Here is a 57,671-nt window from a genome sequence, read left to right as displayed (position 1 = left end):
AGTGTAATTTTACTATAGTCTATCATTTTAAATTTGCTCCCACCGCTTCGCTAATATGCATAAAACCATCTTGTTTTAATAATTCTATAAGAGTTTTATTAATATCTCTTACCAATGAAGGCCCCTTAAAAATCAATGCTGTATAAACTTGTATTAAATTAGCTCCATTTTTGATTCGCTCATAAGCAAGCTCACCGCTGTCTATCCCTCCACTTGCAATAAGTAAAGTTTTTCCAAATAAAACCTTAGCAAGCTCTTTAAAGAAAATACCGCTTTTTTCAGTAATGAGCCTTCCGCTTATGCCGCCAAAAGTTCTGTTATTATCAAGAAGAGAATAATCTACACTTGTATTGGCTATGATAAAACCATCTGCTCCTTTTAAGATAGCATTTTCACAAAGCTTTAAAGCGCTATCTATAGGCATATCAGGAGCGATTTTTATCAAAATAGGTTTGTTAGTGATTTTTCTAGCTTCTTCAAGAAGATGACTTAAAAAATCATCATTTTGAAGTTCTCTTAAATTTTTAGTATTAGGTGAAGAAATATTGACGATAAAATAATCACACAAATCTTTAAAATTTCTAAATAAAGTAAAATAATCCTCCAAAGCTTTATCATTGCTTGTGATCTTATTTTTTCCTATATTTGCTCCCAAAGGCAAAACAAAAGGATAAATTTTTGATAATCTTGCGGCGATTTTTTCTGCTCCTTGATTATTAAAACCCATTGCATTTTGTATGCTTTCTTGTTTTACAAGGCGAAATAAACGCGGTTTTTCATTTCCCTCTTGAGGCTTTGGAGTAAAGGTTCCAAACTCTAAAAAACCAAAACCAAGAGCCGCTAAAGGACGTATCATGGTGGCATTTTTATCAAATCCTCCTGCTAAACCCACAGGATTATTAAAATCAAGTCCTAGTAATTTTTGTTTCAAACTATCATCATTTACAATATAATTATAAGCAAAAAAGCTCAAAGAGCCTGGCAAAGCGGCATTTAAGGACCTTAAACTGCCCTCCACTAAGGCATGAGCATTTTCAGGATCAAGCTTAAAAAGTAAGGGTTTTATAAAATTATAAAGCATATTATTCCTCGTTTTTTTAAAATTTTAACTAAATTTAACTTAAAACTAGACTTTATCTACTTCTTTGTTTTTAAATTTCTGATAAAGTTCGCAACTTTGCAAAAGCTCTTCATTGGTTCCTATAGCAATCATTTGCCCTTGATCAATCACTGCGATCTTGTCTGCATTTTCTATAGTACTTAAACGATGAGCTATCATTAAAACAAGTCTATCTTTTTTTAAATTTTCTATAGTCTCGATGATGGCTTTTTCACTTTCATTATCAAGAGCTGAAGTTGCTTCATCAAAAATAAGCAAATCAGGATTTTTATACAAGGCTCTAGCTATGGCAATGCGTTGTTTTTGACCCCCGCTTAAATTTTTACCATGCTCTTTTATCTCTGCATAAATTCCTCCCATTTCTTGGACAAATTCATAAGCATTGGCTAGTTTTAAAGCTTTGATAATCTTTTCTTTATTAGGCTCTTCGCTGTAGGCTACATTTTCAGCAAAGCTATCATTAAAAAGATAAATATTTTGTGTTACAAGGCCTATTCTATCGTGCAAGCTTTCTATGCTAAATTCACTGATATCTAGATCATTTAATAAAATCTCACCCTTTTGCTTGTCATAAAAACGCATTAAAAGATTAATAATAGATGATTTTCCACCCCCGCTTGTTCCAACAAGTGCAAGAATTTCACCCTTGTTGAATTCAAAATTGATATCTTTTAAAACACTCTTATAAGGATTTTCATAAGCAAAATCTACCTGTTTAAATTCAATCCTTGCTATACTTTCTAAGTTTTTACTTCCATTTAGAATTTGTGGCTCTAAATCAAGCAAATAAAAAGTCCTCTCGCTTGCTGCTATTGCGCCTTGTAGTCTACCATAAAGCGAAGATAATCTTTTCAAGGGTGTATAAATAGCAAAAAGTGCTGTAATAAAAGCAAAAAAACTACCCACGCTCATCGTACCATGGATCACTTCTCTTCCTCCGATGATAATTACTGCAGCCACTCCAAGCGATCCGATAATCTCCATAAGCGGACTAGTTAGAGCATCAATGCGAGTGGATTTTAAATTCAAACGACAAAGCTCGTTGTTTTGTTTGGCAAATTTTTCGCTTTCTTTGTTTTGGGTATTGCTTGCCTTAATAAGCTCAATATTTGAAAAAATTTCACTCAGTCTTGAAAGCAAATCAGAATTTGTTTCTTGTATACTTCTAGCGTATTTTTTTAATTTTCTAGCAAAATGCACCAAGGGCAAAATCGCACAAGGTAAGACCACTAAGGCAAAAAAAGCCAAAATAGGACTTTGATAAAATACCACTATCAACAAACCCACAATGGTTAAAAGCTCTCTAAAAAAATCAGGAATGATATTAGAAACTATACTTTGAAGAGCGTTAATATCATTAGTGCAACGACTTACTAGCTCTCCGCTTCTGTTGCGTTTAAAAAAATCCATATCAAGCTTTAAAAGATTTTTTAAAACCTTAAAACGCAAAATTCTTAAAGTATCCATTCCTATAAAACTTAAATAATAAGTTTGTAAATAAAAACCCAAATTCTTTAAAATATAAATAATAACAAGTAGAAAAGGTAAGGTATAGAGCAAGGCCTCATTTTTTTCAACAAAAATATAATCTAAAATAGGCTTTAAAGATGCGAAACTTCCAGCTGTTCCTATACTAGTAAGTATCATCCCAAAAATAGCAATGGCAAATTCTTTCTTGTATTTTTTATAAAAAGGCTTAAAACGGATTAAAACATCTTTAAGAGTCATATCTTTATGCATTTAAATTTTCTCCCAAATCGTTCCTTGCGGCGTATCTTGCAAAGCAATACCAAGCTTGAGCAAGTCTTCTCTGATCTGATCTGCTTTGGCAAAATCTTTATTTTTCTTAGCTTCGTTTCTTTGCAAAATTTGATCTTGAATTTTTTCTTTCAACTCTTTGGCGACACCCCATTGAAAATATAAATTTTCATCCATAAAACCAAAGCCAAAAATTTTAGCTAGTTCACTTAAGGCTTCTTTGATTTTTTGTTTTAATTCTTTATTTTTACTTTGCTGATCAAGCTCTAAATTTGCATTAGTTATAAACTCATCTAAAAGCGCCAAAGCCTTAGAGATATTTAAATCATCACTTAAAACTTCTAAGATTTGCTTGGCGATATTGCTATGAATCTCTATATCATTTAAAATTCCAAAATCTGGGGTTTTTCCCACAGCAAGTCTTTTTTTAAGACGATAAAACTTATCCAAGCGTTTTTTTATATTTTCTAAATCATCTAAAGAATAATTAAAATGAGCTCTATAATGAGAACTTAAAAGATAAAATCTTAAAGCCTCTCCCATAAAATCTTTGAGTGCATCTTTTAAGAAAAAGCTATTGTTTAAACTTTTGCTCATCTTTTCTCCATTGATTTTTACAAAGCCATTGTGAAGCCAAATTTTTGCTAATGTTCTTTTGCACGCACAACGACATTGTGCTGCCTCATTTTCATGATGAGGAAATAACAAATCTACTCCACCTGCATGTATATCAAGAGTATCGCCAAAAATAGAATCAATCATAGCCACACATTCAGTATGCCAACCTGGTCGTCCTTTTCCAAATTCACTATCATAAAAATTTTCATCGAATTTCCAAAGAACAAAATCACTCTCATTTCTTTTTTCAACTTCATTACTCAGTCTTGAAACATTTTCTTCTGTGTTACGATGAGATAAGCTTAGATAATCCTCATCTTTGCTAGTATCAAAATACACTCCATCTTCTAAAGTATAAGTAAAGCCATTTTTACTAAGCTTGTGGATAAGATCTAACATAGGTTCTATATAATATGTCGCACGAGGTTTAAAATCAGGCTCTAAAACATTTAAAGCTTTCATATCTCTTTCATAATTTGCTATATAAAACTCAACAAGCTCATTTAAGCTCTTACCGCTTTCACTCATTTTTTTTAAAATTTTATCGTCTATATCTGTATAATTTCTAGCAAATTGCACCCTATAGCCCAAAGAAAGTAAAACCCTACGCAACAAATCAAAACAAACACTGCTTCTAGCATGACCCAAATGCGCATCATCATACACAGTAGGTCCGCATAAATAAATATTGATATTATCTTGTTTAAGTTCAATTTTTTCTTTTAAAACACTATCCATTAATTTCATCAAAACACTCCTTTAACACTAGCAATGATCCACAACAAAGCCTCTATAAGATAAGGCTTGATCTCATAAAGCAAAATTGTAAAAACAACAAGTCCTATAATCATCAAAAAACAAAATTTAAAAGATATTAAAGCAAAAAAGTTCTTAAAACCAAATTCTTTGATATTGGCAACAAGTAAATAAAAAGCACTTAAAGAGCTTGAAAGCGCCACAGCTATAACCTTTAAACTCTCATCTTTAATTAAAAAAATAAAAAGCACAGAGCACAAAGCACTAATAAGCAAAGCTTTAAAGGCAATAAAAGCGGCTGTTTTTTGTTTGAATTTAGCATAAAGCCATAAAGAAAATAATTTTTGCAAGCCAAAAGGCAAAAGTCCTATCAAATAAGCGATTAAAACATAAGCTGTGATAATACTATCTTCGTGAGTAAAATTCCCTCTTTCAAATAAAAGCTTTGAAATTTCTAAAGCAAATACAGAACCTACGATGCTTGAAACAATCAACAAAATACTTAAAACCGCTAAAGCTCTTTGCATAAAACTTAAGGCTAAATTTTCTTGATCGCTTTTTAAATGCTTTAAAATTTTAGGAAAAGAAACTTGAGTTAAGGCTATGGCAAAAAGAGCTAAAGGAAGCTGAAAAACGCGGTTTGCATAATAAAGATAAGAAATACTACCCGTCATTAAAAAACTCGCTATTGTCGTATCAAGTAAAGAGCTTATTTGTGTAGCAGAGGAACCTAAAACACCATGAAAAAAATTACTATAAAAACCTTCTAGTTTAGCCTTTGCTCGTCTAAATTTCACACTTAACATCATGGAGTGTATCACAGGATTTTTTCGCAATACCATTAAATGCAAAATCAATTGTGCCACACCGCTTAATACAGTCGCATAAGAAAAATAATAAAGCGTATCTTGAGGAGCATCTTTATCAACAAAAAATGCGGCTATAACTATACTTAGATTAAACAAAGCTGCCGAAAAAGAAGTGATGAAAAATTTTTGTCTATAATTTAAAATCGCTCCTAAAAAGGTAACCAAAAAAATAAAAAACAAATACCAAAAATTAATCGCCACCAAAGGAGAGGCTAAAGCTATAGTATCTGAACTAAACCCAAAAGCAAAAAGCTTGGTAAAAAATGAAGAAAAAAAGCTTACTAAAAGACAAAATAAAAACACTATAACACTAAATTGATACATCACACTCACGCAAAAAGCGCCTTTTTTCTTTGCTTTGACAAAGTTAGGTAAAAAGCTTTGTCCAAATGCCCCTTCGGCAAAAATTCTTCTAAAAAAGGCAGGCATTTTTAATGCTACAAAAAAAATATCACTATAAATTCCAGCCCCCAAAAAAAGAGCGATTAAAACATCACGCGCTAGACCCAAAACGCGAGAAAATAAAATTCCTAAAGCATTGATAATAAAATTTTTAAACACTAAACTCTTCATAAATTTTCACAAAATTTCAAATATAAAAGCTATCATTTTAACTAAATTTGATTAAAAATTGACTATAATATTGAATTTAAATTAAACAATAAAGGGGAAAGTTTTGGCTTTAGATGAGAAAATCATTTCCTATACCGAAAATCCTTCTCGCGAACTTTTATCTGTAGCTTCAAGAACTAATATCGCTTTAAATGAACTTGATTTTCATCTTTTAGCTTTTTCGACACAATATCGTCTTGAAAATACCGAATGGATAAAAATCGCTGAAAAAGATCTCACTCTTTTTGAAAAAGATGAAGTATTTTTAAAAGAGGATTTGCAAATCAAACAAGAGTACAAAATCGAAATTTTTCATCAAACACGCCAAGATAAAACCGCAAATGCTATCAAGCTGATTGCTAATAAAAATTTAACAAAAATTGTTGCTCAAATCAATTTTAATGAGTTAAAATATCATGAAAAATTAGCTTTTGAACTTTTGCAAAATATCTACAAAAAAATGTTAAAGCTTAAGTTTTTAATAGGCATTCGTATCTTTGATTTTAAAAAAGAACTCATCCGTATATGCAATGAACACAAGAAAAATACTTTAAACAAAACCTTGCAAATCAATGTGGCCAAAGGTGTTGAACCTATACAAAGCCAAGATGAAGCCTTAGTTTTGCTTTATAAAGAAAAGGCTAAAGATTATACTATAGATGAAAAACGCTCGGGTATTATAGCAGTTGATGAAAATGAAGTTGTATTAAGATACAACAAATTCAAGCAAGGCAAAGAAGGAAAAGACTTAAATTTACATACTTTAAAAGTTATAGATGCTAATCAAAACAAAATCAAATTTAACTGCTCCTCATTAGCATTTAAGGCTGTAGAATACGAAGATTACACAGAATATTTGGCGCTAAAAAAGGGTTATGTAGTTGAAGATCAAGATAAATTTGATATTGCAAACTTGCTTGAATTTAACAATAAAGTTGATTTTAAAAATATAGGCATAATCCGCGCAGGATTGGATAAAAATGTAAAAATAAATATCAAATTTATATCCGATATGCAAGATGCTGTTAATTCAGGTGTAGGAATAGAATGCGAAGAACTCAATATCACAGGAAGCGTTGGAAGCAATACAAATTTAAAAGCTACAAGAATGAGAGTTGAAGGCACCACGCACACAAAATCTAAAATTTATGCCAAAGAAGCCTATATAAAAACACATCGCGGTTTTGCTCAAGCAGACAAACTAAACATAGATCTCTTAGAGGGTGGCAATATAAAAGCCAAGGAAGTAAGGATTAAAAAAAGCTTAGGTGGAGTGATAGAAGCAGATAGAATTTATATAGAACAATTAGAAAGTAACAACTCGTGCGTATTTTACAATAATGTTGTCATAGAACGCTTTGAAGGTGAAAATAATAAATTTCATACTAAAATAAAAAAAATGGATAAAGACTACGATCAAGAACTTTTAAAAATAAAGAATGAAATTTCATCTCTTCATCATAAAATAAGCAAACTCAAACAATACATTCTATCAAACAAAAACAATGTTTTAGATATAGAAAAAAAAGTCTTAGAGCTTAAAAATCAAGGACAAAATATACCAAGCCAATATGAAAAATTTTTAAAAAATTTCTCTATACAAAATGCAAACTTAAATAAACTTCAAAACCAAGAAAAAGAACTTTTAGAATATAGAAAAAAAATCCACGATGAGCTTTTAGCACTAGAAGAGGATTTATTTAAAGCTAAATTTATCAACAAAAGTGGAAAATGGAGCGATATGAATGAAATCAGATTTTCGCTTTTAGAACCTAAAGAAGATATTTTTTATTCTTCTTCCACTAAAGAAAGTGCAAAATTTATAGCTTTGAAAAAAATCATACAAAATAATCAAGAACATATAGAGATTGATAAAAAACTTGACTATGAAGAAAAGGATATAGAATGGTTGTTGCCATCGAAGGAATAATCACAAAAAAAGAACCCACTTTTGCTATCATAAAATGCGCTAGTGGTTTAAGCTATGGGGTTTTTATCTCACTTTTTTGTGCTGCTAAGCTTGAAACTCATCAAAAATACGAGCTTTTCATCACTCAAATCATCAAAGAGGATTCTAATAAATTCTATGGTTTTTTAGATAAAGATGAGCAAAAAATGTTTGAAATGCTTTTAAAAGTAAATGGAGTGGGCGCAAGCACTGCGATGGCTATATGCTCAAGTTTGGATGTAAATTCTTTTTATAAGGCTTTAAATTTGGGAGATGAGAGTGTGCTTAAAAAAGTTCCAGGCATTGGTCCAAAAAGTGCCAAACGCATCATCGTAGAACTTGGAGATGCCAAAGTGCAACTCGAAAGCGTGAGCGATGATAAAAGCGAAGCCTTGGCTGCTTTGCTTTCTTTGGGATTTAAACAAGATAAAATATTAAGTGTTTTAAGTACTTGCAACGGAAAAGATACAAGCGAACTTATCAAAGAAGCACTAAAAAAACTAGCATAAGGAAAAATAATGAAATTAGCGATACTTTTTGGCGGAAATTCTTACGAACATGAAATCAGCATTGTAAGTGCTGTGGTATTAAAAAAAGTGATAAATACGGATTTGACATTTATTTTTTGCGATGAAAAAAGAAGATTTTATTTAATTCCTAGCGAAAAAATGAATTCTAAAACCTTTAGCGGTGGTGCTTATCAAAAAGAAAAGGAGTTATTTTTAAGACAAAAGGCTTTTTATCATAAAAGTCTATGGAGTGAAAAAAACTTAGATTTAGATTGTGTGATTAACCTCATCCATGGAAGAGATGGAGAAGATGGAAAGATCGCTTCTTTGCTTGAATTTTTTGATATTAAATTCATAGGCCCTAGGGTTGAAGCAAGCGTTTTATCTTTTAATAAGGAGTTTACAAAACTTTACGCACAAAGCATTGGAGTTAAAACTCTAGATTATCAAATGCTTAGAAAAAATCAAAAGCAGGATCTTACAGCTCATTTTCCTTGCATTTTAAAGCCTGCTCGACTTGGAAGCAGTATAGGAATCAGCATAGCTAAAAATGAAAAGCAATTAGATTATGCTAAGGATGTGGGTTTTGAGTTTGATACTGATATTTTAGTAGAGGATTTTAAAAGCGATATTAAAGAATACAATCTTGCAGGATGCATGATCAAAGATGAAGTTATCTTTTCAATTATCGAAGAACCAAGGAAAAAAGAATTTTTAGATTTTAAACAAAAATACCTTAGTTTTTCAGGTCATAACGAGCTTATTGAAGCTGATTTGAGCGAAGAATTAAAGCAAAAGCTTAAAGATAATTTTGCCAAAATTTACAATCCTTTATTTAAAGGTGCTTTAATCCGTTGTGATTTTTTCATCCTAGATAATGAAGTTTATCTAAATGAAATCAACCCAAATCCAGGCTCTTTAGCAAATTATCTTTTCAAGGATTTTAACAAAATTATAGAACAACTTGCTCTAAATATAGAAAGCGAAAAGAAGATTAAAATCACTTATGAATTTTTACATTCTATTAATGGACAAAAAGGCAAATTATAAAGCTTTAAGAGAAAGTATGTTAAATTTTACATAAAATTTTATGTATTTTAGGAAAATTTATGCTTTCTTTTAAACAAGATGAAATCTATACCGCCACAGAAGTTGTGCGAAACTTTAGCCCTTTGATCGAAAAACTAAAAAAAAGCGAATCGGGCAAAATGGTCATCTTAAAAAATAATAAATTTGAGGCCGTTTTGCTCAGTATGAAAGAATTTGAACGCTTGCAAAATGCTATGCAACTCTTAGAAAATATTTACAAAAACCAAAAGGTTTAAGATGGCGCTTGTAAATGTGATTTATAATAATGATACTTATGAATTAAGTTATGAAATTTTAAATCAAGATAAGAAAAAATCTTTACTCATATTGCATGGATGGGGTGCAAATAAGGAGCTTATGAAGCAAGCTTTTTCTAAAAATTTAAATGATTTTTGTCAAATTTATCTAGATTTACCTGGTTTTGGAAATTCAAGTGCGCCAAAAAGTCTTTATAGTCAAGATTATGTAAATATCATAAAAGAATTTTTAAAAGAAAAAAAACTAGATATTGATATTTTTCTAGGACATTCTTTTGGTGGAAAAATAGCTGCTTTACTTGTTTTGGATTTTCAAAAAGCTCAACTTGTTTTGCTTTCAAATTCAGGCATACTTGCAAAAAAATCTTTTAAAGTGCGTTTTAAAATCATGCTGTTTAAATTTCTAAAAAAATTGGGTTTGGGTAGATTTTATCGTTATTTTGCAAGCAAAGATGGAGCAAATTTAAACCCTTTAATGTATCAAACTTTTAAAAATGTAGTAGATGAAGATCTGAGTCAAACTTTTGCTAAAATCGACAATAAAAGCCTTATTTTTTGGGGGATTGATGATAAAGCCACCCCTTTAAAAAGCGGAGAAGCAATGCACAAGCTTATCAAAACTAGTGAATTTTATCCTTTAGAAGGAGATCATTTTTTCTTTTTAAAACATTCTTTATTTATAGCCAATAAAATCAAGGAAAACCAATGCTAACCAATACACTTTATTTTATCAATTCTTTGTTTTTTAATTTTTGTGTAGCTTTTTATCTTATGAGCGCTTTACAATGGTATTCTTATAAATTTAAACGCGTATTTTTTCACTATCATAGACCTTTGTGGCATTTGTATTTTTTATTTTTACCTTATTTTTTCTTTTTGACTTTTCCTTTATATTCTTTGGCGTATTTTGCACTTATCCATACTCCGATTTTATATTTTTGGAATAAAAGCATAGATAAAAAACTCGTCTTTACAAGCAAGGTTAAATGGTTTTTTGTTTTTATATTTATTTATAATACCCTTTTTGCCATACTTGCTTTGCGTTTTTCTTTTCTTTTTAATCTTTTTGCCCTGCCTTTTGCTCTTATAAGTCTTAAAATCTTTGAGCTATTTAGCAATTTATATTTTAAAAATAAAGCCAAAGCAAAACTTCAAAACAATCCACAATTAAAAATCATACTCATTACTGCAAGTTTTGGAAAAACAAGTATTAAAAATTTCCTCTATGAGCTTTTAAAAGATGATTTTAAAACCTACAAAACCCCTCGCTCTGTAAATACCCTACTTGGCATTATCGCAGATATCAATACAAATTTAAGCGATGATACACAAATTTACATAGCAGAAGCAGGAGCAAGAGTAAAAGGTGATATTGATGTTATAACGCGTTTTTTAGAGCCTCAAATTTGCATTGTAGGAGAGATAGGAAATGCGCATTTAGAGTATTTTAAAAATATAGAAAACACGCGAAAAACCAAACTCGAAGCTTTAAATTCCAAAAGATTGGAAAAGGCTTTTTTACATACTAGTACTCAAAAAAGCGAAGATGAGCTTATCTTGCTTTATGATGATAAATTACAAGACATTCAATCAAGTCTTCAAGGTTTGGAATTTAAGATCAATTTAGAAAATAAAACATATGAATTTAAAAGCCAAATTCTAGGAGATTTTAATGCTCAAAATCTTTGCGCTTGTATACTTTGTGCAAATTATCTAGGCGTAAAAATAGAAAAAATTCAAAAGCAAGTTTTAAAAATCAATTCAGTAGAACATCGCTTACAAATCATCTCTAAAGAGCCTAAATTCATCATCGATGATGGTTTTAATGGAAATTATAAAGGTATGAGTGCAAGCTATAAGCTTTGCAAAAACTATAAAGGGCGCAAGGTTTTAGTTAGCCCTGGTATAGTAGAAGTAGATAAGGATGAAAATGTAAAATTAGCCAAAATCATCAATGAATGCTTTGATCTTGCCATCATCACAGCACAGGTTAATGCTGATATCTTTAAAAAAGAACTTAAAATAAAAACCATCATACTCAAAGAAAAAGCAGATCTTGTTAAGGTTTTAGCAAAAGAAACCCAACAAAGCGATTTGATACTTTTTTCTAATGATGCACCTAGTTTTATGTAAGTTTATCTTGTGAATAATTTTAAAGATAAAGATATTTAAGAAAGATTGCTAATTCTTATCTTAAATCATCTTCTATTTTATTGTTAGAATTTTATGATAAAATCAATGCCACTTTTATAAAGTTTTCATAAATTTAGGAGTAAATTATATGCAAAAAAATTCTTTTTTAAAAATCTATGGGCTCATACCCTTTCTACTTGTAGCTTTCATCAATGCTTTTGTAGATTTAGGGCATAAAATCATCATTCAAAATACTATTTATAAGGTTTATGAAGGTAGCACACAGCTTCTTTTAACAGCCATTGTTAACGCTCTTATCCTTCTACCTTTTATTTTAATGCTTTCACCCTCAGGATTTTTAGCAGACAAATATCCAAAAAATCTTATCATGAAACTCTCAGCAGCTTTTAGCGTTATGCTTACGATTATCATTTGTATAAGCTATTATAATGGGGCTTTTTGGACAGCTTTTACACTTACTTTCATCATGGGAATTCAAGCTGCACTTTATTCTCCTAGTAAATACGGCTTTATTAAAGAATTAGTCGGAAAAGATTTGCTTGCGATGGGAAATGGTGCAGTTAATGCAGTAAGTATCGTGGCTATACTAGCTGGAATGAGTCTTTTTTCTTTAAGTTTTGAAAGCTTATATGATATAAATCATAACAGCTCAGAAGAGGTTTTAAAGCAAGTTGCACCTTTGGGATTTTTACTTATACTTTTTTCACTCATAGAGCTTTACTTAGCGTGGCGTTTACCTAAACTTAAAGATGAGATAAAAGAATTAAAATTTGATTCTAAACGCTATTTGAGCGGAAAATTGTTGATGAGCAATTTAAAACTTATTTTTGAAAATAAAGTAATTTGGCTTTGTATCGTTGGAATTTCGATATTTTGGGCGATATCGCAATTATATCTTGTGAGTTTTCCCGTATTTAGCAAAAATGAACTTTTTATTGAAAATACTTTTTTTGTACAAGTTTCTTTAGGATCTTCAGGGATTGGAGTCGTTTTAGGCTCTTTAATAGCGGGTAGGTTTTCTAAAAATTATATCGAGCTTGGTCTCATTCCTTTTGGGGCTTTGGGCGTGTTTTTAATGGCCTTGATTATGCCCTATTTTACAAGTTTGATTACATATAGTTTTATCTTTTTTATCTTTGGTTTTTGCGGTGCGTTATTTATCATACCTTTAAATTCTCTTATACAATTTCATGCAAAAGAAAATGAACTGGGTAAAATTTTAGCAGGCAATAACTTCATACAAAATATCGCCATGCTTACTTTTCTTGTTTTGGCAACTTTATTTGCCAATTTAGAAATCAATGTAATTTATTTATTTTACTTCATTACACTTGTTGCTTTTTTGGGTGCGATTTATGTAGTCTTTAAACTCCCTTTTTCTTTAGTAAGAATGCTTTTAAGCATAGCATTTTTAGGACGCTATCGTTTGCTTGTGGAAGGCTTTAAAAATATCCCTGAAAAAGGCGGTGCCTTGCTTTTGGGCAATCATATTTCTTTTATCGATTGGGCTATAGTTCAAATGGCAATTCCTAGAAAAATTTATTTTGTCATGGAGCGAAGTATTTATTCTAAATGGTATATCAAAATTTTTCTTGATAAATTTGGTGTCATTCCTGTTTCAAGTGCAGCAAGCAAGGCTAGCTTAGAGCTTATTGCAGAGCGTATTAAACAAGGGGATTTAGTTTGTCTTTTTCCTGAAGGCGTGCTTTCAAGACATGGGCAACTCAATGAATTTAAAGGTGGATTTGAACATGTTTGCTCAAATTTAGAAGAAGATGATGGGGTGATTTTACCTTTTTATATACGCGGACTTTGGGGCAGTACTTTTTCAAGAAGTGATGAGGAGTTTTCAGCTAGAAATCGCACCTTAAGCAAAAGAAATATCGCTATAGCCTTTGGTGCTCCTATGTCTTTACATTCTAAAAAAGAAGAGGTAAAAGCTAAAGTTTTTGAACTTTCTTTTATGGCTTGGAAATCTCAATGCGAAGCAATGCATACCATAGCAAGAGCTTTTATCACCAGTGCTAAAAGAAATCTTAGTAATATAGCTATAATCGACTCTTTAGCAGGAGCGATTAGCTATAGAAAATTACTGAGTCTTAGTTTTATTTTAAGCACCCTTATAAAAGAAAATTCAAAAAAAATCAATAGCAATTTTGAACGCGGATCTTATGCACCTAAAGAAGAATGTGTAGGAATTTTACTTCCTGCTTCTTTTGCTAGTTCTTTGCTGAATTTAAGTGTCTTGCTTGCACAAAAAGTTGTAGTAAATTTAAATTTTACTGCGGGAGAAAAAGCCTTACAAGCAGCAGTAAAAAGCGCTCAAATTTCACAAATTTATACTTCTAAGAAATTCTTAGAAAAACTAGAAAGCAAAGGCGTGTCTTTAAATTTTGGCGAAGAAGTAAATCTTATCTACATGGAAGATGTGGTTGAAATCTTTAAAAAACAAAAAAGTAAAATTTTAGCAATGATGATGGCAGTTAGTATTTTACCTAGCTTTATATTAAAAGCGATCTTTGCTCCTTCTAAAAACAATCTTGCCATAGCAGCTATTCTTTTTAGCAGCGGTAGTGAAGGCACTCCAAAAGGCGTAATGTTAAATAACCGAAATATCCTAAGCAATATCGCTCAAATTTCAGATGTGCTTTGCACAAGAAACAACGATGTAATACTTTCATCCTTGCCACCTTTTCATGCTTTTGGGCTAACTGTTACTACATTTTTACCTTTACTTGAAAGTATTAAAAGCATTACTTTTGCTGATCCAACCGATGCTTTAGGCATAGCAAAAGCTGTAGCCAAAAACAATGTTACGATAATGTGTGGAACCTCGACCTTCTTAGGAATTTACGCTAGAAATAAAAAGCTTGATGCCATTATGCTTGAAAGCTTAAGAGTGGTTGTTTCAGGAGCTGAAAAGCTTAAAAGCGAAGTTCGATCTGCCTTTGAAATGAAATTTAAAAAGAGTATTTTTGAGGGCTATGGAGCGACTGAAACCACTCCTGTTGCAAGCGTGAATTTGCCTAATCGTTTTGATGCGGATTATTGGATAGTTCACCGCGCAAGCAAAGAAGGAAGTGTGGGCATGCCTCTACCTGGAACTGCAGTTCGCATTGTCGATCCTAATACTTATGAAACTCTAAAAACAAATGAAGATGGGCTGATACTCATAGGCGGACACCAAGTCATGGTAGGATATCTTAACAACAAAGAAAAAACCGATGAAGTCATCAAAGAAATCGATGGCATAAGATGGTATAACACCGGCGATAAAGGGCATTTAGATGAAGATGGATTTTTGTATATCGTAGATCGTTATTCGCGTTTTGCGAAAATCGGTGGAGAGATGATATCTTTAGGTGCTCTAGAAGAAGAAATCGCTAAATTCATCGATACAAATATAGTGAAATTTTGCGCCGTAGCCTTAGAAGATGAGAAAAAAGGCGAACAAGTTGCCCTGCTTGTAGAATGCGATGAAGAATTCTTTGAAGGTGTTTGCGAAGCCATAAAAAGCTCAAGTATGCCTGCTATTTTCAAGCCAAGTCGCTATCTAAAAGTAGAAAAAATTCCACTTTTAGGCTCTGGGAAAGCGGATTTAAAAGGCGCTAAGGAATTAGCAAAAAGCTTGGTTTAAAATAATAAATTTTTAGCAAAGAGATAAACACTCTTTGCTTTTTAATTTTCTTATCATTCCTTCATATGCTTAAAAATTTACACCAAAACCCAAACTAAAATTGGCATAGAAATAAAAGCAAAAAGCACTCCAAAAGCCACAGTACTTACAGCTAGATTGCTATCTAATTTAGCTTTCATTACCATAGCTCCTGCTAAAGTCATTGTAGGCGTGGCACTTTCTATGATGGCAACTATGATTGAAGCTTTCATTTCAAAACCAAAAAGCTTTAATAAAAGCACAAAAATTAAAGGTGCTAAAACCATTTTAGCTAAAATCACAAGAATAGTAGGTTTATAAGCAGTTTTAATCGCCATAAAACCAAGTCCCAAACCTATGGCAAAAAGTGCCACTGGAGTAGCTGTACCACCAAATAAACGAATAGGGGAAAAAATAAATTCAGGCAAGGATATTAATTTACACAAAAAACCCAAAAGCAAAGCCAAAAAAGGTGGAAAAGAAAGAATTTTTTTAATATTTGCTACCAAACTTACTTTTTCACCACTTCCCAAAGAAAGGATAAAAGGCCCCAAAAGAGAAATAGGCAAAGTAGTAGCTAAAGCATCATATAGTATTACTTCTGCGCCAAATTGCGCATTAGCAAAAATGCCTTCAACGATAGGCATACCCACAAAAATAGTATTTCCAAAGCAAGAGAGTAAAAACATACTCACTAGTGTTGCTTTTGAAAAATTAAAAATAAAACCTAAAAATACGACTATAAAAGCAGCAAGAGCACAACTAAAAAATCCTATAAATATCAAAACAACCAAAGAGAAATCAAAATTTAAATGATAAGCTTTATCGAAAATTAAACAAGGCAAAGCAAAAACGATAGCAAAATCTAAAAAGGTTCTTGCTTGTTTTTGTTTTAAGATACCCACTCTTTTAGCAAAATACCCACCCGCTAGTAAGATAAAAATCGTAAACAAAGGAGTAAAAATAAACATACCATATCCTCTTCTTGTTTCATTACTTATAAAAATAATTTTAAAAATGGAAAAAATTATATTCTTTATAATTAAAAGAGAACTTAAAATGTTTTAAGTTTTATATTTTTATATAAAAATATAAAACTTACTTGCCTAAAAATACTCAATTTTTATCAAAATACTATGGTTTTATTTTTGTGTATAAAAATTCTATCGTCAAAAACCAAATCAAGGGCTTTTGAAAGTACATTTTTTTCTACATTGCGTCCAGCTTGCTGCATATCTTGCCAAGTGTATTCATGACTTACAGGCAAAACTGCTTGAGTGATAATCGGCCCTTCATCAAGATTGTTATTAACAAAATGTGCCGTAGCTCCAATAATCTTCACCCCGCGCTCAAAAGCTTGTTTATAGGGATTTGCTCCCACAAATGCAGGCAAGAAAGAATGATGGATATTAACTATCTTTCCTTCAAAATGTTTGACAAAATCAGGGGATAAAATTCTCATATATTTTGCCAAAACCAAATAATCAAATTGATATTCTTTTAAACATTCTAAAACTTGTTTTTCCTGCTCTTCGCGCTTTAAATTTTCTGCACTGATGCAATGATAAGGGATTTCAAATTTTTCTACTAAATTTTTAAGAGTGTCGTGATTAGAAATCACGGCTTTGATATTAGCCTCAAGCTCATTGCTATAATGCTTGATCAATAAATCTCCCAAACAATGGCTTTCTTTAGTAGCAAAAACAATGATATCTTTCTTTCTTTTTTCACAAAGCTCTATATAAGCTTCTTCTCCCAACATCGCCTCAAGTGTCCCAACAAAGGCTTTTTTATCAAATTCACCCTCTAAAATAGCGCGGAAAAAAAACATTTCTTCGCCCACAAATTCATCATTTTTTACTATATTGATATGATATTTAAAAATCACATCAGAAATACGATAAATCAAACCTTTTTGATCCTTGGTGCAAATTTTTAATACAGAAATCATTTAATTTAACCTTTTAATATATTCATATAATTCATTTTCTCTTGCTTCTTTAAGCTTTAAACCCAACATTTTACCATAAATTCCAGCATCAAGAAAATCTTTTGCTAAAATACTTGTTTTAAATTTATTCTCATAGAGTTTGAATTTTTTAGCCCGCTTTATGCGCTCTTCATCCCAAAGCCCAAGCCATTCCTTTAAAGGTATATCCAAAGCAATGCTTGCCAAATCAAAATCGCTCATTTTATCAAGGTAAAAGGCTTGATTTGCCTTTTTGAAATACTCTTTTTTTATTTTACTTTTTTTAAAAAATTCTTCTTTATTTAAATTAAAAAAATTTAAATACAAATACAAAAACAAAGCATCATCTTTAATCACCTTCCTACTTTGTTTAAGCAGAGCTTGAAATTCCATGCTTTTAAAAGCACTATCAAAGCCAAAAACTTCCTTTTCTATCTTAAGCTCTTGTAAGTATTTATAGCCCACTTCAAGTTTGGAGCTTTTAAAAAATTTATAAAGTTCAGCATTGATCCTATCTCTGCTAAGATCTTTTATATTCATACTTTGCATTAATTTTAAGCTTTCATCTGCTATTTTAAAATCAAATCTTGAAGCAAAAGCCACCGCTCTTAAAATTCTTAAACCATCTTCTTGAAAACTTGTTTGATCGATATGCCTTAAAATACTCTGTTTTAGATCTTTTAATCCTCCATAAAAGTCTAAAAATTCATCATTAAAAAGATTGATCATCATAGAATTTATAGTAAAATCGCGTCTTTTGGCACCTAATTTTTCATCATTGCAAATTTGCACCTCAAAACCCGTATGTCCATAACCTGTCTTATTTTCAGTTCTAGCAAGAGCAAAATCAAAATTTTTAAATTTATATACAAAAAAACTTTTTCCAAAGCCTTGTGCGCCTAGTTTTTTCATCATTTTTTCAAAATCACTAGGCGTTACATCGTAAAGCTCTATATCATAATCATAAATTTCTAAACCTAAAAATAAATCCCTTACACTCCCACCAACCAAATAAGCCCTTTGAGTATAGTGACTTAGAAAATCAATGACAAATTTTAAATCCGCATTATTTTTTAAGCTTATCTTCGATGTTTGCAAGCAAAAACTCTAAAAAATTAATAGTTAATTGAAGTCTGTGTTCCAAATTCTCCTCCTTAACACTATTTAAACCCTCAAAAAGAACCAAAATTCTTTCTCTAAGGTGTTTTAAAAATATACCTTCATTAAGAGTTTGCACCTCTGCTATAATACTAGGGTTTAAAATTTCACTTTGCAAAACAGCCTCTTCTTTAACTGGCTCTTTATTTTCTTGATTTAATTCATCTAAATTTTTTATCTCTTCTTGAATTTTTTGCTCTTCTTCAAATTTCGCCATAGAAATTTTATCTTCTAATTCTTGCTCCAAAATAGGCTCTTCCTTAAGTTCAACCGTAGGCATATCCTCTTGAATTTGAGTCTTTCTAAGCTCTTCTTGTTCTTTTAGAATTTCACTTTGCCTTCTTTGTTCTTCCATGATAGAGCTAACTTCACTGATAGTTTTCTTTGCCAAATCTTCTAAATTCATATTTTTATCAACCACCTTTTAAATTCATTGATCTCTTCATCGCTTTTCATATTTATAAAAAAATCAAGCATTTGAGTATTTAAATCCTGATGCTTAGAACGAAACCCACTAAGACGACGCACTGCATCAATTGCATTTTGGTTATTAGGATCTTCTTTTAAAATATTTTTATAAATCTCTAAAGCTTCATCCTTAAGCCCTTGGGCTTCATAAATGGAAGCTTCTGTAACTGTGTTTTTCATTATCTTTCCTAATATTTTTTTTAATTTTAGCAAAAAGCATTTTAAGTTAAACTTTATATAATACGCTAAGAGCCATTGCAAAGATAAACAAAGCGCTGATTTTATTGATTTTATCTAAATGCTTATTCATAAAGATCTTAAATATACTTCCGCCTAAAGCATAAAGACTTAAAGAACAAAATTCTATCAACAAAATAATCAAAAGCAAAATATTTACATTCACTTGAAATTTTAAAAAAGAAGGCAAGATGGAAAACATAAAAATCCATGCTTTTGGATTAGAAGATGAAGCTATAAAGCCCTGGATGATAAGAGAAAATTTTTTCTTATGGATGATTTTTTCTTGAGTAATTTGACTTTTTGATTTAAACAATACAAAAGCAATATATAAAAGATATAAAGCACCCGCTATTTGAAAAAATTTAAATAAATTTTCATATCGCAAAATAAACTCTATCCCCAAAGCACAACACAAAACCACTAATACTAATCCCACAAGCTCGCCAAATATCATCCATAAAGTATTTTTATATCCTAAAGAAAGTCCCAAGGAAAAAGCTAGGCTCATACACAATCCTGGCAGTAAAGAAACTGAAACAAAAGTCAAGATAAATAAAGTATAGTCCATTAAAACAATCTTAACACAAACATATAAAAAATAGTTCCTAAAATAATACTAAGAAGTGCATTTTTAAAAAGCAGATGTATCAAAAATACCAAAATACAAGAGACAATAAAATCAAGCCCATAAGGATAAGAATAAAAATCCACCTCATAAAAAGTATAAAAAAATAAAATGATGATGATAACTAAAGGCATATTATGCTGCACAAAAAGCAAGTGATGGTTTTCTTTTTTATTTTTAAACAAAATAAAAGCTAAAACACGAGTTAAATAAGTCGCTAAAGAAGGTGCTAAAATCGCATATAAAATATTTTTATCTAACATATTTTTTTCCAAAAATCAAAATCATCAGAGCGATAAAAATACAAAAAGCCAACATATAAGGCTTGTCTATGCAAAATAAAGCAAAAAGTGCCACAAAAGAAGAATAAAGTAAAATTTTTAAATTAGGATTTTGTTTATAAAGCTCATAAGCTAGCACAATAAAAAGGGCATTAAGACTAAATTCTACACCCGAATAATCAATATTTAAACCCTGCTTAAAATAATAACCCAAAACAGAACCTATTACCCAATAAATTTGATTCAATAAACAAACTTCAAACATAATAAGCGATCTTTGCGCACGACTAAGATTTTTGATTTTCTCTTTAATAGAGCTTAAAAGAGCAAAACTTTCATCTGTTAAAGCAAAGATAATATAGTGCCTTAGAAAATTAATGGATTTTAGCTCTTTTAAAAGTGATAAAGTATAGAAAAAATGGCGAAAATTCAATAAAAACAAAGTAAAAAAAATCATCAAAAAAGATACATTTTGCGCCACTAAAGCTACTAAAAGAAATTGCCCAGCACCTGCATAAATAAAAATTGAACTAAGCAAAATTTCAAACAAAGAAAAATCTTTACTAGCAGCTAAAATTCCAAAAGCAGCCCCTAAAGGGATATAACCCATTAAAACAGGGATAGTAAGAAGAAAGAGTTCTCTTTGCTTCATTTTTTCTCTTTGAATAAATGTTTTAGATATTCTTCTCTTTGTTTATCTAAATTTGGATCGCTTTTATGAATTTGTTGCTCTTCTTTTACTTTGACATTTTCATCATTAAAATACAAATAATCAATACCAAAAATAATAGCTATAATAATAAGCAAAGGAATTAAAAAAACCATCTAAAAGCTTTAATCAAGACATTTGATTGTAAATGCTACCATAATAACGAATATTTTCAGCATTTTCATTTTTTTCTATAGTTTGTATCGCTCCGCTATTTATAGCTTTTTGGATATCTTTATCCAAATATTGATAAGAAAAAACCATATTTATACTGATAATATGAGGTAATTTTTCAAGCATTTTGTAAGACTCAAGCTCTTTTTCTAAACTTTCACTTTCTATCACAACGATGATTTTTTCATTCTCACAAAGCTCTATTGAACATGAAGGAATTTTTAAGATTTCTTTTTTTAATTCATCTATATGTTGTACTTTAGCTACGATCAAAACGCTAGAAAGATTCATCTAAACTCCTAAATACAATTTTATCTCCAAAGCCTGAGATAATCAATTCTCTTTCGTTGATAAAAATGATAATTTCACTCATTAAATTTTCATCCTTGAAAATTCTAACAGTTTTTAGGGTATTTGTATCAAAAACCTCATTAAAACCCTCTTCATTATCACTATACGCAGCCAATTTCCCACTAGGACTTAAAGCGCAAGTATAGATTAAAAAATCTTTTTGCAAAAAAGTTTGCTCTTCATTTTTTACCAAACCTATACGCCTATCTGTGCCGCAACTTATAAGAGTATCATTTTTAAAATCAACTTGATAGATATTATCTTTGTGCATTTTATCATAGTTTTTTAATATTTTCCAACTTTTCAAATCAAAAAGTTCCACCTCCCCACTTTCAAATCCTGCTATAAACTTGGTTTTTTCTTCATTTAAAGCTGCATCATTTAAACTAGAATGAGAGAATTTAAACTCATTTATACGCTTTAAATCCTTATCAACAAGCTCTATTTTAGAACCCAATAAAACCAAAAGATAGGTATTTTCATCTATAAAAAAAGCCTCTTTAACACTGCTTTCTTGAAGTGTTTGAATTTGAAGATTGTTATTATAAAGGCTTAAATTTTTTGCTCCAAAATCGCCTTCGCTAAGTATCAAAAGAGAATTTTGATAAACATCGATATTATAAATTCTAGCAAAATCACCCTCATAATAATTTTTAATTTTAGGCAAAGATAAAAGTTCTTTTAAACTTTTATCTTTTAGATTATACTCATAAATCTCACCCTTATCAGTGCCTATATACAGCTCCTGCTGATCAAGCTTTAAAGCTGTAATATTTGAATTAAGCTTTAGCTCATAAGCAGGAGATAAAATATATAAAAAGCTTAAAATGAAAAGAATTTTTTTCATTATTTTACTCAACACCTTCATTAATTACATCGATTAAATTAGAACGATTTTTCAAGCCTTCATTTTTAAATTCAGCCTTAAAACTATTTCCAACCAAAGGTTTTGCATCACTTTGTGGAACATGACATTGGGTACAATTAAAGCGCGAATCACTGATCGCATCTCCTGTGGTTTTATTAGTCCTAAAATCATAATAATGACTCGCAGGAAGAGGAGTTGCGCCAACATCGGTTGCAATTGCTTTATCATGGCAACTAAGGCAGGTGTTATTATCCTTAGTAATAGGCAACATATCCTCAATAGTATGCGAAATAAGCGGTGGTGCATTTTCAAAAGAACGCTCAAAAAGCACAGATTCACCTGGCTGTAAAGCAGTAAAACTAGCATCGACCAAAGCTACCTTATTTTCATTTTCCAAACTTGCTTTCCTAAGTCCAATTTGCTCTGAACTCACCCCACTATTTAACGCACAAGCGACTAAAAACATTATAGCAACGCTTCCTAGTAAAATCGTTTTCTTTTTCATTATTTTTTCCTTAAATCAAATATATTAAAATTTAAAGCATCATCGTTACACACTTCTACACAGCGTCCACATCTTATACATTCCCCCGAATTTACACTCGCGCTTTCTTTAGCTATCATCCAAAGAACTTGTTTTTCAGGACAAATTCCAATACATTTATAACACTTAGTGCAATTTTGATGATTGTGCTTGATTTTTAAAAGCGCAAAACGAGAAATAAGAGCATAAAAAGCTCCTAAAGGACACAAATGCGAACATATCGCTCTAGGACTTAAAAAAGCATCTATACAAAAAAGTATAAAAGCTATAAATATCCAAGAAGTGGTGCCAAAAATAATCCCTCTATGTATAATGCCTATATAAGACATACTTTCAAATACAGGCAAAGACAATACAAAAGAAAGAATTAAACTCAAAGCTAAAATATAATATCTTAAATTTTTACTTAAGATTAAAACCTTACTCTGTTTAAAAGCCATTTTAGAGCGAACAAAGGCAGCAAAATCGGTAATCAAATTTACAGGGCATACCCAAGCACAAAAAGCACGACCTAAGAAAACTCCATAAAGAATTAAAACGATCAAAGCTCCCATAAGTGCCATTAAATCTATGCTAAAACTTGCTAAATAAATTTGAATCACTGCAAAAGGATCGCTTAAAGGCAGGGTATCAAAAAGCCTAGAAGAACTTAAATTTCCTTTTAAGATAAAATCCGTAGCCTTAAAACTAAAAAGAGCTAAAATTCCGATTTGAACGATGCGTCTAGCGATTAAATACCTCATCAAAATTCTCCCTCATTTAAATAATTTGTTGCCTTTTTAGCATCAAAATATTTAGAAGTATCTGCATCTTTTATACGATCTTCATCCTCTTGATCCCAGCCCTTTACATAATGCGAACCAGCCTTACCTAAAACATACTCGCGTGGTAAAACATGAATAGCAGGCTTTTCTGTAATACACGCAAGCTCGCAAAGCCCACAGCCTACGCATACTTCATGATCAACACTAGGCAATAAAAAGGCGTGCTTAGCAGTGCGCTCATTGCGTTTAAGTTCAAGTTTTAAAGCCCTATCTATCAAAGGACAAGCTCTATAACAAGCATCACACTGAATTCCCCAATGCGCTACACAAGAAGCACTATCTACGATCGCAATACCCATTTTTAAAGATTCTATACCCTGCTCTAAATGTTTTTTATCCAAAGCATCGGTTGGACATTCCTTAATACATGGTATGTCCTTGCAAAGATAACAAGGAATTTCTCTAGCCTTAAAAAAAGGAGTTCCGTTTTTTGCACCATCTAACAAAGTAGCAAGTTTTAAAGTATTGTATGGACAGGCTTTTACACACAAACCACAACGAATACATTTGCTTAAAAATCTCGCCTCATCTTCAGCTCCTGGTGGCCTCAAGGCGTAATCATCGTCAGCCTTTAAGCTTAAATTTGCCAAAAATCCACCCGCGGTACAAAGACACAAACCTTTAAAAGCACTAGCAAAAAATTCTCTTCTATCTTTCATCAAATCAAACCTTTATCTTAAGCTTTATAGATTTTTACCGCACATTTTTTAAAGTCAGTTTGCTTAGAAAGTGGGCAAGTTGCATCTAGAGTAACTTTATTGATATAAACATTCTCATCAAACCAAGGCACATAAACAAGTCCTACAGGTGGTTTGTTTCTGCCACGCATATCTACTCTTGCTTTTACTTTACCACGACGCGATTCTACCCAAACTAAATCTCCTTGATTTAAACCTAATTTTTCACCATCTTTTTCACTCATATAACAAAGTGCTTCTGGAACAGCACGGTAAAGCTCTGGCACACGCATAGTCATAGTCCCACTATGCCAATGCTCTAAAACCCTTCCAGTTGAAAGCCAGAATGGATACTCTTCATTTGGTCTTTCAGGTGCTTTCATAAATGGTCTAAAGAAAATTTTAGCTTTATTTTCAATACTATGTTCTTTTTCATCCTTAGGAGCTATCAAATCCCCATTGGTAAGCATTTTATTAAATTCACCATAGAAAGCAAAATCTGAATTTGGAGCAGCTTTTTTGGCATAATAATCAAATTTAGTATTAAATCTCCATTGTGTTTCTTTGCCATTTACCACTGGCCATCTTAAACCTCTTACTTGATGATAAGTGTTAAAATCAGCCAAATCATGACCATGACCTAAGCCGAATTTACGATACTCTTCCCAAAGATATTTTTGAACAAAAAAGCCATATCCTTTAAATTCTTTTCCATCACTGCCTTGAATTTTTCTTTCATCACCCTTAACTTCACTATTGTCATAATCTTTCATAACAGCATCATTTGAAGTAAAGCTTTTTGCTTCTTTATTGGCAAATAAAACATCAAAAAGCGTATCATCTTCGCTATAACCCATAGCTTTTGCTTCTTCTAGTACACTTGGTAAAGTAAGCTTATCATCTACTTTTTGTTCTTTCCAAACCTCTTTAAGCTTAAAGCGTTTTGCAAATTCTAAAATTTGCCAAGTATCACTCATAGCAGCACCTACAGGTAAAACTTGTTGTTTCCAGTGTTGAGTTCTTCTTTCAGCATTACCATAAGCACCCCATTTTTCATAAATCATCGCACTTGGCAAGATAAGATCGGCTACTTTTGCTGAAATTCCAGGATAACAATCACTCACAACGATAAAATTATCCATATCTCTAGCTGCTGTGATCCAGTGATTTGCATTTGCGGTATTTTGCCATGGATTATTTACTTGAACCCAAGCAAATTTAATTTTACCATCCTCTAAATCCCTCATAATACCAAGATAAGGCGAACCTGGTTTTGGATTGATTGTTTTTGCAGGCACTTTCCAAATTTTTTCTGAAATTTCTCTGTGTTTTGGATTTGCCACGACCATATCTGCAGGCAAGCGGTGAGAGAATGTTCCTACCTCTCTAGCAGTTCCACAAGCACTTGGTTGTCCTGTTAAAGAGAAAGCCCCACTACCTGGCTTAGCTTGTTTGCCAAGTAAAAAATGCACCATATAAGCTTGTTCATTTACCCAAGAGCCTCTTGTGTGTTGGTTAAAGCCCATGGTCCAAAAGCTCACTACTTTACGATTTTTTTCTATATATAAATTAGCCAATTCTTGGAGTTTTTTCTTAAAATCTTCTAAAGATTCATTATCATCACCCTTGGCTACTTTTGCGGTATATTCTAAAGTATAAGGCGCTAAACCTTTTTTGAATTCTTCAAAAGAAATTTCCCAATTCTTATCAGCTACGCCTTGATGTTTCATTTCAAATTTATCACCCGCTTTCACACCAAGATAAGAAAGAGAGGTTGCTTCTTCTTCATCTAAAATGATTGCATTTTCTTTTGCAACGGTATCTTTTTCGCTTTCTTTAAATTTAGGATGGTTTGGATTATTTCTCATGCCATAACCAATATCTGCATAACCTGTTGCAAATACACAATGATCTTTAATGAATTTTTTATCCATAGCTTCAGGATGATTATAAACAATCTCTCTTGCTATATAGTTCCAAATAGCTAAATCTGTATTAGGTTTAAAAATGATTTCAATATCAGCAATATTTGAAGTACGATTAGAAAAAGTGCTTAAATTCACAACTTTAACTTTGTCAAGATTGCTTAGCTTTCTATCGCTAACTCTTGACCAAAGTATAGGGTGCATTTCAGCCATATTTGCCCCCCAAGTGATGATAGTATCGGTAAGTTCTATATCATCATAACAGCCTGATGGCTCATCCACACCAAAAGTTTGCATAAAACCAACCACAGCAGAAGCCATACAATGTCTTGCATTTGGATCGATATTATTTGTTCTAAAACCCGCTTTTGCAAGTTTTAAAGCCGCATAGCCTTCTTGGATAGTATATTGCCCACTACCAAAAATCCCTATACCTGTAACGCCGAGTTCATTGTAGGCTTTTTTAAATTGTTTTTCCATCTCATCAAAAGCTCTTTGCCAGGAAACTTGCTTGAATTTTCCTTTTTTGTCAAATTCTCCCTTATCATTCATACGAAGCAAAGGCATAACAAGACGATCTTCTCCATACATGATTTTAGCGTTAAAATATCCTTTAATACAATTAAGACCACGATTTACAGGAGCAGCAGGATCACCTTTGATTGCTACAATTTTGCCATCTTTTCTAGCTATCATAATTCCACAGCCCGTTCCGCAAAATCTACAAACGGCTTTATCCCATTTCCATTCTTCCTCTTGTGCGCCAAATACTGGGCTTGGGACACTAAGACCTGCAACACTAGCAGCACTCGCAATAGCGGTATTTTTAATAAAATCCCTTCTATTCATACTCTAATCCTCCAAAATAATAAAAATCGTTTTATTATAAAAAATAGAAAATAAAATTATCTTGAATTTTTTGCAAAAAATAATAATTTAAAAGCCCTATTTTATAGGACTTTTATTGTCCTTTTATCATTTTTGAAATAATAAGATTATAAAAAAATAAAACAGGCTAGAAAACTCTAATCTAATAAAAATATAAAATAATGTTTGATAAATGATTTTGTTTGAAAAGCTAAGAAAGTAGCCCCATTGGGGGCTTTATATGTAGAAAATTAATGACAACCGCATCCGCCGCAGCAGCTAGAGCCACCAAAAAATGCATCAAGTTTTGCGATGTCTGGCATTTCTGTCACTTCACTTACTAATTCTTTATAAGCGATTTTACCATCTTTGATTACAAATACAGCACGAGCTAAAAGACCTTCTAGTGGACCTTCACCAATTAAAACGCCATATTTTTCTCCAAATTCTTTTGCTACAAAATCGCTAGCAACACTTAGATTTTCTATACCTTCAGTACTACAAAATCTACCCATAGCAAAAGGTAAATCCATACTTACAACCACAACTTCAGCTCCATTGTAGCTTGCTACTTTTTTGTTAAATTCTCTTGCTTCAGTTGCGCAAACTGGAGTATCTAAGCTTGGAAGACTTAAAACAATTTGTGTTTTACCTGCAGCACCAATTTCAATCGTGCTTAAATCTTTAGCTTTAAGTCCTACTTTAGGAGCATCTGCTCCAACTTCTACTGAATTTCCTTTAAGTTTTACTGGGCTTCCTTTAAAATTTACTGAACTCATTTTGTCATCCTTTATTTTTATAAATTGAAACATTTTTGTAATTTTAATGTTTCGAAAATTATTATATCTTAATAATTATTATTAATTCTTTAAATACTCAGCTTAAAATCACTCAACTTCATTCCAAGCATGTTTTTTCCAAATTTTTTGAGCTTCTTTACTTTGAATAAATTTCACAAATTCTAAAGCTTGTTTATTTTGGAGTCCTTTTTTGGTAGGAATGATTTCAGCCAAACGATAAACTGTTGCTTCTTCATCTTCGATAAATAAAGCCTTATCTCCTAAAACCTTAGCCCAATGCGACCAAATGATTAGGGCATCTATGTTTGAATTTTTATTCCACTCATCTATAGCTATTTTAGAATTTTTAGCATAAACTTTAATATTTTTACGCAACTTGACTAAATTTTCTCTTTTGCCATTTTTTAAAGCCATATCTTCATAAAGTCCAACTTGACCCGCACCATCAACAACCATAACATTTACATTATCTTTTAAAATATCCTCAAAACTTTTGATATTTTTTGGATTATTAGGGCGCACAATGATACCTGAAGGGCGCGTATTTAAAACAACCGAATCTTCCAAATTTAAACTAGGAATTCTCTTGATAAATCCATCCATCATAGAAGTATTACCCGAAAAAATCAAATCCGCATCTTTTCTAGCCTTTTTAAACCATGATGAGGTAGGACCTGCAGTCACTACAACTTTTTCTTTAGTTTTTTCTTCAAATTTCAATGCTAGTTCTTTCATAACCGGCGCAGGACCGCCAGGACCATAAACTAAAACTTCAGCATTTAAAAAACTTGCCGCAATTAAGCTTAAAAATAAATATTTTTTCATATTTTAAACCTTTCTTTCAATGATATTTATTTTGAAAGAAAATGTTATCAATCTATGGTTAACTCTCCCTTGCAAAGCCCCGCTTCTACAAGAAAACGCGAAGGCGTAAAAGCAGTTTTTTTATTTTTATCGTATTTTGCATAGCTAAGATAAAGTATATTTTTAGCCCTTGTTACTGCGACATAAAAAAGCCTTCTTTCTTCTTCCAAGCTTCCGCCCATGCTCATAAGTTTTTGATTAGGAAAACGCCCTTGTGCAAGATCGATTACAAATACCAAATCAAATTCCAAACCCTTGCTTGCATGCACGCTGAGTAAATTTACACCCTTGCCATTGCTTATTTCACTCGCACCTAGAGTTAAAAAATTATAATATTTATAAATATCACTATAATTTTTAGTGAGTTCTTTTAAAACATTAAATTTCGTTTCTATCTTTTCTAAATTTTCTTTTTTTCTTAAAAGATCCACTTGCCCTGCTTTATTTGTCGCTCTTTTGATGGCTAATTCTTCGCAAATTTCCTTATAAAAAGAATTTTCACAAATTAAATTAACCAGTACTAAAGAATGTTTTGTTTCCATAGCTTTTTTTAAGAAAAAATAAATTTTTTCTAAATTTTTAGCACATAAATCATTAATCTTTGAAAGTTTTAAGATAGGATGAGCATTGAACTCACTCTCAAATTTAAAACGATTTTCACTGGCTAGTTCTTCTAAGTCTGCAAAAAGCCCAAGCTGGTAATTTCTTTTTTGATGGTTTTGCAAATTTACACTTTTATCAGGTTCTAAAAAACCCCTTATCAAGCTACCATGACCTAATTTTAAAAGAGCGTCAAAAATTTCCTTTGCTAAAACCCCGCCTACTCCTTTGGTGTATTGAACTAAATGAATAAATGCCATGATATCCTTAGGATTTACCACAAGAGCAAGTATAGCGCTAAAGGCTTTAACCTCCAAGCTTTCAAAAAAACTCCCGCTGCCTTTTCTCACACTTGCAATCCCTTGCTCTCTTAAAGCCACCTCGATACCATCTGCACTCGAATTATTGCGAAAAATAACAGCAATTTCTTCCAAACTCACTCCACTAGTAAGTATCATTTTGGCTATATTTTGATATTGATCAAACAATTCTTCAAAAGTCAGTAAAGAAGGGGCTTTAAATTCATCTTTTCTTGTAACTATAAGCTCCTTTGGATAGAGTCTTTCGTTGTTTAAAATTACCTTATTTGCCAAAGCTAGAATACTTCTTGAAGAACGGTAGTTTTTGTTTAGAGAAAAAATTTGAGCATCCTTAAAACGCTGCTTAAATCCACCTATTATGTTAATATCTGCACCATTAAAAGCATAAATACTTTGATCATAATCCCCCACACAAAATAAGCTCTTACTCTCAAAAGCCTCGATTAAAGAACTCTGAAGCGCATTAGTATCTTGATATTCATCTACCAAAATTTCATCAAATTCGTATTTTTTTTCATTTAAAAGAGTTTTTAAATTCAAAAGTAAATCGTTAAAATCCACATAATTAAAACGCTTTTTTTCTTCACTGTATTCTTTTAATATATCTTCATAAATTTCTGCATAAATACTTTGATCTTCATAATTTACGCAAAACCAATGGTAAAAATCTTGATCATAAGCCTTGTTTTGAAATAAAGAATATATATCATATAAATAGCTTGACTGATAAGGTTTTATATCACTTAAATGTCTAAAGGTTCTTTTTTCATAAACACTTTTAAGTAGGGTTTTTAACTCACTGGCTTGTTTTAAAACCACATCTTTATTTGCGCCTTTAAGCAAGGTATAGGCTGTGCTATGAAAAGTTCCTGCTAGGATTTTTCCTGTAATGTTTTTATCAAAATATTTCCCCAAACGGCTTATCATTTCTTTACTGGCTTTATTAGTAAAAGTCAAAAGCATGATTTTTTGCGGCGATACACCTTGGCTTAAAAGATAAGAAATTCTTGCAACTATGGTAGAAGTTTTTCCTGTCCCCGCGCTTGCTATGATCAGATTGTGTCCAAAATTTGCAGTAGCGGCAAGATATTGTTCATTATTTAATTTTGAAAGTGGCATTATTTTCCTTATAAAAGTTAAAATTATAAAAAAAAATTACTTAAAAATATAAAAATTTAAAATTACTTTATATTAGATTATAGTACAATGCTAAAATTATTTAACTTTCTATTTTTAAGGGATAGCAAATGAATTTGAAAATTTTTTCTATTATTGTTGGCATATTAATTGCTGTTATTGTAATATTAGGTGGAACCTATTATTATCTTTTTGAATATTCAAAACCAAAGAATTACACCTTAAATACCAACACTTACACCGAACAAAAATCGTATACCAATAACTACGATAATCCCTATTCACCCTCGATCCAAACCAACAATAGTTCATCAAATGTAAATACTAATAACAATACCATCCAAAAGCAAGAAACAAACCCATTATTAGATGAAAATCAAAGCTTAAATAACGATACATTTAATACATCAATAAGCGAAAACAATCAAAGCTTAAATAATGACACCAATACAAGTAATAATATTAATACAAATGAAAATAAGCAAATTTTAGATACGGATAAAGGAAAATTAAAACAAGAAAATAAACAAGCCAAAATAGAAGCTCTTAAAAAAGAAATCAGTAAACAACAAAAGATCTTAGAAAGAGAAAGAGCTGTAAAAAAAGAACTTCAATCAAACAAATCAAACAAAAATAAATATCTAAATACCGCTAGAGAGTATCTAAACATAGGAAAAAACAGTCGTTTAGAACCTGAGCTTAGCACAGAAAATATGAAAGTTTATATTTTAGATGGAAAATTTTTAAGCCAATACAGGATCAATCTGTTAAAAGATATGCTAAGCGTTATACAAGATAATGCAAAAGATTACTATCTAAGTGTTTTTGTTAAAATGCTACCAAAAGGAGAAATGAAATTAACTATCTATAACAAAGAAATTATCTTTTCAGATATGAAAAAAGCTTATAAATATATTAGTTTAGATAGATTAAGCCCATATTTAAACAATCCAAAAGAATTAAATGAACATGTAGCACGTGAAGAAATTTTAGAAAGACTTAAACTTCAAATTAAAAAAGATGGCAAAGGAAGTGATTTTTCTAAACATATCAAAAGTTTGAAAACTGGACTTAATACAGCACAATATTTCTTCCCGTTTTGTGAAATTATAGAAATTAGCTCTATTAAATAAGCTAAAACAATAAAGGCAAATAATGTATGATAAAAATTTAGAAAAAGAGTATTATCAAATTTGCGAAGAACGCGGATATTTTGAAATCGATGGCAATAAAACCATACAAGAAAAAAATAAAAATTTTTGTATCATGATGCCACCACCTAATGTAACAGGCGTTTTACACATAGGCCATGCTTTAACCTTTACTTTGCAAGATATTATGACACGATATAAGAGAATGGATGGCTATAAAGTTCTTTATCAACCAGGGCTTGATCACGCAGGTATTGCCACTCAAAATGTTGTAGAAAAACAACTTCTTGCTCAAGGCATTAAAAAAGAAGAATTGGGTCGCGAAAAATTTATAGAAAAAATTTGGGAATGGAAAGAACAAAGCGGTGGAAAAATCCTAGATCAAATGAGAACTCTAGGAATTACTCCTGCTTGGAGCCGCTTGCGTTTTACTATGGATGAAGGCTTAGCAAATGCTGTAAAAAAAGCTTTTGTGGAACTTTACGATAAAAAACTTATCGTGCGTGGAAACTATATGATCAATTGGTGCACTCACGATGGGGCTTTAAGCGACATAGAAGTAGAATACAAAGAAAACAAAGGCAAACTTTATCATATAAAATATTATTTAAAAGATAGTGATGAATACCTAGTCGTAGCTACAACGCGTCCTGAAACTTTTTTTGGTGATACTGCAGTCATGGTTCATCCTGATGATGAGCGTTATAAACAATTTATAGGAAAAGAACTGATCTTGCCTTTGAGCAATAAAGCTATTAAAATCATAGCTGATGAACATGTAGAAAAAGAATTTGGAACAGGGGTTGTAAAGGTCACCCCTGCTCATGATATGAATGACTATGAAGTAGGACTTAGACATAATTTAGAATTTATAAGTGTTTTTGATGAAAAAGGAATTTTAAACGAGCATTGTTTGGAATTTAAAGGCTTAGAACGCTTAGAAGCTAGAGATAAAATTGTAGCTAAACTGGATAGTCTTGGCTTTATAGATAAAATAGAAGAACATAACAATCAAGTAGGATATTGCTATCGTTGCAACAATGTAGTCGAGCCTTATATTTCAAAACAATGGTTTGTAAAACAAGAAATTGCCAAAGAGAGTATAGAAAAAGTAGCCCTTGGTGAAAGTAAATTTTACCCAAGCCATTGGGTTAATAGCTTTAATGCTTGGATGAAAGATTTAAAGGCTTGGTGTATTTCAAGACAGCTTTGGTGGGGGCATCAAATTCCTGTGTATTATTGTGAATGCTCGCATGAATGGGCAAGTCAAGATACACCAAAAGCTTGTCCAAAATGTGGAAGTCATAATTTTAAACAAGATGAAGATGTACTCGATACTTGGTTTTCTTCGGGACTTTGGGCAATAAGCACACTTGGATGGGGAAATGATACTTGGGGAAAAGATAAAATCTGGTTTGAAGAAGATTTAAAAGAATTTTATCCTAATTCTTTATTGATAACCGGTTTTGATATTTTGTTTTTCTGGGTAGCTAGAATGATGTTTCAAAGTACAAATACTTTAGGGGTTTTACCTTTTAAAGATATTTATTTACACGCTCTTGTTAAAGATGAGCAAGGTAGAAAAATGAGTAAGAGTCTTGGAAATGTTATCGATCCAAATGAAAGCATTAAAGAATATAGCGCCGATATCTTGCGTTTCACCTTAGCCTTGCTTGCTATACAAGGACGCGATATCAAGCTTAGCAATGACAAACTTTTACAAGTTAGAAATTTCACAAATAAAATCTATAATGCGACAAATTATCTACTTTTAAATGAAGAGCAATTTGAAGACTTAGAAAAGATAGAACTTAAAAGCGCATTAGCTCAATTTGTTTATTCTAGATTTCAAGATTGTGTAAAAAATGTGAGAGAAAATTTAGATAATTATCGCTTTAATGATGCTGCAAACACACTTTATAAATTCTTCTGGGATGATTTTTGCGATTGGGGGATAGAACTTAGCAAAGCTCAAAAAGAATCAGTAAAAGAACTAGGAAGCATTTTCAAAGAGGCTTTAAAACTTTTAAATCCTTTTATGCCATTTATCAGTGAGTATCTGTATCACAAGCTTAGTAAAAGTGAACTTGAAACAAGTGCCTCCATAATGATAAGCAAATACCCACAATTTCATGCAAAAAATTCTAATATAGAAGAAATTTTCTCTTTGATCATAGAAAGCATTGTTAGCATACGCCGCGCTAAAAGCCTTGTGGATTTAGGAAATTCAAAAATAGAAAAAGCCTATATTAAACTAAATGATAAAAAAATGCAAGATGAAATCAAATCCTATATGAAGTTCATCACCATGCTTGCTAAATGTGAAAATATAGAATTTACAGAAAACAAACTACAAAAAGCTATTTGCGATGTAAGTGAAAATTTAGAAATTTTCATCACGCTTGATAATGTAGATTTAAGCGGTATTTTAACAAGGCTTGAAAATCAAAAAACAAAGCTAGAAAAAGAAAGTACCAAACTAAATGCTATGTTATCAAATGAAAAATTTATTGCCAATGCACCTAAAGAAGTCGTAGAACAGAATAAAGAAGCTTTGGCAAATTTAAATACTCAGCTTGAAAAAATATCAGCTGAACTAGCAAATTTAAAAGGTTAAAAACTTTGATAAAAATACAAAATTTAAAAAAATATTACGGAAAAGAACTGGTTATCAATGATGTTTCTTTGGAGATAAAAAAAGGTGAAATCTATGCTATCGTAGGACACAGCGGTGCTGGAAAATCCACTCTTTTAAGATGTATCAATGGACTTGAAAGCTATCAAGAAGGAAGTTTAAAAGTGCTTGATGCTGAAATAAAAGATCTGAGTCAAAATAATCCTAAAAAGCTTAGAATGTTAAGAAAAGATATAGGTATGATTTTTCAAAATTTTGCCTTAATGGAAAGAAAAAATGTATTTGAAAATGTTGCAATGCCTTTAAGAATGCATTATAGCCAATGCAAAATTTATTCTAAGCTTTTTGGCAAAGAATATATGAGCGAAAAAGATTTAAATCAAAAAGTCAATTCTTTGCTTGATGTTGTAGGGCTTGATCATAAAAACAAAGCCTACCCTAGAGAACTTAGTGGGGGGCAAAAACAACGCGTGGCCATTGCTAGAGCCTTGACTTTAAATCCTAAAATTTTACTTAGTGATGAAGCCACTTCAGCTCTTGATCCCAATACAACAAAAAATATTTTAGAACTCATTGCTAAAATCAATGCTGAATTTGGAATAACCGTGGTTTTAGTCACACACGAAATGGATGTTGTAAAAGATGTTGCTCAAAAAGCTTTACTTTTAGAACATGGACAAATCATAGGAAGTGGCGCAATTGATGAGCTCTTTTTAAAACCTAATGAAAAAATGAAAGAATTTTTGGGCGAAAGTGATTTCTTGCCTTCAACAGGTTTAAATATCAAGCTTTACTTCCCAAAAGAAGTAGCGCAAAATAGTATTATTACGCATATGGCAAGAACTCTTAATATCGATTTTAATATTGTTTGGGGTAAAATTGAAAAGCTTAATGGAAATGCTTTGGGAAATCTAGTGATTAATATCGATCAAAAGGATAAAAGTAAAGTTCTTAATTATATAGAACAAAGTGGGGTTTTATGGGAGGTAGTATCATGAATGAAGTGTCTATATTTGATGCATTTTTAGGAAGAATTTCACAATTTTTTACTGAATTTTCTTGGCAAGGTATCAAAGAGGTATCTCTAAATTCCATCAGCACCTTTGCACAAAACTATGAAAATATTTTAAAACCTGCTTTAAATGAAACTATTTATATGAGTTTAATGGCTGTATTTTTTGGTTTTATTTTAGCTATAATTCCTGGAATTTTACTTGCTATTTGGGATAAAAATGGTATCAAGCATAATAAAATCGCTTATGCGGTTTTAGATTTTATCACCAATCTTTTAAGAGCTTTTCCTTTTCTTATATTGATTGTTGTGCTTTTACCTCTTTCTAAAATTATAGTGGGCACTAGTATTGGCACAAATGCAGCCATAGTTCCTTTAGCTATAGGTATAGCACCTTATTTGGCAAAGATGTTAGAAAGTGCTTTTAAGGAAGTAGATCATGGCATTATAGAAGCTGCAAAAAGCTACGGTGCAAGCAATACTCAAATCATCTTTAAAGTGATTTTTAACGAATCCTTGCCAAATATTATTAGCGGTATAACTTTGACTTTGATTTTTACCATAGGTTTTTCAGCTCTTGCAGGAACTGTCGGTGGTGGCGGACTTGGAGATGTAGCGATTCGCTATGGTTATGAACGCTTTAATAAAGAAATCATGATTCAAACGGTAGTTATCTTACTTGTATTGGTACAATTGGTTCAAATTTTAGGCAATTTATTTTACACTTGGGCTAAAAATAGCAAAACTTTATACATTCTTGCTACTTTAATAGCCTTATTTGTAATTAGCATAATCATCAACATAAACAACGATGAAAGTTTTGTTTGGCAAGCAATTATTTTAATCGTTCTTGCTCTGTGTTTTATTTATAAATTCCTTAAAAAATAAAAAATTAAATCCGGTTTTAATTTAAATATAAGTTTTTTTAAGTAGAATAAGCCAAGAAATTTTTAAAAGGATTAACAGATGATGCCTCAGATGCGCTAGTCTGACTATCAAGAGTTCTCATAATGCTTCTTCCTGATAGTCAGAGTGATTAAGATTAAAGCAAGCACAAAAATGACTATATAAGGAAATTAAAATGAATATCAAAAATTTAATCGTAGCAAGTTTTTTAGGTTTGGCTGTAAATTTAACAGCCGCAGAAACTATCAGTATCGCAGCAACTCCAGTTCCTCATGTTGAAATATTAGAGCAGGTAAAACCTGAACTAGAAAAACAAGGTTATAAACTCGAAATCAAAGAATTTACAGACTATGTTTTACCTAATTTGGCTGTAGACAGCGGAGAAGTGGATGCGAATTTCTTTCAACACACACCTTATTTAGAAGAATTTAACAAAAGCAAAGGTACCAAACTCACTAAAGTAGCAAATGTACATATTGAACCTATGGCTGTTTATTCTAAAAAATATAAAAGTTTAGATGATATTAAAGAGGGTGTTACCATAGCTATACCAAACGATCCAACTAATGAAAGCAGAGCTTTAGATATTATTGCAAAAAAAGGTTTGGTAGAATTTAAAGAAAAAGCTCTTAAAACTCCACTTGATATCACAACAAATCCAAAAAAGATAAAATTCGTAGAGCTTAAAGCTGCGCAACTTCCAAGAGCTTTAGATGATGTTGATTTTGCTGTAATTAATTCTAATTATGCACTTTCTGCAAATCTAAACCCAGCTCAAGATGGCGTATTTATAGAAGATAAAGAAAGCCCTTATGCAAACATCCTTGTAGTAAAAACAGGAAATGAAAATGATCCTAAAATCCAAGCTTTAGCAAAAGCTCTACAAAGTGAGAAAGTTAAACAATTTATCATCGAAAAATACAAAGGCTCAATTCTACCTGCATTTTAATCCTTGTCCCTTTTTTAGGGACTCTTCTTTTTTTAATCGCCAAAGGAGTTTTTTATGAAATTATTTAAAATTATTTTATTATTTTGCTTACTGAATTTAAGTCCTATATTTGCCAAAACCATAACCATAGGAGCTACACCAAATCCCTTTGCAAGCTTGCTAGAAAAAGTTAAAGATGATTTTAAAGATAAGGGTTATGAATTAAAAATAATAGAATTTTCTGATTATATACTGCCTAATAGAGCCTTAGAAGAAAAAGAACTTGACGCAAATTTATATCAGCACAAACCCTTTTTAGAAGAATACAATGCTCAAAAAGGCACAAATTTAACCCCAACAACGCCTGTTGTCATCGCACCAGTAGGAATTTATAGCAAAACAATTAAAGATTTAAAGAATCTTAAAAAAGGTGCTAGGGTTGCTATACCTAATGACGCTACAAATGAGAGTAGAGCTTTGGAGCTTTTAGAAAAAGCTGGCTTGATTGAGTTAAATCAAAATACTCTTAAAACCCCATTAGATATAAAGAAAAATCCTAAAAATCTTAAATTTATAGAACTAAAAGCAGCACAACTCCCAAGAGCTTTAGATGATGTGGATATTGCTGTGATTAATTCTAATTTTGCGCTTGGAGCTGGACTGAATCCGATTAAAGATACCATCTTTAGAGAAGATAAAAATAGCCCTTATGTAAATTATGTTGTGGTTCGTTTTGAAGATAAAGACAATGAAAAAACTAAAATCATAGATGAAATTTTAAGAAGTAATAAATTTAGAAATATTATTGATGAGCACTATAAAGATGTGCTAATCCCTGCATTTTAAGGAGTTTTTATGAAATTTAAAAAAATATTACTGAGTGTTTTTTGCATAACAAGTTTTCTCTTTGGAGCCGAAAAGAGTATCATTATAGGAGCAACGCCTACTCCTTATGCTGAAATCTTAAATTTTGCAAAACCTATTTTTAAAGAAAGAGGTTGGAATCTTGAAGTAAAAGAATTTAGTGATTATAATATACCTAATATCTCGCTTAATGAAAAAGATTTAGATGCAAATTTATATCAACACAAACCCTTTTTAGAGGATTTTAACGCTCACAAAGGCACAAAATTAAGTTCTTTGGGTTCTATTGTTTTAGTTCCTATGGCTATTTATTCTAATGATATTAAAGATATTAAAAATATCCCAAATGGTGCTAAAATTGCTATTCCAAATGATGCTACCAATGAAAGTAGAGCTTTGGATTTGCTTGCTAAAGCTGGTTTGATCGAATTTAAAACTTCAAACACTCTTAAAACCCCGATTGATATCAGTAAAAATCCTAAAAATCTTAAATTTATAGAGCTAAAAGCCGCACAACTTCCAAGAGCTTTAAATGATGTAGATTTAGCAGTCATTACGACAAATTATGCTCTTGGCGCAGGACTTAATCCTCTAAAAGATGGAATTTTTATAGAGGATAAAGACAGCTTATATGCTATAGTTCTGGCAGTAAGACAAGGTAATGAAAAAAACGAAAAAAGTCTAATTCTTAAAGAAATTCTAACCAGTGATAAAATAAAAAATTTCATCAATGAGCAATACAAAGGCTCTGTTATACCTACTTTTTAATCCAAGCAAAGCCTTTAAAGGCTTTGTAAATTTGTATTGGGTAAAATATAAAAGATTAATACCATATTAGGCTAGCAATGAGAATTATATCTTTTATTTTTTTTGTTTTTATTGGTTTAAGTCATGGTGCAAATTTAGAAGAGATTAAAACTGCACTTGCCAAAGAATTTAAAAACAATTTTCCAAGTTTAATCATCAAAAATATCGATTTAAAAATCACTACCCTACCCAAAGACTTTGAACAATATCAATTTATAAGAATAGCCAATGCTCGTTTTAACCAAGCGCAAGGATTCGTAAGAGCTGAATTTAAAACTCCGCAAAATATACAAAAAAATGTATTTTTTAGATATTTCATTCAAGCAAATTTAGAAGTTTTAAAAAGCGAACGCGCTATAAAAAGAGGAGATAAACTTGGAGCTTTTGACTATAAAAGCGTATTGATTGATTTTGATAAAGTTCCTTTAAATGCCTTAACCTTAGATGATGTGTATAATCTTGTAGCTAAAAGCAATATTAACAAAAACACCATTTTGAGAGCAAATATGTTTAAAACCACAGCTTTAATACGCCGAAATGATCCTATAATCGGGGTTTTAAGCGAAGCAAATGTTGATGTTTTAATCGAACTTGTGGCTTTGCAAAGTGCAAATATGGGCGAAAGGATTCGTGCAAAAAACAAAGAAGGTAAAGTTATGCAAGGTATCGTAGTGGGTAAAAATAGGATGATTATACAATGAAAGTTTTATTGGGAATTTCTGGTTCAAGCAGTGTCAATTTAGGCTTAAAATTATTAAAAAATTTAGAAAATCAATGCGAACTTTATTGTATTTTAACCCAAGGTGCAAAACTTAGCTTCAAAACTGAAAATCAAGCAAATTTAGAAGAAATTTGTCAAGAAAATTTTAAATACACTCATTTTTTAGATGATAAAAATTTAAGTCTAAGTGTAGCAAGTGGATCTTTTGGAATAGAAAAAACCATCATTGCTCCTTGTTCGATTTCAAGTTTAGCAAAAATTCACGCTGGTTTTGCAGACACTCTTTTAATGCGTGCTGCAGCAGTAGCCCTAAAAGAAAGAAAAAAACTCATCTTAGGGGTACGTGAAATGCCTTTTTCTACTTTAAATTTAGAACATATGTTAAAACTTAGCCAAATGGGAGTTATCATCGCCCCTCCTATTATCGCAAGCTATTCTCATGCTAGTAATTTAGAACAAATGGAAAATTTTATCATAGGAAAATGGCTAGATCTTTTAGGAATTTCTCATAATTTATACGAAAGATGGCAGAATTTTTAGCTTAAATTTGTTATATTTTTAAAAATTTTTGGAGTAAAAATGACTTGTTTATATCCTGGGACTTTTGATCCTATTACAAATGGACATTTAGATGTGATTAAAAGAGCGCTTAAAATCTTTGATAAAGTGATTGTAGCTATAGCAAATAGCGAGCATAAAAAGCCTTGTTTTAGCTTAGAACAAAGAAAGGAGCTTGCAAAACTTGCTACTTCACATTTAAACAATGTAGAAATTATCACTTTTGATAATCTCCTTGTAGATTTAGCCAAAGAGCTCAAAGTAAATACCATAGTAAGAGGACTTAGAGCAGTAAGTGATTTTGAATACGAACTACAAATTGGCTATGCTAATCACGCCCTTTGGGAAGAGATTGAAACCATTTATCTAATGCCAAATTTAAAAAATGCATTCATCTCAAGTTCTATAGTTAGATCTATTGCTTCCCATGGAGGAGATGTCAGCGCCTTAGTCCCTAAAGAAATTTTACCCTTTTTAAAGGATTTGCCTTGTATGTAGTTTTTGAAGGGGTGGATTGTGTTGGTAAAAGTACGCAAATTTCACTTTTAAAAGAATGTTTTAAAGAAGCCGTTTTTACAGCAGAACCTGGAGGAACCAAGCTAGGCACACATTTAAGAGAGCTTTTGCTTCATAAACCCTATCAGCTTGATAAAAAAACCGAGCTTTTGCTTTTTTTAGCTGATCGTGCGCAGCACTGTGAGGAAATCTTAAAAACCAATCAAAACAAACTCATTATCAGCGATAGAAGTTTTATTTCAGGCATGGCTTATGCCAAAGATTTTGAAAACGATTTGCTTTTTGCTTTAAATAGTTTTGCTTTAGAAAATTTTTTTCCACAAAAAATTATCTTTTTAAAAGGAGATGCAAGCCTTATCCAAGAACGCCTCAGTCAAAAAGAACTAGATAGCATAGAAAAACGTGGCATTGAGTATTTTTTAAGCGTGCAAGATAAACTCGAAAAAGTACTTCATTTTTTAAAAGAAAAAATTTCTATAGAAATTTTAACACTTGACGCAAAAGGAAGTAAAGAAAAATTACACCAACAAATAAAGGAATTTTTACAATGATTAACGCTTTAAAAGGAATGAAAGATTTATTAGATAAAGATGCTTATTATTATGAAAAAGTGATTAAAACCTGTGAAGAAGTAGCTAAAAACTATGGCTTTACTTTTATCAACACACCGCATTTAGAGCAAAGCATACTTTTTAAAAGAAGTGTAGGAGAAAGTTCTGATATAGTAGGCAAAGAAATGTATGAATTTATCGATAAAGGCGAAAATCATGTTTGCATGCGTCCTGAAGGAACTGCTGGGGTGGTGCGTGCCTATATAGAAAAAAAACTCGATAAAAACACTAGTGTGAAAAGATGGTTTTATCATGGTTCTATGTTTCGTTATGAAAGACCTCAAAAGGGACGCTTAAGAGAATTTCATCAATTTGGAGTTGAAAGCCTTGGCATACCTAATGTTTATGAAGATGCAAGCATTATTTTAATGCTAGTAGAAATTTTCTCACGCCTTGGTATTGATTTTAAACTTCAACTTAATTCTTTAGGCTGCTCACAATGCTTGCCAAAATACCGCGATAGGCTCGTTGAATTCTTGGATTCCAAAGAAGGTTTTTGTGAAGATTGTTTGCGTAGAAAAAATTTAAATCCTATTCGTGTCTTAGATTGTAAAAATGAGCATTGTCAAAATTTGCTTGAAAATGCTCCGCTTTTGATCAATAATTTATGCACCTCTTGCCAAAAAGACTTTGAAACACTGCAACAAATTTTAAAGGATAATGGAGTTAAATTTGAGTTAGATTCAAAACTTGTGAGGGGTTTGGATTATTATTCTAAAACGGCTTTTGAATTTATAAGCGATGAAATAGGAGCAAAGGCTGCTATCGCAGGTGGAGGACGCTACGATAGACTTATAGAGTATTTAGGTGGAAAAAGTGGCTATGGTATAGGTTTTGCCATGGGTATAGAAAGAATTATAACTATTTTAGAACAAAAAGAAGAAAAGATTCAAAGAGAAGGAATTTATCTTTGTGCTATGGATGAAATTTATATCCAAAAACTTTTGCATATCGCTACAAATTTAAGAAAAGAATATAAAGTGCTTTTAAGCTATGAAGCAAGAAAACTAGCTAAACATCTTGAAAACGCGGATAAAAATAATACTGAAATTTTTCTTTGCATGGGAGAAAATGAAGCACAAAATGAAAGTTTGTTTTATAAAAATTTAGCAAAAAAAGAAGAAAAAATGATTAAAATTTCAGACTTAAAGAAGGTTTTATGATGGATTATGGTATTGATATTTGGGGAAATGAAAATTTCATTATCAAAAATGGTAAAGTTTGTATCAATTACGAGAAAAAACCTGCTATTATTGATATAGTTAAAGAATTAAGAGATGATGGATACAAGGGGCCTTTACTTTTAAGATTTCCTCATCTTATCCAAAAACAAATTGAAAATATTTACGGAAATTTCAATAAAGCAAGAAAGGAATTTGGCTATAAAGGAGGATTTAACGCTGTTTATCCTTTAAAGGTCAATCAATACCCTGGTTTTGTAAAAAATCTTGTAAAACTTGGAAAAGACTATAACTATGGACTTGAAGCAGGTTCTAAGGCAGAGCTTTTACTCGCTATGGCTTATAATAACGAAGGCGCACCTATTACCGTAAATGGCTTTAAAGATAGAGAACTTATCAACATAGGCTTTATCGCAGCTGAAATGGGACATAATATCACTTTAACCATAGAAGGACTTAATGAACTTGAAGCTATCATAGACATAGCTAAAGAACGCTTTAAACCTAAACCAAATATAGGCTTACGTGTACGTTTGCATTCTGCTGGAGTTGGAATTTGGGCAAAAAGCGGTGGAATTAATTCTAAATTTGGACTTACATCCACTGAACTCATAGAAGCGGTAAATTTACTCAAAGAAAACAAACTTTTAGAACAATTTACCATGATTCACTTTCATCTAGGCTCACAAATTACCGAAATTCACCCCTTGAAAAAAGCCTTAAATGAAGCAGGAAATATCTATACAGAACTTAGAAAAATGGGAGCTAAAAATCTAAAAGCTATCAATCTTGGCGGCGGTTTAGCTGTGGAATACTCACAATTTAAAAATGAAAAAAGTAGAAATTACACCCTAAGAGAATACGCTAACGATGTAATTTTTATCCTAAAAAACATAGCCGAACAAAAAAAAGATTTAGAGCCTGATATTTTCATAGAAAGTGGACGTTTTGTAGCAGCTAATCACGCTGTTTTAATCGCTCCTGTATTAGAACTTTTTTCTCAAGAATACGCAGAAAACAAACTCATACTTAAAAAACAAAATCCAAAACTTATCGATGAGCTTTATGATCTTTATAAAAGTATAAAACCTTCCAATGCTTTAGAATACTTGCACGATAGCATAGATCATTTAGAGAGTATTTTAACTCTTTTTGATTTGGGCTATGTGGATTTACAAGATCGTTCCAATGCTGAAATTTTAACTCATTTGATTACAAAAAAAGCCATCTTGCTTTTAGGCGATAAGCAAAATCCTGCGGATTTACTTGCCATACAAGATGAAGTGCAAGAAAGGTATTTGGTAAATTTTTCGCTCTTTCAAAGCATGCCTGATTTTTGGGGTTTAGAACAGAATTTCCCCATCATGCCACTTGATCGCTTAGATGAAGAACCGACACGAAGTGCAAGTATTTGGGATATAACCTGCGATAGCGATGGAGAAATTTCATACTCTAAAGATAAACCTTTATTTTTGCACGATGTAGATGTAGAAAAAGAAAATTATTTTCTAGGGTTTTTTCTTGTAGGTGCCTATCAAGAAGTACTTGGAATGAAACACAATCTTTTTACTCATCCTACTGAAGCTATTATAAGCATCAATGAAAAAGGCTATGAAGTCGAGGGGATTATAGAAGCGCAATCCATACTTGATACCTTAGAAGATTTAGACTATGATATACACGCTATCATGGATATACTTAATGAACGCATAAGCAATTCTAAGCTTGTAAATGATAAGCAAAAAAAGCATATTTTAGGCGAACTTTATCTTTTCTTAAATGATAATGGTTATTTAAAAAGCATAGGAGTTTAGATGAATTTTTGGGGTATTATAAAAGAAGATTTTTCTCAGCCAAAGACACAAGATCCAGCTTTTAATTCTTGTATAGAACTTTTTTTTAATTACCCTGGAGTATGGGCTGTAGTAAATTACCGCTTTGCACATTTTTTTTACATAAGAAATTTTAAACGCATTGCTAGAATGATTAGCGGAATTTCACAATTCTTAACTGGGGTAGATTTGCACCCTGGAGCAGAACTTGGAAGGCGTATTTTTATAGATCATGCCAATGGAGTGGTTATAGGTCAAACAGCAATTATAGAAGATGATGTTTTAATTTATCAAGGCGTTACTTTAGGTGGAACAAGCCTTGAAAAAGATACTAAACGCCATCCAACCATAAAAAAAGGAGTGATCATAGGCTCAGGCGCAAAAGTACTTGGCAATATCACCATAGGAGAAAATGCCAAAATAGGCTCCAATGCCGTTGTTGTTAAAGATGTAGGAGCAAATTTAACCGCAGTAGGAATTCCTGCTTATATAGTAGAAGAGCGTCGTAAAAACAAGGAAAATACAAGGGCTGTTGATGCAAACTGCGAAGATAAGCTCGAAAAGTTAGAGAGAAAAATTGCAGAACTTGAAAAAGCTTTATCAGATATAAAATAATATATAAAAATCTTATATATTATTTTATATTTTTTAACCTTTAACGAATTTGCACATTAGTTCATTTTTACATTATTAATTTTTAATTAAATTCACTACATAAGTGCGTTTTTTTGCTAAAATTAGACAAAAATTTCAAAAGGACAACAGATGTTAACCCAAAGATCACAAGTTTTAGAAGAATCCATCACTCTAGCAATCACTGCGCTTGCTAACGAGTTAAAAGCTAAGGGTGAAGATGTGATCAGCTTCTCCGCAGGTGAGCCTGATTTTGACACCCCGCAAACCATCAAAAATGCAGCTATTGCTGCCATAGAAAAGGGTTGTGGTAAATACACTGCTGTTGCAGGAATTGCTGATGTATTAAAAGCTATTCAAAACAAACTCAAAAAAGACAATAATCTTAGCTATGAAACAAGTGAAATTATTACAAATGTAGGGGCAAAGCATTCTCTTTTTGAATGTATAGAATGCTTAGTAGAAAAAGATGATGAAGTGATTATCCCTAGTCCTTACTGGGTAAGCTATCCTGAAATGGTAAAATTTGCAGGTGGAAAACCTGTATTTATAGAAGGCTTAGAAGAAAATGGCTTTAAAATTACCGCTGAACAATTAAAAAAAGCTATCACAGCTAAAACCAAAGTTTTGATGCTAAATTCTCCTTCAAATCCTGTGGGATCGATTTATTCTAAAGAAGAATTAACTCAAATTGCTAAAGTTTTAGAAGGAACGCAAATTACTGTTTTAAGTGATGAAATGTATGAAAAACTTCGCTACGATGGCTTTGAATTTGTAGCTTTTGCAAGCGTGAGCGAAGATGCTTTAAATCGCACTGTGACCATTAACGGACTTAGTAAATGCGGTGCTATGCCTGGATGGCGTTTTGGCTATATGGCAAGCAAAAACAAAGCCTTGATTTCAGCTGTTAAAAGACTTCAAGGCCAAAGCACTTCAAACATCTGCTCTATCACTCAGCACGCTGCCATACCTGCCTTAAATGGAGAATGTGATGAGGATATAGAAAAGATGCGTCAAGCTTTTGAAAAGCGTCGCGATTTAGCCTTAAATATGCTTCATCAAATTCCAAATATTAGCGTCTATAAGCCTGAAGGAGCTTTTTATCTTTTTGTAAATACTCAAAAAATTGAAAAAGATTCTATGAAATTTTGCCAAAAATTACTAGAACAAGAAAAAGTTGCTGTAGTTCCAGGTATCGGTTTTGGCATGGATGGATATTTTAGACTTTCTTATGCTACAAGCGATGAACTTATCAAAAAAGGTATAGAAAGAATAGCAAATTTTATTAAAAATTATAAATAATTCTAGGTTTAAAACCTAGAATTACTAACTTTGTTAGGCAATCAAATAAAATTCAATTGACCCAAATTTAAACTTTCTCAAACCCAAATTTCAAAATAAAACCAAAAAATCAAGGCTTTTTAAGCACAGCATTTACCCTTTGGACTTTATCTAGTTTATTTAAACTAAGTCTTATCACAGAATCTTCTAATCCTCCTAAAGAATGAGGCACATTTGCTTCTAAGCTTATCATATCTAAAGTATTGAATTCAAATTTCTCATTTTCTACTTCAAACCAAATTTTACCACTTAAAACTTGCACACGGATAGCAAAGGGTGCTTTATGCTCTTTCATCACGCTATCTTTAGCAAGTAAAATTTGAATTTCCTTGCTGTGCTCATCATCGATTAAAACATTGATTTTTACTTCTTTGGGGCTAAAATCCGCTTTATTCCATTGAGTGATTTTCATAAAATCTCCTTTTTAATTTTATAAGATTGTAGCAAAAATCAAAACACAGACTATAAACTTGTGTTAATCTTATCCTTCTTTCCACCAAAAATCTTGCCTAAATTCACTTCCTACCTCATAAGCTTCGCCCATTTTTGGTGTAATCAAAGGCAAATTTGAATTCTCATAAAGAAATTCTACCACTCCATTCCACGCATGAGTTCCTGCTAAAAACCTTCCCCAATGTATAGGCATTAAAGCTCTTGCATTCAAATCTTTTGCTTCTTTTAAAATTTGATCAGGAAAAGAATGCGAAAAAGGCCAAGCGGTATTAAATTGACCGCTTTCAAGACAAGCTAAGTCAAAATCTCCAAAATACTCACCTATTTTTTTAAAATGTGTAAAATACCCTCCATCTGCGCTAAAAAACACTCTCTTATCTACACTTAAAAATTCCATCACAAAAGAAGCCCAAAGGGTTTTGTTTTTACCATCTCCCCTGCTTGAACTGTGCTGTGCAGGTGTTGCAATGATTTTTAAATCACCAAATTCTATGCCGCTCCACCAATCAAGCTCTATGATTTTTTTCTCACTCACTCCATAACTTTTTAGATAATTTCCTACTTTTAAAGGCGCGATAAAAAATTTAGCCTTATCTTTTAAAGTTTTCACGCTTTTTTCATCTAAATGATCAAAATGAGAATGAGTGATAATCACGGCAAAAATTTCATCAAAATCATTGGCATTATAAACAGGTGCATTTTTAAAAGCTTTATTAATAAAAGAAAAAGGTGAAGCGTGAGTGTTAAAGATAGGATCGATTAAAATTTTATAGTTTTTATAACTCACAAAAAGCGATGAATGTCCAAGCCAAGTGATGTGCGGAGTACGAACATACTTTAAATTTGGCTTAAAAAAAGGAAGTTTAAAAGTCGCCTTAGCATTTTTAGGGTAAAGATAATAATACCTCAAAACTTCCCTAAAAGACACTTTAAAAGCATTATGTGTTTGGGGATTTTCATTAAGAAAAATTTCATATTTTTTACCCTGCACTTTTTTAGCTTTTTGGCGTTCTTTACTCGAAAGATCAAAGGTTTTAAATGACAAATTCAATTTTTTCCTTTTTTATGTTTATTAAAATTATATCCAAGAAATTTTTAGATTAATTTTATTTTACACAAGTTTTTGGTTTACTTGTGTTAAAATGTCCAAATCAAATATTGGATAAAATGATGTAAAAATAAAATTTATATAAACTAGACAAAATACTTCAAGAAATTGATTTTATATTTAAACAAACCAAAGGCGAGCTTATGCAAGCTTTAAAAAATGAAATCAAACAAAAAGCTATTTTCATGTCACTAATCAACATTAAAGAAACGATAAAAAATATCCAAGATAGTGCAGATGCTGAAGTTATGGTAATTTTTTGTGAAGAAGATATGAAAAGACTCTCAAAAAGTAGAAATATTGCAGCACATAATAGTAGCCATGGATTTAAATATCGTAACAAATCTTATTCGTTACGATCTAGCAAGACTTAAACAAAGTATTGTTAATTTTAAAAATAATCCAAACAATTTACATTTTATTCCAAAAGAAGAAAATGTCAAAAAAAAGAATACTAAAACCACTAGAAGTATTAATTATTTTTTTATTTGCATGCATTTTATCTTGTATTATATTTATTACCTTTTTTTACTTAACAAGCCCTCCAAAAGCATAAGACAAGAAAATTTTTCATATAACACTTTCATACAAATTATTTTTATTCATTAGATCCTTTTATTCTTAACTTACCACAAGCTGGCAGACAAAAATATACACACTGCACCATTGATTTAGAATTAATAAAAGAAATTTCTTTAGAAGATTTTACAAAAATTTCACCCGTTATTAGAGATACTATTATTCAAACCATTCTAGCAAAAGAAATACAAGAAATTGAATTCTCTAATTTCAAACTAGAACTTCAAAGAGAATTGGTTAAAAAAATTAATGAAAAATTAGGCAATAAGCTGATTAAAGAATTATATTTTAGAGATTTTATCATCTCTTGAAAATTTTTATAAAATTTTCAAGCCTTTTAAAAAGGCTTGATTAAAGATCTTAGAGAGTTTTATTCGACTTCAGCGTCGATTACATCATCGTCTTTTTTCTTTTTATCATTTGCTGCATTTGGCTCATCTTTTTTATACATATTTTCAGCCAATTTATGAGAAACCTCGCTTAAAGCTTTCATTTTAGCTTCGATTTCTTCTTTACTTGCATTTTGATTTTTCAAAGTCTCACGCAAATCATCAAGAGCTTTTTGGATATTTTCTTTATCGCTATCAGCTACTTTTTCTCCAAGCTCATTTAGAGATTTTTCCACTTGATGCGCCAAGCTATCAGCTGCATTTCTAGCATCTACAGCTTCTTTGCGTTTTTTGTCTTCTTCTTTGTGAAGTTCAGCATCTTTTACCATGTTATTAATCTCTTCCTCGCTAAGTCCACTTGAACCTGTGATTTTGATCTCTTGTGCTTTACCTGTTGCTTTATCTTTTGCAGAAACAGTTAAAATACCATTTGCATCGATGTCAAAAGTTACTTCGATTTGTGGCATACCGCGTGGTGCTGGTGGAATTCCTTCAAGGTTGAAATTTCCTAAAGATTTATTATCACGACTAAATTCTCTTTCCCCTTGTAAAACATTGATAGTTACAGCACTTTGATTGTCTTCTGCAGTTGAGAAAACTTGCTCTTTTTTGGTTGGTATAGTTGTACCTTTTTCGATGATTTTAGTCATCACACCGCCTAAAGTTTCGATACCTAAAGAAAGTGGAGTTACATCAAGTAAAAGTACATCTTTTACATCACCTTTTATAACTGCACCTTGAATCGCCGCACCGATAGCCACAACTTCATCAGGATTTACAGATTTGTTAAGTTCTTTTCCAAAAGCTTTTTTAACCTCTTCTTGCACTAAAGGAACACGAGTAGAACCCCCTACCATAACGATTTCTTTAATTTCATTTTTATCAAGCCCTGCATCTTTTACCACTTCATTGATCTTAGTGATAGTTTCAGCCACTAAAGAATCAATCATACCTTCGAATTTAGCTCTAGTAAGTTTTTTAACCAAGTGTTTTGGGCCACTCGCATCAGCTGTGATAAAGGGTAAATTAATCTCTGTTTCATTAGCTGAACTTAGCTCTTTTTTAGCATTTTCTGCTGCTTCTTTTAAGCGTTGTAAAGCCATAACATCATTTTTAAGATCTATACCTGTTTCATCTTTAAATTCATTAGCTAGAAAATCTATAAGTTTATTATCAAAATCATCACCACCTAAGAAAGCATTACCACCTGTTGCTAAAACTTCTACTACATTATCCCCTGTTTCAAGCACGGTAACATCAAAGGTTCCCCCACCTAGATCATAAACCACAATTTTTTCACTATCTTTTTTATCAAGTCCATAAGCCAAAGCTGCTGAAGTAGGCTCATTGATAATTCTTAGTACATTAAGTCCTGCTATCGTTCCTGCTTCTTTTGTTGCTTTTCTTTGTGCATCGTTAAAATAAGCAGGCACAGTAATCACCGCATCAGTAACACTTTCACCCAAGAAAGCTTCTGCATCTTCTTTTAATTTCATCAAAACTTTTGCTGAAATTTCTTGTGGAGTGTAAATTTTACCTGCGATTTCTATTGCGCACGCACCATTTCTTTCGGTGATGTGATAAGGAAGTCTGTTTTTAGCTTCTTTAGCCGCATCTTCATTGATCATCAAACCCATAATTCTTTTGATAGAATAAATAGTTTTTTCAGGGTTTGTTACTGCTTGACGTTTTGCGCTATCGCCTACTAAAACTTCACCTTTATCTGTAAAAGCTACCACTGAAGGAGTTGTGTTTTTTCCTTCTTTGTTTGGGATTACTTTACTCTCGCCGCGTTCATACACAGCAACACAAGAATTGGTTGTTCCTAAATCTATACCTATAACTTTACTCATTTTTTATCCTTTTATTAAAATTTATTTTGCTACGCTAACTTTGGTTGGGCGGATCACGCGATCGGCTATTTTATAACCTTTTTGAAGCACGGTAACCACTTCACCACTTTGATGATTTTCACTATCTACATGAAACATCGCTTCATGTAAATTTGGATCGAACTCTTTTTCTTCTTTGATAAGAGCCACTCCATGCTTTTCAAGTTTTTTAAGAAACAAATCTAAAGTGTTTTGCACTCCTTCTTTGATTTTTAAGCTAATTTCATCATGACATTCGACATTGATAGCTGCTTCTAAAGCATCTAAAACATCAAGCAAATCCTTTGCAAAGCTTTCATTTGCATAAGCCATAGCACTTAGCTTTTCTTTTTCCATTCTTTTTTTAATATTTTCAAATTCAGCGTTTGCACGCATATATTTGTCTTTTAATTCATCATAGTCTTTTTGCAATTTGTTTTGCTCAACATCTTCGATATTTTGCAAATTCTCATCCTGCAAATGTTCGGAATTTTCTGCGTTTTCGTTTTCAAATTCTTGCTTTTGCTCGCTCACGCCGCCTCCTTTATATATTGTAATATTTTTTTATAATCCGTATAAACACTACCTGCTAAGATAATATTTACATCTTCGCCCAAAAACTGCGCATCCACCTTAAGCCCCATAAAACCTTCTTTAAATAAAGGTTCAAATTCAAGACTTTCTTTAAAATAACGATGAACTCCACAATCTAAGAGCTTAACAAATTCATCATTTTGATAAATTTGATAAGCTCTTTCTTCATTACTTCTATAACAAATCAGATTTTGTCTTAGACTTGCTATCTTTTCTGCAAGCTCTACAAAATGAACTTTAAAGGCTATTTTTTCTATACTAGAAAGATCAAGTCCTATAAGACTTTGTAGAAAATTCCACGCTTCTTTTTCGTATTTTAAAACCAGTTCTTCATCTTTAAAATCAAGCACTATAAACTTAGCGTTAAGATCTAACACTTCTTTAAGTACCAAACTTCTACCGCCATAAACAAGACAATAAATTTCAAATTCCTTGCTTAGCTCTTTTAAAAAGCTTTCATTTTTGATATGGATATTTTTATCTTGTTCTTTTTCCCAAAAATTTTGCCAATAATTTTGCATCGTTAAAATAGTAGGAATTCTGCCACCGCTTATGTGAAGCTGAGTGATCAAACCCTCATCGCTAAGTCTTTTAAGATAAACGCGTATAGTTGAAGCAGGGATACAAAGATTTGAATTTAATTCATTAGAACCAATAGGTGCATTATCCAAAAGATAAGTTTGGATAATAGACTCTAAAATCAAATCCTTTTTATCTCGACTTTTCATCATGTTTTCCTTTAAAGCTAGCACTCTATTTTTTGATTGCTAGATATATTATACAACATTGAGTGTTATTTTGTCAAGTATAAATATAAAAAAATATACTTAATTTTATTTAGTCTATATGACTAAAGTTTTATTAGTTACTTTTTTATAAGGATAAGATATATTTCATGATTAAAAAAACAAGGTGATAAATGATGAAAACAAAAAATGAATTTTAAATGGGCTTGATGATGGATTTTTTAAGTATAAGGTGTTAAAAACAAAAAAACCAAAGAAGCCTTTGCAAGCTCTTTGGCTCTTCTATCAAAGCTTAAAAGCTACCATTGATAGAAATATACATTCTTCTTCCTTCTTCTATACGATTGTAAGTATTGACCCAAGTAGGAGCACCGCTATTTTGATAAGATTCCCAACCATCTGTAAAACTTTTGTTAAAAAGATTATAAATAGCTGCATTGATACTCCATTGCTTATTGATATCATAACGTACACCCATGGAAGCTAAAAAGATATCTTTATAATACTCTCTATTGATGTTCGTATCACCCATATAGCGATCTATTTGCCATTCGCCTTTTATCCAAGGGGTGAATTTATTGTAAAAGCTGTATTCAGTTTTTAACATGATATTGTGTTTTAAACTATCTTGTTCAGGTTTGCCTATCGCGGTTTTATCTTGTGCTTCTTTAACCTCAGTATCAAGATAGGTATAAGCAAAATTTACATTTAAATTATCAAGAGGACTTATCCCTGCTCCAAGCTCTACACCTTTGTACTCAACCTTACCATGATTGATCGCTCTAAAACATCTATCAGCATTACAAGCACCAATTCCTGGAATCATATTGTCTTTATTATATCTTTGGGTTGAAATTTTATCTTTAAAATTTGTTAAAAAACCTGTCGCAGAAACATAAAACAAATCATTATTATAAATAGCTGCTATTTCATAATTTAAAGATGTCTCTTCTTTTAAATCAGGATTTCCATATATAGGAAATCTACCTTGACCACTATAATTATAAGCTCCATTTATCAAACGATTTGCATAAGGAGTCCTAAAACCCGTAGATACACCGCCTTTTAAAGTAAGTTCATCAGTAGGATTATAAACTAGATAAGCTCTTGGCGAAACATTGTTTCCAAAAATTTCATGATGATTGTATCTTGCTCCAAAAGTAAGTCTTAAATCATCTTTTATACTATACTCATCCTCTGCAAAAATTGCTAATAAATACTGATCAAAATTGGTCGGATTAGCTATTTTATCTTGCATTTTTTCAAGTCTATACTCACCGCCTACGCTTAAAATATGACTTTGTCCTAAAGGAATGACAGACTTAGTATCTAAGATAATATCTTCTGCGACTATATCCCTATTTTGTCCTAAAAATGGCTGCGTTTTTTGTCCTACAACTTCGCGTCCGTTATTGCTTACCCTATTGTATTGTAAACCAGAAGTGATAGAAAAGTTTTCATAAACACCCTCATGACTTAAATAAGTCACAAATTTATCAACTTCCATAATATCTGCATAACCACCCGTTAAGCTACCTGGTGTTCTACCTGGACTTGTAATAGTTCCTAATTGACCTTGTTTATTATCGTAATGATTTCTTGAAAAATCTATATCAAATATAAAAGTATTATAATCATTAGCTAAATAACTAATTCTTGTTCCTATGTTGAAATTATTTGCCTTTGTAGGACTTTGAGCTTGATCCCCTTGAACTCTTTGTCCACTTCCATTTGTAAATTCAACATTAGATTGCTGTCTGTAAAATTCTCTAAATCGAAGTGTTAGACCCAATTTGTCATTCATCAAAGGACCACTAGAATAAATACTCGTTCCATAAGTATTACCCCAATCTTTATTTTCATTTAAAAGAGCATCCAAACTTACAGAAGTTTCCCATTTATCACTTACTTTTTTGGTAATGATATTTACCACCCCGCCTAAAGCTTCAGAGCCATATAAAGTACTCATAGGACCTTTTATAACTTCTATCCTTTCTATACTAGAAATCGGAGGTAAGAAAGAATTTGAAATTTCATTAAAACCATTAGGGCCCACCTCTCCGCCAATACCCTGACGACGCCCATCAATCAAAACCAAAGTATATCCAGTAATACCCCTCATAGTGATATTATAAGAACCTGTTTTTCCCTTGCTAGCATATAAATCAACGCCTGGGATATCTGCGATAGCCTCTGCAACATCTCTATAAGGCTTACTTTGTAATTCTTTTTTACTAATAACATTGATAGTAGCAGGAGCTTCTTTAATATCTTGAGCAAATCCAGAAGCACTAATGATCGAACTGTCTAGCTCTACATTTTGCGATATAGCATTAGAAGCCAAAAGGCCAATGGCACAAACCGATAGACATAATTTCTTCATTTTTCTCCTTTTGTTAAATATTAATTAGAAATCAGAATATTATGATAATAATTATTAATTTAAGATAAATTTTGTATCAATTGTGATAATTAGTATTAATTAAAAATTTATTTTTTCTTGCTATAATTCTTAAAAATATAAGTTTTTTTAGAGAAGTAAATAGCAAAAATTAAATATCTTTTAGATACAAGCTTGATTATTTGATTGTTATTTTTCTCTGTGAAATTTGTTTCAAAATTTATCTTTTTAAACAATTTACCATAGAATGTGTTTAAGAAATAAAGATATTTAAATCAAAAAATAAAATCATAACGGAGTAAAAGATGAAAACATTTATAAGCAATCATAAAAACCAATCTTCTTTTATCACTTTATTTGTTTTTACACCTTTATTTTTTGTTTTTCTTTATTCTAAAGATTTTTTACACATACAACCCAATGAAACTATTAAAGAAAATAAATTTAATATGGCAATCAAACATTTTGTACAAAATTCCTCCGATATGAAACCGACACAACCCACACAAACTATACAAGAGTCTTCGAATGTGCAACCCAAAGAACCTGTGCAAGAAATAAAAAAAATAAAACCGAGAAAGGAAAAACCTATTGCTAAACCTAAAAAAATAATCCCTCCAGCAAATGCAAAGGCAATAAGTCAACCCAAAAAAGATACAAACATGCAGCAACAAACTCCACAAGCCAGCTCTTACCAAAGCGTATCTTTAACTAGCAATAGTGAATTTTTAAAAGAAATAAAATCAGCAATCGATGAAGCCCTAATCTACCCTAGACAAGCTAGAAAAATGCGTATGAGCGGGGAGGTTCTTGTAGAATTTACCTGGACAAAAGAAAAGAAATTAGAAAATTTAAAAATACTTAAGCCTTCAAAATATGATTTTCTAAATAAAAGTGCTTTAGAAACTATACGCATAGCTTCTAAAAAATTTCCACAATATGAAAAAACTTTTCATATAAAAATACCATTGGTATATAAATTAAGCTAAGTCTTTCACAATATACTCTATTTTTAATGCAAATCACTCCCGCTTTGCTAACGCTTAGAAGTAGAAGCTTCCTAGCTAAAGCTAACTAGTATTAGCTAATTCGAAAGGCTTTGAGTTTATAGTCCTCAAGGCTAATTCCTAACCCAAACGACTTTAATCCACGCTTTAAGATATTATTTGCAGCATTAATATCTCTATGTAAAGTGTTGCCACATTTTTCACAAAGATACACTCTATCTTTAAACATAAGATTTTTTTTTTTTTTTGATATTTCCACATACACTACAAGTTTTGCTTGTATATTGTGGATTGACTTTTATAAAGAATTTGCCATTATGCTTTGCTTTATACTCTAGATATTGAGAGAATTGATAGAATGAAGTATTAAGAATAGATTTATTTAAACCACTTTTAGCTTTTATATTCTTTAATTTAGCTCTTTTAGACATATTCTTAATTTGCAAATCTTCAACTGCTAGCAAGTCAAATTCTTGTATGAGTTTTGAAGTTATCTTGTGATAACTATCCTTTTTGATATTTGAACTTTTTTCATAGATTTTATTTAATTTTAATTGTGTTTTTTTGAAATTATGGCTTAACTTTGTTTTCTCCTTTTTTGTTTTTAATATTCTCCTGCTTTGTTTTCTTTGTAATCTTTTAAATGCTAAATCATATTTAGCTCTACTAAGTAGCTTTGAGTTGGTAGCTATTAACTCTCCACTGCTTAAGGTAATCTCATTGATATTTAAATCAATGTCAACTGCTTTTTTAATATCTAAAGCTTTGCTAGATATCAAAGAAACATTTGATTCATCATAAATGATACTAAAAGCTAAATAGTATTTATTGTGATTTTTGATAATAGTGATTTGATTAAACTTATAAGTATTTGGTAAATCTCTGTGATAACGCATTTTAAAAAATGTATTCATAAGTCTAAATATCTTAAACTTAGTAGTATCACTATCTTTAATTTTGCAGGCTTGATTATTCCAATTAAAGCTTTACTTTGCAAATTTAGAGTTTTTAAATTTGGGAAAGCCTTTGTTTCTATCTCTAATTGCTTGCTCTAAGGCACAAGAAGATTAATCCTTGATTGTTGGGTTACAACACTTTTATAGCTTAATTCTCTTGCTTTTAAGGCTAGTTTTATTGATTATCTATCTTACTTGCCTTTAAATAACTCCTATTTTTTTATCTAAATTCTTATTTTTATCCCACTGCTCTTGCTGTAAATTTAAACAAATATTATAAGCTTGGTATAGATGAAACATTGATGATTAATAAGCTTTTATTGTTCTTTGTTTAGGTAGAATTCTATATTTAAAACCTTTGGTTATTTGCATTGCTTTGCTCCATTAGGGCTTTTTTTCTTTTTGGTTATATATTTTTTCTTAGGGTAATTATCTTCTATGCCTTGATTTTCTACATATTTTTTAAGAGTTTCTAGCATTATTCCGCATAGGTATTCTATAAAAAATTACTGATTATGTCAAATACCCAACTAAAGCCATACAACTAACACTGTAAGCAATTCATCTCTCACTTAAGAAGTGAGAGTTTTATTGAATAAAAAAAGATAAATTTAAAGCAAGTAATCTTTTTTTAAACAACACTAAACCTTTGCATGTATTTACAGCAATATTTATTTCATCATAACACCCCCCCCCCAACCATAAAACCTCAATAAACACTATAAAATAAACTTGAGTGATTAAAAATCCAACCCAATTATTGAACAAACCCAAGCTACATAATAAAATATAAACTAGACATATAAAGAACAATTGACACATAAAAATAGATTGAATAAATAAACCTATACAAGTAAACATAAAGATTAATTATTGATACAAAAGATTCAATAAATAAAAAGAATAATTGAGATATAAAAACATATAAACTAAATAACTCAAACAACCATTAAATCAACCCAAGCCAATCAACAACCATAGCTAAGCTGACAACCCAACCAATCAATTTAAATATAAAACTACAAATTAAATCAACCCAAACTAATTAAACTTAGATTCAATCTAACCAACTCAAACAAACCAATGAATATAACCTAACTGATTAAATTAAATAAATTAATAAAC

The 57,671-nt window shown here is 31.2% G+C and carries 52 protein-coding genes and 3 pseudogenes (1 of these 55 running past the window's edge); 24 read left to right on the top strand and 31 right to left on the bottom strand.

The genetic code is table 11. The features are described from left to right. The 5 genes in view from BGS43_RS06905 to murJ are tightly spaced (at most 45 nt apart) and all read right to left on the bottom strand, a layout consistent with a single transcriptional unit that may run on beyond the window. Window positions 1-26, bottom strand: the start of a protein-coding gene (locus tag BGS43_RS06905; RefSeq protein ID WP_002776712.1) for a M16 family metallopeptidase. It extends 1,216 nt beyond the left edge of the window; the window shows 26 of its 1,242 coding nt (coding positions 1-26); its start codon is at window positions 24-26; its stop codon lies off the left edge, out of view. Then, on the bottom strand, window positions 23-1,081 hold the full coding sequence (locus BGS43_RS06900; RefSeq protein ID WP_002826282.1) for a quinone-dependent dihydroorotate dehydrogenase: 1,059 nt from the start codon (window positions 1,079-1,081) through the stop codon (window positions 23-25). The genes BGS43_RS06905 and BGS43_RS06900 overlap by 4 nt, the downstream gene beginning before the upstream one ends. 45 nt (window positions 1,082-1,126) lie before the next feature. Continuing rightward, window positions 1,127-2,860: an ABC transporter ATP-binding protein gene (locus BGS43_RS06895; protein ID WP_002792173.1), complete on the bottom strand. Its 1,734-nt coding sequence runs from the start codon at window positions 2,858-2,860 to the stop codon at window positions 1,127-1,129. Further along, window positions 2,861-4,243, bottom strand: coding sequence for a cysteine--tRNA ligase (gene cysS, locus BGS43_RS06890; RefSeq protein ID WP_002826283.1), 1,383 nt, complete (start codon window positions 4,241-4,243; stop codon window positions 2,861-2,863). Next, on the bottom strand, window positions 4,243-5,694 hold the full coding sequence (gene murJ / locus BGS43_RS06885) for a murein biosynthesis integral membrane protein MurJ (RefSeq protein ID WP_096569290.1): 1,452 nt from the start codon (window positions 5,692-5,694) through the stop codon (window positions 4,243-4,245). Before murJ ends, cysS begins: the two co-directional genes overlap by 1 nt. A 103-nt stretch (window positions 5,695-5,797) precedes the next feature. Between murJ and BGS43_RS06880 the strand changes: the two genes are divergently transcribed. The 7 genes from BGS43_RS06880 (at window position 5,798) to BGS43_RS06850 (ending at window position 15,327) form a co-directional block, all read left to right on the top strand. Beyond that, window positions 5,798-7,663 carry a flagellar assembly protein A gene (locus tag BGS43_RS06880; protein ID WP_025398886.1) on the top strand — a complete coding sequence of 622 codons (1,866 nt, stop codon included), beginning with the start codon at window positions 5,798-5,800 and terminating at the stop codon, window positions 7,661-7,663. Then, on the top strand, window positions 7,639-8,190 hold the full coding sequence (gene ruvA, locus BGS43_RS06875) for a Holliday junction branch migration protein RuvA (RefSeq protein WP_002776701.1): 552 nt from the start codon (window positions 7,639-7,641) through the stop codon (window positions 8,188-8,190). Before BGS43_RS06880 ends, ruvA begins: the two co-directional genes overlap by 25 nt. A gap of 9 nt (window positions 8,191-8,199) precedes the next feature. Then, on the top strand, window positions 8,200-9,240 hold the full coding sequence (locus BGS43_RS06870; RefSeq protein WP_042963018.1) for a D-alanine--D-alanine ligase: 1,041 nt from the start codon (window positions 8,200-8,202) through the stop codon (window positions 9,238-9,240). A 59-nt stretch (window positions 9,241-9,299) separates the two neighbouring features. Then, window positions 9,300-9,515 (top strand): type II toxin-antitoxin system Phd/YefM family antitoxin, encoded by a 216-nt coding sequence (locus tag BGS43_RS06865; protein ID WP_002776699.1) that lies wholly within the window; start codon window positions 9,300-9,302, stop codon window positions 9,513-9,515. 1 nt (window position 9,516) lies between these two features. Next, window positions 9,517-10,248, top strand: coding sequence for an alpha/beta fold hydrolase (locus BGS43_RS06860; protein WP_002776698.1), 732 nt, complete (start codon window positions 9,517-9,519; stop codon window positions 10,246-10,248). After that, complete coding sequence (locus tag BGS43_RS06855; protein ID WP_002826290.1) at window positions 10,242-11,669, top strand: Mur ligase family protein; 1,428 nt, start codon at window positions 10,242-10,244, stop codon at window positions 11,667-11,669. Before BGS43_RS06860 ends, BGS43_RS06855 begins: the two co-directional genes overlap by 7 nt. Before the next feature lie 148 nt (window positions 11,670-11,817). Continuing rightward, a complete protein-coding gene (locus BGS43_RS06850) occupies window positions 11,818-15,327 on the top strand; it encodes an acyl-[ACP]--phospholipid O-acyltransferase (protein WP_042963020.1) in 3,510 nt (1,169 codons plus the stop codon). A 77-nt stretch (window positions 15,328-15,404) separates the two neighbouring features. Here the strand turns inward: BGS43_RS06850 and BGS43_RS06845 are convergent, their stop codons facing one another. The 18 genes from BGS43_RS06845 to BGS43_RS06760 all read right to left on the bottom strand — a co-directional run bounded on the left by BGS43_RS06845 (window position 15,405) and on the right by BGS43_RS06760 (window position 30,728). Next, entirely contained in the window at window positions 15,405-16,316 is a 912-nt protein-coding gene (locus BGS43_RS06845; protein ID WP_023361882.1) for an AEC family transporter, read from the bottom strand. A gap of 155 nt (window positions 16,317-16,471) precedes the next feature. Further along, window positions 16,472-17,296: a formyltetrahydrofolate deformylase gene (gene purU / locus BGS43_RS06840; protein ID WP_002797988.1), complete on the bottom strand. Its 825-nt coding sequence runs from the start codon at window positions 17,294-17,296 to the stop codon at window positions 16,472-16,474. After that, on the bottom strand, window positions 17,297-18,412 hold the full coding sequence (locus tag BGS43_RS06835) for a CCA tRNA nucleotidyltransferase (protein ID WP_044600519.1): 1,116 nt from the start codon (window positions 18,410-18,412) through the stop codon (window positions 17,297-17,299). After that, window positions 18,381-18,878: an effector protein CiaD gene (gene ciaD, locus BGS43_RS06830; RefSeq protein WP_002797992.1), complete on the bottom strand. Its 498-nt coding sequence runs from the start codon at window positions 18,876-18,878 to the stop codon at window positions 18,381-18,383. Before ciaD ends, BGS43_RS06835 begins: the two co-directional genes overlap by 32 nt. Continuing rightward, window positions 18,875-19,123, bottom strand: a complete 249-nt coding sequence (locus BGS43_RS06825; RefSeq protein ID WP_087721326.1) for a tetratricopeptide repeat protein — start codon at window positions 19,121-19,123, stop codon at window positions 18,875-18,877. The genes ciaD and BGS43_RS06825 overlap by 4 nt, the downstream gene beginning before the upstream one ends. Before the next feature lie 43 nt (window positions 19,124-19,166). Then, on the bottom strand, window positions 19,167-19,748 hold the full coding sequence (locus BGS43_RS06820; RefSeq protein ID WP_023361878.1) for a LysE family translocator: 582 nt from the start codon (window positions 19,746-19,748) through the stop codon (window positions 19,167-19,169). Further along, window positions 19,748-20,068 (bottom strand): branched-chain amino acid transporter permease, encoded by a 321-nt coding sequence (locus BGS43_RS06815; RefSeq protein WP_096569293.1) that lies wholly within the window; start codon window positions 20,066-20,068, stop codon window positions 19,748-19,750. The genes BGS43_RS06820 and BGS43_RS06815 overlap by 1 nt, the downstream gene beginning before the upstream one ends. After that, window positions 20,058-20,738: an AzlC family ABC transporter permease gene (locus tag BGS43_RS06810; RefSeq protein WP_002776685.1), complete on the bottom strand. Its 681-nt coding sequence runs from the start codon at window positions 20,736-20,738 to the stop codon at window positions 20,058-20,060. The genes BGS43_RS06815 and BGS43_RS06810 overlap by 11 nt, the downstream gene beginning before the upstream one ends. Beyond that, window positions 20,735-20,911: a hypothetical protein gene (locus tag BGS43_RS09880; protein WP_002820060.1), complete on the bottom strand. Its 177-nt coding sequence runs from the start codon at window positions 20,909-20,911 to the stop codon at window positions 20,735-20,737. The genes BGS43_RS06810 and BGS43_RS09880 overlap by 4 nt, the downstream gene beginning before the upstream one ends. A gap of 13 nt (window positions 20,912-20,924) precedes the next feature. Next, complete coding sequence (locus tag BGS43_RS06800) at window positions 20,925-21,260, bottom strand: chaperone NapD (protein WP_096569287.1); 336 nt, start codon at window positions 21,258-21,260, stop codon at window positions 20,925-20,927. Beyond that, a complete protein-coding gene (locus BGS43_RS06795) occupies window positions 21,247-22,167 on the bottom strand; it encodes a WD40 repeat domain-containing protein (RefSeq protein ID WP_002780405.1) in 921 nt (306 codons plus the stop codon). The genes BGS43_RS06800 and BGS43_RS06795 overlap by 14 nt, the downstream gene beginning before the upstream one ends. A gap of 4 nt (window positions 22,168-22,171) precedes the next feature. Beyond that, window positions 22,172-22,696 carry a nitrate reductase cytochrome c-type subunit gene (locus tag BGS43_RS06790; protein ID WP_096569284.1) on the bottom strand — a complete coding sequence of 175 codons (525 nt, stop codon included), beginning with the start codon at window positions 22,694-22,696 and terminating at the stop codon, window positions 22,172-22,174. Next, on the bottom strand, window positions 22,693-23,478 hold the full coding sequence (gene napH, locus BGS43_RS06785) for a quinol dehydrogenase ferredoxin subunit NapH (protein ID WP_072219708.1): 786 nt from the start codon (window positions 23,476-23,478) through the stop codon (window positions 22,693-22,695). The genes BGS43_RS06790 and napH overlap by 4 nt, the downstream gene beginning before the upstream one ends. After that, a complete protein-coding gene (gene napG, locus BGS43_RS06780; protein WP_096569281.1) occupies window positions 23,475-24,215 on the bottom strand; it encodes a ferredoxin-type protein NapG in 741 nt (246 codons plus the stop codon). Before napG ends, napH begins: the two co-directional genes overlap by 4 nt. Window positions 24,216-24,232: 17 nt before the next feature. Beyond that, on the bottom strand, window positions 24,233-27,007 hold the full coding sequence (gene napA, locus BGS43_RS06775) for a periplasmic nitrate reductase subunit alpha (RefSeq protein ID WP_057032438.1): 2,775 nt from the start codon (window positions 27,005-27,007) through the stop codon (window positions 24,233-24,235). A 269-nt stretch (window positions 27,008-27,276) separates the two neighbouring features. Further along, window positions 27,277-27,804, bottom strand: coding sequence for a thiol peroxidase (gene tpx, locus BGS43_RS06770; RefSeq protein ID WP_025398879.1), 528 nt, complete (start codon window positions 27,802-27,804; stop codon window positions 27,277-27,279). A gap of 108 nt (window positions 27,805-27,912) precedes the next feature. Further along, window positions 27,913-28,650 (bottom strand): substrate-binding domain-containing protein, encoded by a 738-nt coding sequence (locus tag BGS43_RS06765; protein WP_044600793.1) that lies wholly within the window; start codon window positions 28,648-28,650, stop codon window positions 27,913-27,915. Window positions 28,651-28,697: 47 nt separating this feature from the next. After that, window positions 28,698-30,728 carry an ATP-dependent helicase gene (locus BGS43_RS06760; RefSeq protein WP_096569277.1) on the bottom strand — a complete coding sequence of 677 codons (2,031 nt, stop codon included), beginning with the start codon at window positions 30,726-30,728 and terminating at the stop codon, window positions 28,698-28,700. Between the two features lie 128 nt (window positions 30,729-30,856). Here BGS43_RS06760 and BGS43_RS06755 point away from each other — a divergent pair, with 128 nt between their 5' ends. From BGS43_RS06755 to BGS43_RS06685, 15 genes are all read left to right on the top strand, one after another. Then, window positions 30,857-31,879, top strand: a complete 1,023-nt coding sequence (locus tag BGS43_RS06755; protein WP_002918812.1) for a hypothetical protein — start codon at window positions 30,857-30,859, stop codon at window positions 31,877-31,879. Between the two features lie 22 nt (window positions 31,880-31,901). Continuing rightward, on the top strand, window positions 31,902-34,514 hold the full coding sequence (locus tag BGS43_RS06750; RefSeq protein WP_096569274.1) for a valine--tRNA ligase: 2,613 nt from the start codon (window positions 31,902-31,904) through the stop codon (window positions 34,512-34,514). Between the two features lie 5 nt (window positions 34,515-34,519). Further along, the gene (locus tag BGS43_RS06745; protein ID WP_025398875.1) at window positions 34,520-35,530 is read left to right on the top strand and encodes a methionine ABC transporter ATP-binding protein; all 1,011 of its coding nucleotides are present in this window, start codon (window positions 34,520-34,522) and stop codon (window positions 35,528-35,530) included. Then, window positions 35,527-36,432: a methionine ABC transporter permease gene (locus BGS43_RS06740; protein ID WP_002776665.1), complete on the top strand. Its 906-nt coding sequence runs from the start codon at window positions 35,527-35,529 to the stop codon at window positions 36,430-36,432. Before BGS43_RS06745 ends, BGS43_RS06740 begins: the two co-directional genes overlap by 4 nt. Window positions 36,433-36,625: 193 nt before the next feature. Then, on the top strand, window positions 36,626-37,399 hold the full coding sequence (locus tag BGS43_RS06735; protein ID WP_002825979.1) for a MetQ/NlpA family ABC transporter substrate-binding protein: 774 nt from the start codon (window positions 36,626-36,628) through the stop codon (window positions 37,397-37,399). Between the two features lie 54 nt (window positions 37,400-37,453). Beyond that, entirely contained in the window at window positions 37,454-38,224 is a 771-nt protein-coding gene (locus BGS43_RS06730; RefSeq protein WP_002776657.1) for a MetQ/NlpA family ABC transporter substrate-binding protein, read from the top strand. 9 nt (window positions 38,225-38,233) lie between these two features. Next, a complete protein-coding gene (locus BGS43_RS06725; protein ID WP_096569270.1) occupies window positions 38,234-39,010 on the top strand; it encodes a MetQ/NlpA family ABC transporter substrate-binding protein in 777 nt (258 codons plus the stop codon). 77 nt (window positions 39,011-39,087) lie between these two features. Continuing rightward, on the top strand, window positions 39,088-39,750 hold the full coding sequence (flgA, locus tag BGS43_RS06720; RefSeq protein ID WP_002826298.1) for a flagellar basal body P-ring formation chaperone FlgA: 663 nt from the start codon (window positions 39,088-39,090) through the stop codon (window positions 39,748-39,750). Beyond that, entirely contained in the window at window positions 39,747-40,310 is a 564-nt protein-coding gene (locus BGS43_RS06715; protein WP_002826300.1) for a UbiX family flavin prenyltransferase, read from the top strand. The genes flgA and BGS43_RS06715 overlap by 4 nt, the downstream gene beginning before the upstream one ends. Window positions 40,311-40,349: 39 nt before the next feature. Continuing rightward, a complete protein-coding gene (gene coaD / locus BGS43_RS06710) occupies window positions 40,350-40,826 on the top strand; it encodes a pantetheine-phosphate adenylyltransferase (protein ID WP_072220634.1) in 477 nt (158 codons plus the stop codon). Further along, window positions 40,817-41,395, top strand: coding sequence for a dTMP kinase (gene tmk, locus BGS43_RS06705; protein WP_096569267.1), 579 nt, complete (start codon window positions 40,817-40,819; stop codon window positions 41,393-41,395). The genes coaD and tmk overlap by 10 nt, the downstream gene beginning before the upstream one ends. Next, window positions 41,392-42,618 carry a histidine--tRNA ligase gene (gene hisS / locus BGS43_RS06700; protein ID WP_096569264.1) on the top strand — a complete coding sequence of 409 codons (1,227 nt, stop codon included), beginning with the start codon at window positions 41,392-41,394 and terminating at the stop codon, window positions 42,616-42,618. Before tmk ends, hisS begins: the two co-directional genes overlap by 4 nt. Then, a complete protein-coding gene (gene speA, locus BGS43_RS06695) occupies window positions 42,615-44,450 on the top strand; it encodes a biosynthetic arginine decarboxylase (RefSeq protein WP_042966611.1) in 1,836 nt (611 codons plus the stop codon). Before hisS ends, speA begins: the two co-directional genes overlap by 4 nt. Next, a complete protein-coding gene (gene cysE / locus BGS43_RS06690; protein WP_025398870.1) occupies window positions 44,451-45,083 on the top strand; it encodes a serine O-acetyltransferase in 633 nt (210 codons plus the stop codon). Window positions 45,084-45,233: 150 nt separating this feature from the next. Further along, the gene (locus tag BGS43_RS06685; RefSeq protein ID WP_096569261.1) at window positions 45,234-46,403 is read left to right on the top strand and encodes a pyridoxal phosphate-dependent aminotransferase; all 1,170 of its coding nucleotides are present in this window, start codon (window positions 45,234-45,236) and stop codon (window positions 46,401-46,403) included. Window positions 46,404-46,512: 109 nt separating this feature from the next. On the opposite strand, the gene BGS43_RS06680 is transcribed toward BGS43_RS06685, so the two are convergent. Together BGS43_RS06680 and BGS43_RS06675 are read right to left on the bottom strand one after the other, a co-directional pair. Then, entirely contained in the window at window positions 46,513-46,854 is a 342-nt protein-coding gene (locus BGS43_RS06680; protein WP_002776640.1) for a cupin domain-containing protein, read from the bottom strand. Window positions 46,855-46,923: 69 nt separating this feature from the next. Further along, window positions 46,924-47,946 (bottom strand): MBL fold metallo-hydrolase, encoded by a 1,023-nt coding sequence (locus tag BGS43_RS06675; RefSeq protein WP_096569258.1) that lies wholly within the window; start codon window positions 47,944-47,946, stop codon window positions 46,924-46,926. A gap of 200 nt (window positions 47,947-48,146) precedes the next feature. On the opposite strand from BGS43_RS06675, the pseudogene BGS43_RS06670 reads away from it, so the two are divergent. Then, window positions 48,147-48,893: pseudogene (locus tag BGS43_RS06670) on the top strand (flagellar basal body-associated FliL family protein). A 59-nt stretch (window positions 48,894-48,952) separates the two neighbouring features. Here the strand turns inward: BGS43_RS06670 and dnaK are convergent. The 4 genes from dnaK to cfrA all read right to left on the bottom strand — a co-directional run bounded on the left by dnaK (window position 48,953) and on the right by cfrA (window position 54,565). Further along, on the bottom strand, window positions 48,953-50,824 hold the full coding sequence (gene dnaK, locus BGS43_RS06665) for a molecular chaperone DnaK (protein WP_032685868.1): 1,872 nt from the start codon (window positions 50,822-50,824) through the stop codon (window positions 48,953-48,955). 21 nt (window positions 50,825-50,845) lie between these two features. After that, complete coding sequence (grpE, locus tag BGS43_RS06660) at window positions 50,846-51,376, bottom strand: nucleotide exchange factor GrpE (RefSeq protein ID WP_002790452.1); 531 nt, start codon at window positions 51,374-51,376, stop codon at window positions 50,846-50,848. Then, window positions 51,373-52,167: an HrcA family transcriptional regulator gene (locus BGS43_RS06655; RefSeq protein ID WP_096569255.1), complete on the bottom strand. Its 795-nt coding sequence runs from the start codon at window positions 52,165-52,167 to the stop codon at window positions 51,373-51,375. The genes grpE and BGS43_RS06655 overlap by 4 nt, the downstream gene beginning before the upstream one ends. A gap of 307 nt (window positions 52,168-52,474) precedes the next feature. Beyond that, window positions 52,475-54,565 carry a TonB-dependent ferric enterobactin receptor CfrA gene (cfrA, locus tag BGS43_RS06650; RefSeq protein ID WP_096569253.1) on the bottom strand — a complete coding sequence of 697 codons (2,091 nt, stop codon included), beginning with the start codon at window positions 54,563-54,565 and terminating at the stop codon, window positions 52,475-52,477. A 323-nt stretch (window positions 54,566-54,888) separates the two neighbouring features. On the opposite strand from cfrA, the gene BGS43_RS06645 reads away from it, so the two are divergent. Continuing rightward, on the top strand, window positions 54,889-55,572 hold the full coding sequence (locus BGS43_RS06645; protein WP_096569250.1) for an energy transducer TonB: 684 nt from the start codon (window positions 54,889-54,891) through the stop codon (window positions 55,570-55,572). A gap of 91 nt (window positions 55,573-55,663) precedes the next feature. Here the strand turns inward: BGS43_RS06645 and BGS43_RS06640 are convergent. Next, window positions 55,664-56,486 (bottom strand): annotated as a pseudogene (locus tag BGS43_RS06640) (RNA-guided endonuclease InsQ/TnpB family protein). A gap of 444 nt (window positions 56,487-56,930) precedes the next feature. Next, window positions 56,931-57,025: pseudogene (locus BGS43_RS06635) on the bottom strand (hypothetical protein). Window positions 57,026-57,671: the final 646 nt, after the last annotated feature.

The sequence above is a fragment of the Campylobacter sp. 110 genome, assembly GCF_002383965.1.
Classification (GTDB): Bacteria; Campylobacterota; Campylobacteria; order Campylobacterales; family Campylobacteraceae; genus Campylobacter_D; species Campylobacter_D coli.
Note: the sequence above shows the minus strand (reverse complement) of the source record. Positions and strands in the feature narration are given on the sequence as shown.

Excerpts from the sequence above, each read along its gene's own strand:
- BGS43_RS06900 (WP_002826282.1), bottom strand. The coding sequence starts at position 1,081 with ATGCTTTATAATTTTATAAAACCCTTACTTTTTAAGCTTGATCCTGAA.
- BGS43_RS06895 (WP_002792173.1), bottom strand. The coding sequence starts at position 2,860 with ATGCATAAAGATATGACTCTTAAAGATGTTTTAATCCGTTTTAAGCCT.
- cysS (WP_002826283.1), bottom strand. The coding sequence starts at position 4,243 with ATGAAATTAATGGATAGTGTTTTAAAAGAAAAAATTGAACTTAAACAA.
- murJ (WP_096569290.1), bottom strand. The coding sequence starts at position 5,694 with ATGAAGAGTTTAGTGTTTAAAAATTTTATTATCAATGCTTTAGGAATT.
- ruvA (WP_002776701.1), top strand. The coding sequence starts at position 7,639 with ATGGTTGTTGCCATCGAAGGAATAATCACAAAAAAAGAACCCACTTTT.
- BGS43_RS06870 (WP_042963018.1), top strand. The coding sequence starts at position 8,200 with ATGAAATTAGCGATACTTTTTGGCGGAAATTCTTACGAACATGAAATC.
- BGS43_RS06865 (WP_002776699.1), top strand. The coding sequence starts at position 9,300 with ATGCTTTCTTTTAAACAAGATGAAATCTATACCGCCACAGAAGTTGTG.
- BGS43_RS06860 (WP_002776698.1), top strand. The coding sequence starts at position 9,517 with ATGGCGCTTGTAAATGTGATTTATAATAATGATACTTATGAATTAAGT.
- BGS43_RS06855 (WP_002826290.1), top strand. The coding sequence starts at position 10,242 with ATGCTAACCAATACACTTTATTTTATCAATTCTTTGTTTTTTAATTTT.
- BGS43_RS06850 (WP_042963020.1), top strand. The coding sequence starts at position 11,818 with ATGCAAAAAAATTCTTTTTTAAAAATCTATGGGCTCATACCCTTTCTA.
- BGS43_RS06845 (WP_023361882.1), bottom strand. The coding sequence starts at position 16,316 with ATGTTTATTTTTACTCCTTTGTTTACGATTTTTATCTTACTAGCGGGT.
- purU (WP_002797988.1), bottom strand. The coding sequence starts at position 17,296 with ATGATTTCTGTATTAAAAATTTGCACCAAGGATCAAAAAGGTTTGATT.
- ciaD (WP_002797992.1), bottom strand. The coding sequence starts at position 18,878 with ATGAATTTAGAAGATTTGGCAAAGAAAACTATCAGTGAAGTTAGCTCT.
- BGS43_RS06820 (WP_023361878.1), bottom strand. The coding sequence starts at position 19,748 with ATGGACTATACTTTATTTATCTTGACTTTTGTTTCAGTTTCTTTACTG.
- BGS43_RS06815 (WP_096569293.1), bottom strand. The coding sequence starts at position 20,068 with ATGTTAGATAAAAATATTTTATATGCGATTTTAGCACCTTCTTTAGCG.
- BGS43_RS06810 (WP_002776685.1), bottom strand. The coding sequence starts at position 20,738 with ATGAAGCAAAGAGAACTCTTTCTTCTTACTATCCCTGTTTTAATGGGT.
- BGS43_RS09880 (WP_002820060.1), bottom strand. The coding sequence starts at position 20,911 with ATGGTTTTTTTAATTCCTTTGCTTATTATTATAGCTATTATTTTTGGT.
- BGS43_RS06800 (WP_096569287.1), bottom strand. The coding sequence starts at position 21,260 with ATGAATCTTTCTAGCGTTTTGATCGTAGCTAAAGTACAACATATAGAT.
- BGS43_RS06795 (WP_002780405.1), bottom strand. The coding sequence starts at position 22,167 with ATGAAAAAAATTCTTTTCATTTTAAGCTTTTTATATATTTTATCTCCT.
- napG (WP_096569281.1), bottom strand. The coding sequence starts at position 24,215 with ATGAAAGATAGAAGAGAATTTTTTGCTAGTGCTTTTAAAGGTTTGTGT.
- napA (WP_057032438.1), bottom strand. The coding sequence starts at position 27,007 with ATGAATAGAAGGGATTTTATTAAAAATACCGCTATTGCGAGTGCTGCT.
- tpx (WP_025398879.1), bottom strand. The coding sequence starts at position 27,804 with ATGAGTTCAGTAAATTTTAAAGGAAGCCCAGTAAAACTTAAAGGAAAT.
- BGS43_RS06765 (WP_044600793.1), bottom strand. The coding sequence starts at position 28,650 with ATGAAAAAATATTTATTTTTAAGCTTAATTGCGGCAAGTTTTTTAAAT.
- BGS43_RS06760 (WP_096569277.1), bottom strand. The coding sequence starts at position 30,728 with ATGCCACTTTCAAAATTAAATAATGAACAATATCTTGCCGCTACTGCA.
- BGS43_RS06755 (WP_002918812.1), top strand. The coding sequence starts at position 30,857 with ATGAATTTGAAAATTTTTTCTATTATTGTTGGCATATTAATTGCTGTT.
- BGS43_RS06750 (WP_096569274.1), top strand. The coding sequence starts at position 31,902 with ATGTATGATAAAAATTTAGAAAAAGAGTATTATCAAATTTGCGAAGAA.
- BGS43_RS06740 (WP_002776665.1), top strand. The coding sequence starts at position 35,527 with ATGAATGAAGTGTCTATATTTGATGCATTTTTAGGAAGAATTTCACAA.
- BGS43_RS06735 (WP_002825979.1), top strand. The coding sequence starts at position 36,626 with ATGAATATCAAAAATTTAATCGTAGCAAGTTTTTTAGGTTTGGCTGTA.
- BGS43_RS06730 (WP_002776657.1), top strand. The coding sequence starts at position 37,454 with ATGAAATTATTTAAAATTATTTTATTATTTTGCTTACTGAATTTAAGT.
- BGS43_RS06725 (WP_096569270.1), top strand. The coding sequence starts at position 38,234 with ATGAAATTTAAAAAAATATTACTGAGTGTTTTTTGCATAACAAGTTTT.
- flgA (WP_002826298.1), top strand. The coding sequence starts at position 39,088 with ATGAGAATTATATCTTTTATTTTTTTTGTTTTTATTGGTTTAAGTCAT.
- BGS43_RS06715 (WP_002826300.1), top strand. The coding sequence starts at position 39,747 with ATGAAAGTTTTATTGGGAATTTCTGGTTCAAGCAGTGTCAATTTAGGC.
- coaD (WP_072220634.1), top strand. The coding sequence starts at position 40,350 with ATGACTTGTTTATATCCTGGGACTTTTGATCCTATTACAAATGGACAT.
- hisS (WP_096569264.1), top strand. The coding sequence starts at position 41,392 with ATGATTAACGCTTTAAAAGGAATGAAAGATTTATTAGATAAAGATGCT.
- speA (WP_042966611.1), top strand. The coding sequence starts at position 42,615 with ATGATGGATTATGGTATTGATATTTGGGGAAATGAAAATTTCATTATC.
- cysE (WP_025398870.1), top strand. The coding sequence starts at position 44,451 with ATGAATTTTTGGGGTATTATAAAAGAAGATTTTTCTCAGCCAAAGACA.
- BGS43_RS06685 (WP_096569261.1), top strand. The coding sequence starts at position 45,234 with ATGTTAACCCAAAGATCACAAGTTTTAGAAGAATCCATCACTCTAGCA.
- BGS43_RS06680 (WP_002776640.1), bottom strand. The coding sequence starts at position 46,854 with ATGAAAATCACTCAATGGAATAAAGCGGATTTTAGCCCCAAAGAAGTA.
- dnaK (WP_032685868.1), bottom strand. The coding sequence starts at position 50,824 with ATGAGTAAAGTTATAGGTATAGATTTAGGAACAACCAATTCTTGTGTT.
- BGS43_RS06655 (WP_096569255.1), bottom strand. The coding sequence starts at position 52,167 with ATGATGAAAAGTCGAGATAAAAAGGATTTGATTTTAGAGTCTATTATC.
- cfrA (WP_096569253.1), bottom strand. The coding sequence starts at position 54,565 with ATGAAGAAATTATGTCTATCGGTTTGTGCCATTGGCCTTTTGGCTTCT.
- BGS43_RS06645 (WP_096569250.1), top strand. The coding sequence starts at position 54,889 with ATGAAAACATTTATAAGCAATCATAAAAACCAATCTTCTTTTATCACT.